This window comes from Embleya sp. NPDC127516 (genome assembly GCF_044765325.1).
In the GTDB taxonomy this organism is placed as follows: Bacteria; Actinomycetota; Actinomycetes; order Streptomycetales; family Streptomycetaceae; genus Embleya.
This window is the reverse complement of record NZ_JBIWJT010000036.1, coordinates 56,328-112,680: the sequence shown is the minus strand read 5'-3', so window position 1 is coordinate 112,680 and position 56,353 is coordinate 56,328. Positions and strand designations below refer to the sequence as shown.

Annotated in this window: 45 protein-coding genes (1 of these 45 running past the window's edge); 29 read left to right on the top strand and 16 right to left on the bottom strand. The window is 70.9% G+C overall.

Translation table 11 applies throughout. The features are described from left to right. Positions 1 to 646: 646 nt before the first annotated feature. Positions 647 to 4,633 carry a discoidin domain-containing protein gene (locus ACIRL2_RS43100; protein ID WP_402239966.1) on the top strand — a complete coding sequence of 1,329 codons (3,987 nt, stop codon included), beginning with the start codon at positions 647 to 649 and terminating at the stop codon, positions 4,631 to 4,633. A gap of 59 nt (positions 4,634 to 4,692) precedes the next feature. Here the strand turns inward: ACIRL2_RS43100 and ACIRL2_RS43095 are convergent, their stop codons facing one another. Both ACIRL2_RS43095 and ACIRL2_RS43090 read right to left on the bottom strand, forming a co-directional pair. After that, a complete protein-coding gene (locus ACIRL2_RS43095) occupies positions 4,693 to 5,922 on the bottom strand; it encodes a styrene monooxygenase/indole monooxygenase family protein (protein ID WP_395869048.1) in 1,230 nt (409 codons plus the stop codon). 110 nt (positions 5,923 to 6,032) lie between these two features. Further along, on the bottom strand, positions 6,033 to 7,190 hold the full coding sequence (locus tag ACIRL2_RS43090) for a hypothetical protein (protein ID WP_395869046.1): 1,158 nt from the start codon (positions 7,188 to 7,190) through the stop codon (positions 6,033 to 6,035). Positions 7,191 to 7,365: 175 nt separating this feature from the next. Between ACIRL2_RS43090 and ACIRL2_RS43085 the strand changes: the two genes are divergently transcribed. Further along, positions 7,366 to 8,565: a CaiB/BaiF CoA transferase family protein gene (locus tag ACIRL2_RS43085; RefSeq protein ID WP_402239964.1), complete on the top strand. Its 1,200-nt coding sequence runs from the start codon at positions 7,366 to 7,368 to the stop codon at positions 8,563 to 8,565. Positions 8,566 to 8,824: 259 nt separating this feature from the next. Here ACIRL2_RS43085 and ACIRL2_RS43080 read toward each other — a convergent pair whose 3' ends face one another. Then, positions 8,825 to 9,352, bottom strand: a complete 528-nt coding sequence (locus tag ACIRL2_RS43080) for a hypothetical protein (protein ID WP_395869042.1) — start codon at positions 9,350 to 9,352, stop codon at positions 8,825 to 8,827. Between the two features lie 167 nt (positions 9,353 to 9,519). Between ACIRL2_RS43080 and ACIRL2_RS43075 the strand changes: the two genes are divergently transcribed. Together ACIRL2_RS43075 and ACIRL2_RS43070 are read left to right on the top strand one after the other, a co-directional pair. Continuing rightward, positions 9,520 to 12,033: a DEAD/DEAH box helicase gene (locus tag ACIRL2_RS43075; RefSeq protein WP_395869040.1), complete on the top strand. Its 2,514-nt coding sequence runs from the start codon at positions 9,520 to 9,522 to the stop codon at positions 12,031 to 12,033. A 33-nt stretch (positions 12,034 to 12,066) separates the two neighbouring features. Next, positions 12,067 to 12,453, top strand: coding sequence for a hypothetical protein (locus ACIRL2_RS43070; protein WP_395869038.1), 387 nt, complete (start codon positions 12,067 to 12,069; stop codon positions 12,451 to 12,453). 88 nt (positions 12,454 to 12,541) lie between these two features. Here the strand turns inward: ACIRL2_RS43070 and ACIRL2_RS43065 are convergent, their stop codons facing one another. Next, complete coding sequence (locus ACIRL2_RS43065) at positions 12,542 to 13,861, bottom strand: ammonium transporter (RefSeq protein ID WP_395869036.1); 1,320 nt, start codon at positions 13,859 to 13,861, stop codon at positions 12,542 to 12,544. Between the two features lie 212 nt (positions 13,862 to 14,073). After that, positions 14,074 to 14,967 carry an IclR family transcriptional regulator gene (locus ACIRL2_RS43060; RefSeq protein WP_395869034.1) on the bottom strand — a complete coding sequence of 298 codons (894 nt, stop codon included), beginning with the start codon at positions 14,965 to 14,967 and terminating at the stop codon, positions 14,074 to 14,076. 119 nt (positions 14,968 to 15,086) lie between these two features. Here ACIRL2_RS43060 and ACIRL2_RS43055 point away from each other — a divergent pair, with 119 nt between their 5' ends. The 4 genes from ACIRL2_RS43055 (at position 15,087) to ACIRL2_RS43040 (ending at position 20,445) form a co-directional block, all read left to right on the top strand. After that, positions 15,087 to 16,199: an LLM class flavin-dependent oxidoreductase gene (locus ACIRL2_RS43055; RefSeq protein WP_395869031.1), complete on the top strand. Its 1,113-nt coding sequence runs from the start codon at positions 15,087 to 15,089 to the stop codon at positions 16,197 to 16,199. A 38-nt stretch (positions 16,200 to 16,237) separates the two neighbouring features. After that, the gene (locus ACIRL2_RS43050) at positions 16,238 to 17,836 is read left to right on the top strand and encodes an alpha/beta hydrolase (protein WP_402239958.1); all 1,599 of its coding nucleotides are present in this window, start codon (positions 16,238 to 16,240) and stop codon (positions 17,834 to 17,836) included. Positions 17,837 to 17,955: 119 nt separating this feature from the next. Continuing rightward, positions 17,956 to 19,908, top strand: a complete 1,953-nt coding sequence (locus ACIRL2_RS43045) for a TerD family protein (protein ID WP_402239955.1) — start codon at positions 17,956 to 17,958, stop codon at positions 19,906 to 19,908. Positions 19,909 to 20,010: 102 nt separating this feature from the next. Continuing rightward, positions 20,011 to 20,445: an SRPBCC family protein gene (locus ACIRL2_RS43040; protein ID WP_395869025.1), complete on the top strand. Its 435-nt coding sequence runs from the start codon at positions 20,011 to 20,013 to the stop codon at positions 20,443 to 20,445. A 96-nt stretch (positions 20,446 to 20,541) separates the two neighbouring features. Here ACIRL2_RS43040 and ACIRL2_RS43035 read toward each other — a convergent pair whose 3' ends face one another. Both ACIRL2_RS43035 and ACIRL2_RS43030 read right to left on the bottom strand, forming a co-directional pair. Beyond that, positions 20,542 to 21,261 (bottom strand): M50 family metallopeptidase, encoded by a 720-nt coding sequence (locus ACIRL2_RS43035; protein ID WP_395869023.1) that lies wholly within the window; start codon positions 21,259 to 21,261, stop codon positions 20,542 to 20,544. Between the two features lie 85 nt (positions 21,262 to 21,346). Next, complete coding sequence (locus ACIRL2_RS43030; protein WP_402239951.1) at positions 21,347 to 22,351, bottom strand: hypothetical protein; 1,005 nt, start codon at positions 22,349 to 22,351, stop codon at positions 21,347 to 21,349. 181 nt (positions 22,352 to 22,532) lie between these two features. Here ACIRL2_RS43030 and ACIRL2_RS43025 point away from each other — a divergent pair, with 181 nt between their 5' ends. Beyond that, positions 22,533 to 23,324: an ATP-grasp domain-containing protein gene (locus ACIRL2_RS43025; RefSeq protein WP_402239948.1), complete on the top strand. Its 792-nt coding sequence runs from the start codon at positions 22,533 to 22,535 to the stop codon at positions 23,322 to 23,324. 52 nt (positions 23,325 to 23,376) lie between these two features. Here ACIRL2_RS43025 and ACIRL2_RS43020 read toward each other — a convergent pair whose 3' ends face one another. Beyond that, complete coding sequence (locus ACIRL2_RS43020) at positions 23,377 to 23,856, bottom strand: hypothetical protein (RefSeq protein ID WP_402239945.1); 480 nt, start codon at positions 23,854 to 23,856, stop codon at positions 23,377 to 23,379. A 308-nt stretch (positions 23,857 to 24,164) separates the two neighbouring features. Between ACIRL2_RS43020 and ACIRL2_RS43015 the strand changes: the two genes are divergently transcribed. The 8 genes from ACIRL2_RS43015 to ACIRL2_RS42980 all read left to right on the top strand — a co-directional run bounded on the left by ACIRL2_RS43015 (position 24,165) and on the right by ACIRL2_RS42980 (position 34,568). After that, the gene (locus ACIRL2_RS43015; RefSeq protein WP_402239944.1) at positions 24,165 to 25,088 is read left to right on the top strand and encodes a helix-turn-helix domain-containing protein; all 924 of its coding nucleotides are present in this window, start codon (positions 24,165 to 24,167) and stop codon (positions 25,086 to 25,088) included. Then, a complete protein-coding gene (locus tag ACIRL2_RS43010) occupies positions 25,081 to 25,272 on the top strand; it encodes a DUF397 domain-containing protein (RefSeq protein WP_395869014.1) in 192 nt (63 codons plus the stop codon). The genes ACIRL2_RS43015 and ACIRL2_RS43010 overlap by 8 nt, the downstream gene beginning before the upstream one ends. A 240-nt stretch (positions 25,273 to 25,512) precedes the next feature. After that, on the top strand, positions 25,513 to 28,101 hold the full coding sequence (valS, locus tag ACIRL2_RS43005) for a valine--tRNA ligase (RefSeq protein ID WP_402239942.1): 2,589 nt from the start codon (positions 25,513 to 25,515) through the stop codon (positions 28,099 to 28,101). Between the two features lie 96 nt (positions 28,102 to 28,197). Beyond that, positions 28,198 to 29,136 carry a hypothetical protein gene (locus ACIRL2_RS43000; RefSeq protein WP_402239939.1) on the top strand — a complete coding sequence of 313 codons (939 nt, stop codon included), beginning with the start codon at positions 28,198 to 28,200 and terminating at the stop codon, positions 29,134 to 29,136. A gap of 232 nt (positions 29,137 to 29,368) precedes the next feature. After that, positions 29,369 to 31,366 (top strand): SpoIIE family protein phosphatase, encoded by a 1,998-nt coding sequence (locus tag ACIRL2_RS42995; RefSeq protein WP_402239936.1) that lies wholly within the window; start codon positions 29,369 to 29,371, stop codon positions 31,364 to 31,366. 155 nt (positions 31,367 to 31,521) lie between these two features. Next, a complete protein-coding gene (locus ACIRL2_RS42990) occupies positions 31,522 to 32,454 on the top strand; it encodes a hemin ABC transporter substrate-binding protein (RefSeq protein WP_395869006.1) in 933 nt (310 codons plus the stop codon). A gap of 189 nt (positions 32,455 to 32,643) precedes the next feature. Next, positions 32,644 to 33,744: a FecCD family ABC transporter permease gene (locus ACIRL2_RS42985; RefSeq protein ID WP_395869258.1), complete on the top strand. Its 1,101-nt coding sequence runs from the start codon at positions 32,644 to 32,646 to the stop codon at positions 33,742 to 33,744. Further along, on the top strand, positions 33,744 to 34,568 hold the full coding sequence (locus tag ACIRL2_RS42980) for a heme ABC transporter ATP-binding protein (protein WP_402239934.1): 825 nt from the start codon (positions 33,744 to 33,746) through the stop codon (positions 34,566 to 34,568). Before ACIRL2_RS42985 ends, ACIRL2_RS42980 begins: the two co-directional genes overlap by 1 nt. Positions 34,569 to 34,713: 145 nt before the next feature. On the opposite strand, the gene ACIRL2_RS42975 is transcribed toward ACIRL2_RS42980, so the two are convergent. After that, positions 34,714 to 35,637, bottom strand: coding sequence for an alpha/beta hydrolase (locus ACIRL2_RS42975; protein ID WP_395869002.1), 924 nt, complete (start codon positions 35,635 to 35,637; stop codon positions 34,714 to 34,716). 84 nt (positions 35,638 to 35,721) lie between these two features. Beyond that, positions 35,722 to 36,900 carry an FAD-dependent monooxygenase gene (locus ACIRL2_RS42970; RefSeq protein WP_402239931.1) on the bottom strand — a complete coding sequence of 393 codons (1,179 nt, stop codon included), beginning with the start codon at positions 36,898 to 36,900 and terminating at the stop codon, positions 35,722 to 35,724. A gap of 169 nt (positions 36,901 to 37,069) precedes the next feature. On the opposite strand from ACIRL2_RS42970, the gene ACIRL2_RS42965 reads away from it, so the two are divergent. Further along, positions 37,070 to 37,762 (top strand): TetR/AcrR family transcriptional regulator, encoded by a 693-nt coding sequence (locus ACIRL2_RS42965; RefSeq protein WP_395868999.1) that lies wholly within the window; start codon positions 37,070 to 37,072, stop codon positions 37,760 to 37,762. 61 nt (positions 37,763 to 37,823) lie between these two features. Beyond that, complete coding sequence (locus ACIRL2_RS42960) at positions 37,824 to 39,386, top strand: APC family permease (protein ID WP_402239928.1); 1,563 nt, start codon at positions 37,824 to 37,826, stop codon at positions 39,384 to 39,386. A 98-nt stretch (positions 39,387 to 39,484) separates the two neighbouring features. Here ACIRL2_RS42960 and ACIRL2_RS42955 read toward each other — a convergent pair whose 3' ends face one another. The 3 genes from ACIRL2_RS42955 to ACIRL2_RS42945 form a co-directional block, all read right to left on the bottom strand. Continuing rightward, the gene (locus tag ACIRL2_RS42955; protein ID WP_395868997.1) at positions 39,485 to 40,084 is read right to left on the bottom strand and encodes a hypothetical protein; all 600 of its coding nucleotides are present in this window, start codon (positions 40,082 to 40,084) and stop codon (positions 39,485 to 39,487) included. Between the two features lie 575 nt (positions 40,085 to 40,659). Next, entirely contained in the window at positions 40,660 to 40,848 is a 189-nt protein-coding gene (locus tag ACIRL2_RS42950; RefSeq protein ID WP_395868995.1) for a hypothetical protein, read from the bottom strand. Continuing rightward, positions 40,845 to 41,096: a hypothetical protein gene (locus tag ACIRL2_RS42945; RefSeq protein WP_395868993.1), complete on the bottom strand. Its 252-nt coding sequence runs from the start codon at positions 41,094 to 41,096 to the stop codon at positions 40,845 to 40,847. Before ACIRL2_RS42945 ends, ACIRL2_RS42950 begins: the two co-directional genes overlap by 4 nt. 107 nt (positions 41,097 to 41,203) lie before the next feature. On the opposite strand from ACIRL2_RS42945, the gene ACIRL2_RS42940 reads away from it, so the two are divergent. Together ACIRL2_RS42940 and ACIRL2_RS42935 are read left to right on the top strand one after the other, a co-directional pair. Then, the gene (locus tag ACIRL2_RS42940; protein ID WP_395868991.1) at positions 41,204 to 42,022 is read left to right on the top strand and encodes a helix-turn-helix domain-containing protein; all 819 of its coding nucleotides are present in this window, start codon (positions 41,204 to 41,206) and stop codon (positions 42,020 to 42,022) included. After that, the gene (locus tag ACIRL2_RS42935) at positions 42,019 to 42,216 is read left to right on the top strand and encodes a DUF397 domain-containing protein (protein ID WP_395868989.1); all 198 of its coding nucleotides are present in this window, start codon (positions 42,019 to 42,021) and stop codon (positions 42,214 to 42,216) included. The genes ACIRL2_RS42940 and ACIRL2_RS42935 overlap by 4 nt, the downstream gene beginning before the upstream one ends. Positions 42,217 to 42,286: 70 nt before the next feature. Here ACIRL2_RS42935 and ACIRL2_RS42930 read toward each other — a convergent pair whose 3' ends face one another. Continuing rightward, positions 42,287 to 42,979: a DNA polymerase beta superfamily protein gene (locus ACIRL2_RS42930; RefSeq protein WP_395868987.1), complete on the bottom strand. Its 693-nt coding sequence runs from the start codon at positions 42,977 to 42,979 to the stop codon at positions 42,287 to 42,289. Positions 42,980 to 43,083: 104 nt separating this feature from the next. Next, positions 43,084 to 43,800: a hypothetical protein gene (locus tag ACIRL2_RS42925; RefSeq protein ID WP_395868985.1), complete on the bottom strand. Its 717-nt coding sequence runs from the start codon at positions 43,798 to 43,800 to the stop codon at positions 43,084 to 43,086. A 219-nt stretch (positions 43,801 to 44,019) separates the two neighbouring features. Between ACIRL2_RS42925 and ACIRL2_RS42920 the strand changes: the two genes are divergently transcribed. From ACIRL2_RS42920 to ACIRL2_RS42885, 8 genes are all read left to right on the top strand, one after another. Next, entirely contained in the window at positions 44,020 to 44,832 is an 813-nt protein-coding gene (locus tag ACIRL2_RS42920; protein WP_395868983.1) for a hypothetical protein, read from the top strand. A 355-nt stretch (positions 44,833 to 45,187) separates the two neighbouring features. Continuing rightward, positions 45,188 to 46,786 (top strand): acyl-CoA carboxylase subunit beta, encoded by a 1,599-nt coding sequence (locus ACIRL2_RS42915; RefSeq protein ID WP_395868981.1) that lies wholly within the window; start codon positions 45,188 to 45,190, stop codon positions 46,784 to 46,786. A gap of 183 nt (positions 46,787 to 46,969) precedes the next feature. Continuing rightward, positions 46,970 to 48,952 (top strand): acetyl/propionyl/methylcrotonyl-CoA carboxylase subunit alpha, encoded by a 1,983-nt coding sequence (locus ACIRL2_RS42910; protein WP_402239921.1) that lies wholly within the window; start codon positions 46,970 to 46,972, stop codon positions 48,950 to 48,952. Then, on the top strand, positions 48,949 to 50,736 hold the full coding sequence (locus ACIRL2_RS42905) for an acyclic terpene utilization AtuA family protein (RefSeq protein WP_402239920.1): 1,788 nt from the start codon (positions 48,949 to 48,951) through the stop codon (positions 50,734 to 50,736). Before ACIRL2_RS42910 ends, ACIRL2_RS42905 begins: the two co-directional genes overlap by 4 nt. Before the next feature lie 3 nt (positions 50,737 to 50,739). After that, complete coding sequence (locus ACIRL2_RS42900) at positions 50,740 to 51,906, top strand: acyl-CoA dehydrogenase family protein (protein ID WP_402239917.1); 1,167 nt, start codon at positions 50,740 to 50,742, stop codon at positions 51,904 to 51,906. Positions 51,907 to 52,136: 230 nt separating this feature from the next. Beyond that, positions 52,137 to 53,414: an alpha/beta hydrolase gene (locus ACIRL2_RS42895; protein WP_402239915.1), complete on the top strand. Its 1,278-nt coding sequence runs from the start codon at positions 52,137 to 52,139 to the stop codon at positions 53,412 to 53,414. A gap of 224 nt (positions 53,415 to 53,638) precedes the next feature. Continuing rightward, positions 53,639 to 55,201 (top strand): AMP-binding protein, encoded by a 1,563-nt coding sequence (locus ACIRL2_RS42890; RefSeq protein ID WP_402239913.1) that lies wholly within the window; start codon positions 53,639 to 53,641, stop codon positions 55,199 to 55,201. 52 nt (positions 55,202 to 55,253) lie between these two features. Next, entirely contained in the window at positions 55,254 to 56,213 is a 960-nt protein-coding gene (locus tag ACIRL2_RS42885; protein WP_402239910.1) for a DUF1152 domain-containing protein, read from the top strand. Between the two features lie 80 nt (positions 56,214 to 56,293). On the opposite strand, the gene ACIRL2_RS42880 is transcribed toward ACIRL2_RS42885, so the two are convergent. Beyond that, positions 56,294 to 56,353, bottom strand: partial view of a DUF6745 domain-containing protein gene (locus tag ACIRL2_RS42880; RefSeq protein WP_402239909.1) — the final stretch only. The gene runs 1,506 nt beyond the window's last position; the window shows 60 of its 1,566 coding nt (coding positions 1,507-1,566); its start codon lies beyond the right edge, outside the window — the gene reads right to left on this strand; the stop codon is at positions 56,294 to 56,296.

Sequence of the window (56,353 nt, the reverse complement as noted above, 5' to 3'; positions counted from 1 at the left end):
GCCTCGCTCGGGACGGTGTGTCCCTCCGCTTCGCTCCGGGCCACACCGTCCACACCTGCGGCTCCGCCGCTCTCCGCGCTTCGCGCGTCGATCACTGGGGTGGGGGTGGGTCGGGGGCGCTGACGCGCCTGGGGGTGGGCGGGGGCGGGGTGTCTGGGTGGGGGCGGAAGTGGAACGTAATTTGGGCGCAATTTTGCGGGCTGTTTGCGCGCCGGAGGGGTGGCGTGGCTCGTTTCGGGCCGCCGGCCAGCGCGGTCTCGGGGGTCGTGGCACGCAAGCGTCGACAGCGCGTGGCGGTCGATCGCGCGGGGTCGTGTCCCGGGTGCGCTCGGCCGGGATCGGAGCGTTGACGGGTCCGTAACGCGTCTGTAACTCTGATTTCGCGCACTGCAAAAAGTTCACAGATTGTTGGGAACTTGCGGCCTAGAGCCGCAAATTTCGATCCGTGACCCGAACGCGCCGGTTTCCCGGCGGCGTTCCCCACCGCCGGCGGGACCGGCTTCACCGGCACCGCGATCCGGTCGACCACATGCCGACCCGGCCTTCGGCCTGCCCCGGCACGCACCGGCCCGCTCTCCGACCACGCGCGGCTCCTCCCGTACCTCCCGTGCACGTCCCCCGCGAGAGAACCGAACAGAGGAATGCGATGAGGCCACCCATCCCGAAATCCGCCGGCGCCACACTGGCGACCGGTCTGCTCGCGCTCGCCGTCGCCGTCGGGCCCGCCGGCGCCGCGACGTCCGCCGGGTCGGGCGACCGGGCCCGGGTCGCGAGCACCGATGTCGCAGCCGTCGCCGACGGCGACCAGGACACCTACTGGCAGGGCACCGGCTCGAAGTTCCCCCAGGCCGTCCAGGTCGATCGAGGCCGCAGCACGAGCATCGACGGCGTCGTACTCAAGCTGCCCCAGGGCTGGGCCGCGCGCAGTCAGACGCTGGCAGTGCAGGGCAGCGAGGACGGCACGAGCTTCAAGACCATCGTCGGCCGGGCGACCTACAGCTTCGAGCCCGCCTCGGCAAACACCGTCCGGATCCGCTTCCCGGCCACCCAGGCCAGATTCGTCCGGCTCGACGTCACCGGCAACAGCAAGGCGCCCGCCGCGCAGCTCGCCGAACTCGGCGTCGAGACCGCGGCCGACTCGACGACCAACCTCGCCCGCGCCGGGACCCTGACCGCGAGCAGCGCCAACGCGCCATATACGGCGGCCAAGGCCGGCGACGGCGATCAGGCGAGCTACTGGGAGAGCGCCAACAACGCGCTGCCGCAATGGATCCGGGCCGATCTCGGCGCCTCGGTCGGGGTGAACAAGGTGGTGCTCAAGCTGCCCGCCGGGTGGGAGCGCCGGACCCAGACCCTCTCCCTCCAGGGCAGCACCGACGGGACGACCTTCACCGACATCCTCGCCTCGGCCGGTCGGGTCTTCGACCCGGCGAGCGGCAACACCGTCACGCTCGCGTTCGACACGGTGACCACCCGCTACCTGCGGGTCGAGGTGATCGCCAACACCGGATGGCCGGCCGCCCAGGTGGCCGAGTTCGAGGTCTACGGCCCGACCACGGGCGACACCCAGGCACCCACGGCGCCGACCGCACTGGCCTACACCCAGCCGGCCACCGGCCGGATCCGGCTCACCTGGGCCGCCGCGACCGACAACGTCGGGGTCACCGGCTACGACGTGTACGCCGACGGCGTGCTGCGCAGCACCGTCGCCGCCGGCACGCTCGAATACACCGACAGCCTGCCGGACACCGCGACGGTGACCTATCACGTGGTCGCCCGGGACGCCGCCGGCAACAGTTCGCCGAACAGCAACCAGGTGACCCGTATCGGGTCCGGCGGCGGCACCGGCACGAACCTGGCCGTCGGCAAGCCGATCACCGCGTCCTCCACGACGCAGAACTTCGTCGCCACGAACGCCAACGACGACAGCGTGAGCACCTACTGGGAGGGCAACACCTACCCGAACACGCTGACCGTGGCGCTGGGTTCGAACGCGGATGTCCAAGCCGTGGTGGTCCGACTCGATCCGGATCCGGTATGGGGCCCACGCACCCAGACCATCGAGGTGCTCGGTCGGGAACAAAGCGCCGCCGGCTTCACCACCTTGGCCCCGGCGGCCGTCCGCGCCTTCGCGCCGGGCGCCGGCGGCAACACCGTGAGCATCCCGGTCACCGGCCGGGTCGCCGACCTGCGCCTGCGGATCACCACCAACTCCGGTGCGCCGGGCGGTCAGGTCGCGGAGTTCCAGGTGATCGGCGTGCCCGCGCCCAACCCCGACCTGACCGTCACCGCGCTGACCGCGAGCCCCGTCGCACCGGTGGAGACCGACGCGATCACGCTGTCCGCGACGGTGAAGAACATCGGTCCGGTCGCGGCCGGCGCCACCGCCGTGAACTTCCGACTCGGTGACACCCCGGCCGGCACCGCCCAGGTGGGCGCGCTCGCCGCCGGTGCCACCACCACGGTGTCCACCACCATCGGCACCCGTCCCGCCGGCAGCTACGCCCCGAGTGCCAGGGTCGACGAGGCCAACGCGGTGATCGAACAGAACGAGACCAACAACGCCTACAGCGCGCCCGCTCCGCTCGTGGTCACTCCCGTGGCCAGTTCCGACCTGATCGCCTCGGCCGTCGAATGGACCCCGGACAACCCGGCCGCCGGCAACGCGGTCGCCTTCACCGTCACGCTCGAGAACCAGGGCACCATCGCGAGCGCGCCCGGTGCCCACCCGGTCACGCTGACCCTGATCGACGCCGCTGGCGCCGTGGTCCGCACCCTCACCGGCTCGTACACCGGCGTGCTCGCCCCCGGTGCGAGCAGCCCCCCGATCTCGCTGGGCGGTTGGCCGGCCGCGGACGGAACGTACGTCGTCAAGACGGTGATCGCCGCCGATGCCAACGAACTCCCGGTCAAGCAGGCGGACAACACGAGTACCCGGCCGCTGTTCGTGGGCCGAGGCGCACACCTGCCCTATGACATGTACGAGGCCGAGGACGGCCTCCTGGCCGGCGGCGCGGCGGTGATCGGACCGAACCGGGTGATCGGCGATCCGGCCGGCGAGGCGTCCGGTCGCAAGGCGGTCACCCTCGAATCGACCGGCAGTTCGGTCGAGTTCACCACCCGTGCGAGCACCAACACCCTGGTCACCCGGTTCTCCATCCCGGACGCCCCGGGCGGCGGCGGCATCGACGCGACACTCGACGTGTACGTGGACGGCATCTTCCTCAAGGCCATCGCGCTCACCTCGAAGTACGCCTGGCTGTACGGCAACGAGGCGGCTCCCGGCAACTCGCCCGGTGCCGGCGGTCCCCGGCACATCTACGACGAGGCCAACATCATGCTCGGGACCACCGTCCCGAAGGGCAGCCGGATCAAACTCCAGAAGAACGCGGCCAACACCAGCGACTACACCATCGACTTCGTCAACCTGGAGCAGGTCGCGCCGATCGCCAATCCGAACCCGGCGACCTACGTCGTCCCGGCCGGCTTCACCCACCAGGACGTGCAGAACGCCCTCGACCGGGTCCGGATGGACCCCGGTGGCACGCTGGTCGGCGTCTACCTGCCGCCCGGCACGTACCCGACCGCGAGCAAGTTCCAGGTGTACGGCAAAGCGGTCAAGGTGACCGGAGCGGGTCCCTGGTTCACCAGGTTCGAGGCTCCCACGACCCAGGAGAACACCGACCTCGGGTTCCGCGCCGAGGCGTCCGCGAACGGCTCCTCGTTCACCGGCTTCGCCTACTTCGGCAACTACACGTCGCGGATCGACGGGCCGGGCAAGGTGTTCGACTTCGCCAACGTGTCGAACATCCTGATCGACGACGTCTGGAACGAACACACCGTCTGCCTGTACTGGGGCGCCAACACCGACAACGTCACGATTCGCGACAGCCGGATCCGGGACACCTTCGCCGACGGCGTGAACATGACCAACGGCAGCACCGACAACCACCTCGACAACATCGAGGCCCGCTCGACCGGGGACGACAGCTTCGCGCTGTTCTCCGCGATCGACGCCGGCGGCGCGGACGAGAAGAACAACGTGTACGAGAACCTGACCGCGATGCTGACCTGGCGTGCGGCCGGCATCGCGGTCTACGGCGGCTACGCCAACACGTTCCGCAACATCCGGATCGCGGACACCCTCGTCTACTCCGGCATCACCATCAGCTCACTCGACTTCGGCTATCCGATGAACGGCTTCGGTACCGAGCCGACCAACTTCCGAACCATCTCCATCGTCCGCGCGGGCGGCCACTTCTGGAACGGGCAGGTCTTCCCGGCGATCTGGGTCTTCTCCGCCTCGAAGATCTTCCAGGGCATCCGGGTGAGCGACGTGGACATCGTCGACCCGACCTACGGCGGGATCATGTTCCAGACCAACTATGTCGGCGGACAACCGCAATTCCCGGTCAAGGACACCATCTTCGACAACATCTCGATCACCGGCGCACACCGCAGCGGCGACGCCTACGACGCCAAGTCCGGCTTCGGCATCTGGGCCAACGAGCTTCCCGAACCGGGCCAGGGCCCGGCGGTCGGCTCGGTCACCTTCAACGGTCTGCGGATGAGCGACAACGCGCAGAACATCCGCAACACGACGTCGACCTTCACCATCACCGTCAACCCCTGACCCGACGGTCGCCGCCCGCGCCCCGCCGGGCGGGCGGCGACCACGCGGCCGGTCAGGGCCTAGATCGCGCCGACCTTGGTCAGGAACGCCTTCGTCTTCTCCGGGTCGTAGAAGAACTCCTCGAACTCCACCGGGTTGTCGAAGGCGCTCATGATCGCGTCGCACACGGCGGGGCAGGTGTTGCCGGCGCCCATCAGCATCTGGACGTGCTCCGGGGGGACGCCGAGCAGTGAGGTGGAGAACTTGACGCCGTGGCGCGCGCGGGACCAGAACGTGTCGAAGAGCGATTGCATCCACGCCGCGTCGAAGGGGCGATCGCCGTGCGCCACGATCGCGTCGAGGTACAGGTCGGCGGCTCGCGCGGCGTTGTTGGATCCCTGGCCGCTGAGCGGGTCGTTGGTGACCAGTACGTCGCCGATGCCCAAGGCCAGCCCACCGGAGGGAAGTTCGCCGACCGGCTTGCGCACGATGGGCGAGAAGCCGCCGCTGAGCACGCACATCGGATCGGTGAGTTCGGCGCGGCTGATCCGGTCGTGGTCCCACGGCGCGAACCGCCGGACCAGGTCCAGCATCAGTGCCCAGTGCGTGTCCGGGTCGCGCACGTCGCGGAACACGTCGAGCGGACCGCCCGGTACCGCCTCCAGCAGGATGATGTCGCACGGGCCGGACAAGGTCAGGCCCGGGAACATGATGATCTCGCCGGCCCCGGGGATCCCGTTGACATGCAGCGCGTCGTGGCCCACCTCCGGTCGCGGGGTCGCGCCGTGGAAGTACGCGACCGCCAACTGGCGTTGCGGCGTGGTGAATTCGGACTTCTCATGGTCGCGGTCGAACATCGACACCAGTTCGCCCTTGCCGGCGGCCACCACGACCAGGTCGTAGTTGCGGGTGTACCAGTCGATGTCGGACACCGCGACCGGGTGCACCACGAGGTTGCCGCCGCGCGCCACGAACAGCTCCATCCACGCGGGCATCTTCATCCGTTGGTCGACCGACTGGGCGCCGCCCATCTCGCCCAGCCAGTTCACCACCGGCGTGCCGTCCGGGCCGGGAATGGTGAACCCGGCCCGGGGTATCGGCGGCACCAGGTCGGCCCACAGGTCCAGGCCGTGCGGCTGTTCCAGCGCGATCGTGGACGGCATCATGATCTGGGTCGAGGTCACCCGCCCCGCGCGGATCTCGTCGGGGGTCCGCTCGGTCATCACGGTCACGTCGTAGCCGTGGGCCAGCAACCCCAGGCCGAGTTGGAGCCCGGATTGGCCGGCACCGACGATGAGGATCCTGCGCATGGCTGACGTCCCTTCCCCTGATCGAGTCGGAAGCATCGTATGGCTCGCGCTGCGTGTTCACCGGAGTACAGATCAAGAAGTCCGGCGCGGAGGAGAGCCGCGCACGAGCCCTACATGAACGAGGACTCCGCCGTCAGTCCCGACTCCTGGTCCGCGCCCGTGACGATGGGTTGACAGTTGCCCCACCCGACCCCGCCGCCCACCGGGTCGGTGACCCGCACCACCGTGTCCCGGATCTGGTGCAGCCGGCGGGCCTGTTCGGGCGTCGAGCAGTCCGCGATCCGCTCGCCCTCCACATGCAGTTCGCCGCGCCACTCGCCGTGGTGTCGCCCGTCCAGACCGAAGTACAGGCCCGCGCCGAGGTGGAAGCCGGTCGCCGAGACCACCTCGATCTCCAGCGGCCTGGCCGACCCGTCGGCCATCGTCGCGTGCAGCCGGCCGCCGCGCAGCCGCCGATTGACCGGGTCGTAGCTCAAGTTCGGTACCAGGTCCGCCCAGGCGTCCACGCGCCCGTCCGGGTGCTCGACCCCGCCCATCACCCGCTTCTGCACGAACCCGGGTGCCCGGGTGATTTGGTAGTGCAGGAACAGGGCGTAGCGGCTGCCGTCCTGACGTTCCATCAGGATCGGCGCCCAGATCATCCGGAACGATGTCGACGCGGGCATCCCGGTCGGCTCCAGGTCGGTCGCGGGCGTGCCCACGTCGTACCGGGTGCCCCACGAGTGGTCGCGGGTGGATACCCACGTGTCAGGGGTGATCTCGGTGCGTTCTCCGTCCACTTCGACCCAGCCGGACGCGACTCCCGTCTGGTGGTAGCGCACCAGGTCGGCGGTGGTGCGATAGGAGCGGCGGTTGTGGGTGCGGTCCTCGCAGACCGCCGGGACGACCGCCTCGAAGGTCCAGTCGAACGCGATCGGTTGGGCCGCGTTCGCCTCCAACACGAAGCGCACCACCTTGAGCGGTTCGACCACCTCGTACCGGATCGGTCCCACCGTGGTGGTGTGCGGCTCGGGGGCCAAGCGGCGTGAGCCGCGTACCGTGAGCTGCTCGACGCCGCGGGAGACGCCCGCGTAACCGTCCATCACGTTGCGGTTCGCGTACTTGCCCAGTCCGAAGCCCAGTTGCAGGCTGCCGTCCCGGGCCGCGGCCATCGCGCAGACCTTCTCGGTCCACGACGGGTCCGTCGTGGCCACCGTCGCGAACGTCTCGGCGACCTGGTGGTGAAAGCCTTCGTCGGCCGCGGTGAGCGGCCCGATCGGGTTGGTCACGAATCCTCCGTCGATCTGCGTCGCGCCCCGGACACCGGGACGCTGCCGGATTCTCCGCCGGACCTCGCCAACAGGCCAGAGTCTTGACCTGTGACAGAGAACCTGTTTTCGTCATGCCGTCACGCGAGCTCTCGCGTGGGCGACACACGTGGGCGACACACCAGGGGAGCGCCGCATGGAACGTGTCCCGATCGACGGACCACTCGCCGGCGTGCGCGTCGTGGACCTGTCCACGGCCGCCACCGGCCCGTACGCGGTGACCCTGCTCGCCGATCAGGGCGCCGAGGTGATCAAGGTCGAGCGTCCCGGGATCGGCGACATCTCGCGCTGGATCGGCACCGCGACCGGAGGCATCAGCGCGCTTTACCAGATGTGCAACCGCGGCAAGCGCTGCGTCGGCGTCGACCTGCGCACCGACGAGGGCCGCGACCTGGTGCGCGCGCTGATCGCCCGGGCCGACGTGGTGGTGCAGAACTGGCGGCCCGGCGTGGCCGAACGGCTCGGCCTGGGTTACGCCGACGTGCGGCGGGACGATCTCGTGTACTGCTCGATCTCCGGCTTCGGGGCGCACGGGCCCTACGCCGGCAAGGGCGCCTACGACACGGTGATCCAGGCGTACGGCGGGATCGCGGAGAACCAGAAGGACCCGGAGAGCGGGCGTCCGAGGTTCTCGAACCAGGCCCTCGCCGACAAGGTCACCGCGCTCACCGCCGCGCAGGCGCTCACCGCGGCCCTGTTCGCCCGCGAGCGCGGGCGCGGCGGCCAGCACCTCGAACTGTCCATGCTGGACGCGGTGATCTCGTTCATGTGGGTCGACTCGGCCGGCAACGACGTGCTGCGCGACGGCGACGGCAGCCAGCCGGGCAGCTTCGTCGCGGACGTGCGTCCGTACGCGTTCGTGGACGGGTGGGGCATCGCCACGCCCACGTCGGACGCGGACTTCGCCGGCATGTGTCGCGCGTTCGGCGTGGAGGGGTACGACGACCCGCGCGTGGCCACGATCGCCGAGCGTCGGCGCAACCGCGAGGTCGGCCACGCGCTGGTGACCCGCTGCCACGAGGTCGCGACCAAACTCACCGTCGCCGAGGGCATCGCCCGGCTGGAGGCGGAGAACGTGCCGTGCGGGGTGGTCCGGGGCCCCGGCGACCTCGCGGCCGACCCGCACATCGCCGCCATCGGGCTGCTGGAGGACGACGTGCACCCGACCGCGGGGCGGCTGCGGCAGCCGCGGCATCCGGCGCTGTTCGGCGGCACGCCCGGGCGGCTGGGCGCGCCGGCTCCGGTGCTCGGGGCCGACACCGACGCGATCCTGGGCGAACTCGGTCTCGGCATGGAGCGCGTCGCGGAGTTGCGGGCGGCGGGGGTCGTCTGCTGAGGCAGTGGCCTGCGGCCCGGTCGTCCTCGAACGCCGGACGGGCTGGTTCGGCTTGCGGCCGCTCGGTGGCTGCGGTTGGGGGTGGCCGGCGCTTCCTTGTCCTCAAGCGCCGGACGGGCTGATTTTGCCGGCTCGTGGCCGGCGGCTGCGATGCGCGGATGGCCGGCGTTGCTTTGTCCTCAAGCGCCGGACGGGCTGGAGTTTGGTTGTCCCGGGGTTCGGTGGTTGTGGTGTGCGGATGGCCGGCGTTGCTTTGTTCTCAAGCGCTGGGCGGGCTGGAGTTCGGTTGCCCGGGGTTCGGTGGTTGTGGTGTGCGGGTGGCTTGCGGTGCGTAGTCCTGGGGCGTCGGGCGGGCCGTCCACCGGGTTTTGGGGCTCCAGGGGGAGTCGTGGCCGTGGGTGTCGCGGATTCGGACGGTCCAGTAGTAGGTCGCGCCCGGTTCGTAGCGGAAGCCCGATGGGCGGATGCCCGTATGTCGGGTGGAGTGGACCAGGCCGCTGTCCCAGGCGTTCGGGTCCACGCCGCCGCGGGTGATCGTGTCGACGGCGTAGGGATCGGTCGAGACGACCAGGCGGTAGCCGGCCTGAGGAGGGGTCCTCCCGACCGGGCGTAACGTCCAGCCGATCCCGCCGGTGTCCCCGTTCGGGTCGTACGGCAGCGCCTCCACCGTCGGTGCGACGTCGGATGCGGCGGTCCGGCCGTGGGTCGTGCAGCCGAGCAGGCCGGCCGCCAGGGTTCCCGCGAACGCCACGCGCCCCAACTGCCCCATGCGTCGTGCGGGCCTCACGAGCACCCCTGTCCCCGGTGACGGATGATCACCGCGACCCTAGGGATGTGACACGCGTCACCGGAAGCCGGGCGGCCCGGCGCCCGGACCGCCCGCGGCGACGCGCGGGGATCGGCGGTATCCGGGTTGCGTGCGGGCGCGGGGCCGGGAGCAGGCAGGATAGACGGGTGACTCTCATCGATCTGCTCCCCGCCGAGGCCGACCCCGACGCCCTGTACGAAGCCTTCGCGGCGTACGCGGAAGAGCGCGGCCTCACCCTGTATCCCGCGCAGGAAGAGGCGCTGATCGAGCTGGTCTCGGGCAACAACGTGATCCTGAATACGCCGACCGGCTCGGGGAAGAGCCTGGTCGCCGCCGGCGGGCACTTCGCGGCGATGGCCCGCAAGGAGCGCAGCTTCTACACCGCGCCGATCAAGGCGCTGGTCTCGGAGAAGTTCTTCGACCTGGTGGCCCAGTTCGGCACCGAGAACGTCGGCATGATGACCGGCGACGCCTCGGTCAACGCGACCGCGCCGATCATCTGCTGTACCGCCGAGGTGCTGGCCAACATCGCGCTGCGCGACGGCGCGGACGCGGACGTCGGCTTCGTGGTGATGGACGAGTTCCACTATTACGGCGACCCGGATCGGGGCTGGGCCTGGCAGATCCCGCTGATCGAACTGCCGAAGGCGCAGTTCCTGCTGATGTCCGCGACGCTCGGCGACATGGACCGCTTCCGGAGCGACCTCAAGCGGCGCACCGGTCGGACCACCGCGATCGTCAAGTCGGCCACCCGCCCGGTCCCGCTGTACTTCTCCTATCGGGTCACTCCGCTGCACGAGACCATCGAGGAGCTGCTGACCACGCGTGAGGCGCCGATCTACATCGTGCACTTCACCCAGGCGTCGGCGGTCGAGCGGGCCCAGTCGCTGATGAGCATCAACATGTGCACGCGCGCGGAGAAGGACCAGATCGCGTCGGTGATCGGCGGTTTCCGGTTCACCACCAAGTTCGGCCGGCAGCTCTCGCGGTGGGTGCGGCACGGGATCGGTGTGCACCACGCGGGCATGCTGCCCAAGTACCGCCGGCTGGTGGAGCGCCTGGCCCAGGCCGGTCTGCTCAAGGTGATCTGCGGTACGGACACGCTGGGCGTCGGGGTCAACGTGCCGATCCGCACGGTGTTGTTCACCGCGTTGTCCAAGTACGACGGCCAGCGGGTGCGCCGGCTGCGGGCGCGCGAGTTCCACCAGATCGCCGGGCGGGCCGGGCGGGCCGGCTTCGACACGGTGGGCAACGTGGTCGCGCAGGCCCCCGAGTACGAGATCGAGAACATCAAGGCGCTGGCCAAGGCCGGCGACGACCCGAAGAAGCGCCGCAAGGTGGTCCGCAAGAAGGCCCCCGAGGGCTTCGTCGGCTGGAACGAGGAGACCTACACCAGGCTCCAGGAGGCCGAGCCGGAGCCGTTGGCGTCGCGCTTCCGGGTCACCCACGCGATGCTGCTCGCGGTGATCAACCGGCCCGGCAACGCGTTCGAGGCGATGCGGCACCTGCTCACCGACAACGACGAGCCGCGCGCCCAACAGTTGCGGCACATCCGGCAGGCCATCGCGATCTATCGCTCGCTTTTGGACGGCGGCGTGGTGGAGAAGCTCGCCGAGGCGGACGAGGAGGGCCGGACCGTCCGCCTCACCGTGGACCTCCAAGCCGACTTCGCGCTCAACCAGCCGCTGTCCACCTTCGCGCTGGCCGCGTTCGACCTGCTCGACCCGGAGGCACCGACCTACGCGCTGGACGTGCTCTCGGTGGTCGAGGCCACGCTCGACGATCCGCGCCAGATCCTCGCCGCGCAGCTCAACAAGGCCAAGGGCGAGGCGGTCGGGCAGATGAAGGCGGACGGGATCGAGTACGAGGAGCGGATGGAGCGCCTCGCCGACATCCAATACCCGCGCCCGCTAGAGGAGTTGCTCGAACACGCCTACGCGATCTACATGCGCAGCCACCCTTGGGTCGGTGACCACCCGCTGTCGCCCAAGTCGATCGTGCGGGACATGTACGAGCGGGCGATGACCTTCGGCGACTACGTCGGCTGGTACGAACTCGCGCGCACCGAGGGCATCGTGCTGCGCTACCTGGCGAGCGCCTACAAGGCGCTCAACCAGACCGTGCCGGACGACGCGAAGAACGAGGACCTGCACGATCTGATCGCGTGGCTGGGCGAGTTGGTCCGCCAGGTCGACTCCAGCCTGCTCGACGAGTGGGAGAAGCTGGCCAATCCGGACGCGACCCAGGAGGAACTCGACGACATCGAGGGCCGCACCACGCCGGTCACCGCGAACGAGCGGGCGTTTCGGGTGCTGGTGCGCAACGCGCTCTTTCGTCGGGTGGAACTCGCGGCGTTGCGGCGCTACTTCCAGCTCGGCGAGCTGTCCGAGCAGGAGGGCGACGGCAACTGGGACGCGGAGCGCTGGCAGGACGCGCTGGAGGGTTATTGGGACGAGCACGACTCGATCGGCACCGGTCCCGACGCGCGCGGCCCCAAGCTCATGCAGATCACCAAGGAGGACTCCGCGTGGCGGGTCCGCCAGGTGTTCGACGACCCGGCCCAGGACCACGACTGGGGGATCACCGCCGAGGTGGACCTGACCGAGTCGGACGAGACCGGGCGCGCGGTGTTGCGGGTGGTCGCGGTCGACCGGATGTGAACCCGGGGCCCGGCGTTGGGGCAGACTGGGCCCATGACGAAGAAGCGGTCCACCGTCGACGCACACGGTTCGATCCTGTCCTGGCGCTCGCACAACTCGGTGTTGTCGATCGCGTCGGAAGGCTCGGTGTTGTCGATCGGGTCGGTGGGTTCGGTGTTGTCGGTGGGCTCGGTCGGCTCCGCGCTGTCCCTCGGCTCGATCGGCTCGGCGCTCTCCGCCGCGTCGATCGGCTCCTACCTGGGGGCGGCATCGGCGTTCTCGGCCCAGTCGGTGTGGTCCGCCTTCTCGATCCAGTCCAGCGGCGCCGTCTTCGACCACCACAACGCCCGAAAGCTCGCCGCCCGCCGAGCGCTCCTGCCGGCGAGCGCCGCGATCGCCGGCCTCGCCACGGCGGCAATCCTGGTCCGCCGATCGCGCTGACCCCCTCGGCCGTACGCGCCGGCCCGGCCGCTCCTGAGCGCCGGCCGTACGCGGACGCGGCCGAAAGGAGCCCGACCGGCGAGTCGGCTCAGTCCGCGTCGAGGCCCTCGGCCGGTTGGGTGCCGGGGCGGAAGGGCATGCTGCCGGTTCGTTTGGTGCCGGCGAACGCGGTGAGGTCGTAGGCCGTTTCGGCGTGTACCGCCAGATCCAGGCCCAGTTGTTCGTGGTCGGCGTGGGCGCGGAAGCCGATGGTGCGGTCGATCGCCTTGGCGATCGTGTACGTGACGCCGAAGGAGAACGCGGAGACCACCACGATCGCCACCAACTGCTTGCCGAGCAGCGCGGCGCCGCCGCCGTGCAGCAGGCCCTCCGGGCCGCCGGTGACGTCCTTGGCCGCGAACAGGCCGATCAGCAGCGTGCCGACCACGCCGCCGACGTAGTGCACGCCGACCACGTCGAGCGAGTCGTCGTAGCCGAAGCGGTGCTTCCAGCCCACCGCGAAGCTGCACAGGACACCCGCCGCCAGGCCGATCACCAGTGCGCCGGGCAGGTCCACCACGCCGCAGGCCGGGGTGATCGCGACCAGGCCGGCGACCGCGCCGGAGGCGGCGCCGAGCGTGGTGGCGTGTCCGTCCCGGCGCTTCTCCACCGCGAGCCAGCCGATCAGCGCGGTGCACCCGGCCGCCTGCGTGTTCACCAGTGCCTGTGCGGCCAGGCCGTTCGCGCCCAGCGCCGAGCCGCCGTTGAAGCCGAACCAGCCGAACCACAGCAGACCCGCGCCGAGCACCACGAGCGGCAGGTTGTGCGGTCGCATCGGATCCCGCTTGAAGCCGATCCGGGGGCCGAGCACCAGGGCCACCGCCATGCCCGCGGCGCCGCAGTTGATCTCGACCACCAGGCCGCCCGCGAAGTCGAGCGCGCCGAGCCGGTGCGCGATCCACCCGTTCGGCCCCCACACCCAGTGCGCGAGCGGTACGTACACGCACAGCACCCACACCGCGCAGAAGAGCACCCACGCCTTGAACCGGGTGCGGTCCGCGATCGCCCCGGAGATCAGTGCCACGGTCAGGATCGCGAAGGTCAACTGGAAGGCCATGAACAGCAGCTCGGGCACCGTGCCGTGCAGGTCGGTGGGCTTGATGCCGGCCATGAACGGCTTGTCGAGCGCGCCGAGCAGTCCGCCGCCCAGATCGTCGCCGAACGCCAGGCCGTAGCCGAAGGCGATCCACACCACGGTCACCACGGCGATCGCCACGAAGCTCATCATCAGCATGTTCAGCACGCTCTTGGCCCGGACCATGCCGCCGTAGAAGATCGCCAGGGCGGGGGTCATCAGCAGCACGAGCGCGGTGGCCACGAGCAGCCACGCGGTGTCTCCGGCGTTCAGGGCGTCGGTCGCGACGGTCATGCGGCTCCCTCGTGGGCCTGATCTGGTCTCAGGTCAGGGTGGGCAGGCCGAGTTTCCTGGCGTATACCTCGGTGTTACGCGCGGGTTAAGGAACCCGCCCCGTGTTACGCGCGCATTGCCCGACGATGAGCGAGTGCGCACGCGGTGAGCGGGTCGACACGTACGTGAAACACGACCCGCCCGGCGGGGCGAGTGCCCGATCGGCGCCCGGCCTACTCCGGTACCCGGCCGCCCGAGCGGCGGGTCACCAGCCGCGCGACCGAGCCCAATCGTTCGCCGTGGGCCATCACCTGACGGCCCGTCACGCCCTTGAGCCCGTTCAGGGTGAGAGCGACCGCGACCCGGCCGGCGGCGTCGAAGACCGGGGCGACCAGGGTCGAGATGTCGTAGACGGTGTCCGGGTCCACCGCGATCAGCTCGTACTCCTCCTCGCCCAGCGCGGCGGCCAACTCGGCCAACCGGTCACGCAGCAGCGCGGCCTCGCGCGGATGTTCGGCCATACGCTCCAGCGTGCCGCCGATCCGGGTCCGGGTCGGGCTGTCCAGGGTGATCGAGTACCCGCGCTCGCGGACCGCGGCCAGGGTGGGCGGCAGATGCACCCGGGCCGTACCGCGCACACGCTCGTCCAGCCGGTCCAACCACGCGTCGACCTCGGCCGGCGCCGACCACGCGTGGAAGACCTGGCCGAGCGGCGGCACCATGCGCAACCGCTGACCGACCCGGACGTCGGCCGAGGCCAACTGCGGCCGGCCCTCCACGGCCAGGATGACGATCTCGTCACCCACCGCGACGCTGGCGATCAGCTCGGTGGCGAACTCGTCGGCCAGCCCGCGCATCTCGGCCCGGGCCAGGTCCACCGCCCGATTGCCGCGCAGCGCCGCGTCGCCGAGCGCGACCAGGGCCGGGCCCAGCTCGTAGGTCTTGCGGCGCGGATGCCGGACCAGGTAGCCGGCGTCCTCCAGGGCCTGAAGCACCGACAGGGCGGACGCGAGGTTGATGCCCAGGGCGGAGTGCAGCTCGGACAGCGTGTAGGCGTCGCCCGGGTGGGCGGCGAAGAAGTTCAGGATCTCCACCGCGCGACCGGCGGCGAGGGCGGGACGGACCATGACGGCGACTTTCCGACCCGGCGGGCACCTTGTGGCCGGTACCTGGGCGGGTCACACTCGGGACCACGGAATACGGGATTCGAAAACATTTTTCAGCATATCGAAAATGGGGTGCTCCGATGAAGCTCGACGTGCTCTACGAAGTGGACGTGCCGCGCCCGTGGCACGGTGAACACCCCTACGGCCAGCGGCGCGAGGAGCAGCGCGCGTATCGCGAGGCGATCGAGCAGATCCGGCTGGCCGACCGGGTCGGGTTCCACACCGTCTGGGCGGTCGAGCACCACTTTCGCGAGGGCCGCTCGCACATGCCCGCCTCGGAGGTCTTCCTGGGCCACCTGGCCGGGATCACCGAGCGGATCCGGATGGGCTTCGGCGTCACGCTGACCCCGTTCGGCTTCACCCCGCCGCAGCGGATCGCGGAGAAGGTCGCGACCGTGGACATCCTGTCCGGCGGCCGGGTCGAGTGGGGCACCGGCCGCTCCACCCCGATGGAGCAGACCGCGTTCGGCGTGGACATCGCCAAGTCCCGGGACGACTGGCGCGAGGCGATCGAGATCGTCACCGGCATGTGGCGCGAGGAGTACTTCGAGTACGAGTCGGAGCGGTTCTCCTTCCCGCGCCGGATGGTCACCCCCAAGCCGTTCCAGGACCCGCACCCACCGTGCTGGATGGCAGCCACCTCGCAGGGTTCGGCGGAGATCGCCGGTCGCAACGGGCTGGGCATGTTGTCCTTCTCGATCATGCAGCCGTTGGAGACGATGGCCGCCCAGGTCGCCGCCTACCGCGCGGCGGCGGCGAACCCGACCCCGCTCACCGACGTGACCACGAACAAGGTCGCGGCCTACACGCTGGTGCACACCACCGGGAGCAAGCAGGTCGACCGGCGGGTCTGGGACTCGGTCGCGTGGTGGTACAAGAACCTGGCCATGTTCACCCTCGAATGGGAACTGCCGCACCTGTCCCCGGCCGAGCAGGACAAGACCTTCCCGCTGCTCAAGCCGATGTTCGAGGGCAACGTCCCGGTGGAGACCTTCGACGCGGCGGACATGATCGTGATCGGTGACGTGGAGACCTGCGTACGCAAGATGAAGCGCTACGCGGACCTGGGGGTGGACGAACTGATCTGCTACGTCCAGTGGGGCTTCCTGGAACACCAGGACATCCTGCGGACGATCGAAATCCTCGGCAAAGAGGTCATTCCGGAACTGGAGAAGTATCAGCCAAACAAATAGTGGGCACAGTCGGTCGGTTACTGATAATCCTTGGCGCCGTGACCACCTCCATATACGCGTCGCGCCTGCGACGCATCGCTCCCGTCGGCCTCGCCCTCGTGCTGGCCGCCGGGTGCGGCGGCTCCGGCGGCGGAGCCGAGTCGAAGACCGAGCGGCGGCCCACCGCCGCGCCTTCGCCCACCGGTACCGCCACCGCGAGCACCCCGACGGCCAAGCCGATCGGTGCGGACGACCCGGCGCTCAAGGAGTTCTACGGCCGGAAGCTGGCCTGGGCGAAGTGCGCCGACGACAAGGCCACCAAGGCGGACGAAAGCCTGCTGGAGTGCGCGAAGTTGCGGGTGCCGCTGGACTACGCGAATCCGGCGGCCGAGGCGATCGAGGTGCAGGCGTACCGCAAGAAGGCCACGGGGGAGCGGCTGGGCGTGCTGGCCGTCGACCCCGGCGGCCCGGGATCGGGCGTGCTGCGCATGGTGGCCGGGTTCGGGCAACGCCCGGCGCTCGCCGAACGCTACGACGTGGTCGGCATCGACCCGCGCGGCACCGGTGACAGCAACCCGGTCACCTGCGTCGACAACGCCGGCATCGACCGGCTGCGCGGCCTCGACCCGACCCCGGACGACGCGGCCGAACTGGCCTCGATCTCGGCGTTCTACGCGGAGTTCGCCGACGGCTGCACCGCGCGCGGCGGCAAGCTGCTCGCGCACCTGGGCACCCGGGAGGTGGTGGGCGACCTCGACGTCCTGCGCGGTGCGCTGGGCGAGGACAAGCTCAACTACTTCGGCTACTCCTACGGCACCTTCCTCGGCGCCGTGTACCTGGAGACGTTCCCGGGCCACAGCGGCCGGATGGTGCTGGACGCGCCGATGAACCCTGCACTGGACCGGGTCGCGGCCGCGCGCAGCCAGGCCCGCGGCTTCGAACAGACCTTCCGGGCCTTCCTGGCCGACTGCCTGAAGCAGTCGGACTGCCCGTTCGACGGCACGGTCGACGAAGCGGTGCGCACCCTCGCCGACCGGCTGCACAAGCTGGGCGAGAAGCCCTTCAAGGCCGCGGGCGGTCGCACCATCGGCGAGGGTGAGGCCGTCAACGCGATCTCCCAGGCGGTCTACAGCGAACAGGCCTGGAAGGACCTGCGCGCGACCCTGGCGATCTACCTGGGCGACGACGCGCGCCGGGCCGCCTCGGCCACCGACTACTGGCTGGGCCGCGAGGAGGACGGCTCCTACCCGCGCGACCACGCCGCGGCCAATGTGACGATCAACTGTGCCGACGGACGGCAGTTGACCATCGCCGAGGCCGACGCGCTGGCCAAGGAACTGGCCGACCCGCTGCCGATCACCGGACCCGGCGTGGCCTGGTCCTTCGCCGCGCAGTGCCGACCGGCCGGCGCCGATCGGGCCCGCCCGATCAGCGCGCCGACCGCGCCGCCGGTGCTGATCGTCGGTTCCACGGGCGACCCGGCGACGCCGTACGAGCAGGCCCAGGCGCTCATTCCGCAACTGCCCGGCGCGGTCCTGCTCACCCGCGAGGCCAACGGGCACGGCTCCTACAACCGCGGGAACACGTGCGTGGACACCGCGGTGGAGACCTACCTGATCAAGGGCGAACTGCCGGCGGCCGGTACACGCTGCACGTGACCCGGGCGGACATCCGTCGAAACCGTCGGTGCCGCACGATGTCGAGCGGGCTCGCACACCGCGCCCCGGATTGCGCGCTCTGCCCGGCACGTTCCACCGGCGCGTTGTACGGTCCGTGAGTGACAGTCACATCCCTGGTTCCCTGGCCCGCCGACTACCCCGGCGACTACGCGGTCGTCGACGTCGAGACCACCGGGCTGCGAAGTTCGGATCGCATCGTCTCGGTCGCCGTGGAGTTACTCGACCGAGCCGGTACGGTGACCGACCGCTGGTCGACGCTGGTGGACCCGCGACGCGATCCCGGACCGGTGCACATCCACGGCCTGACCCCGGAACGGCTCGCGGGCGCGCCCACGTTCGACCGGATCGCCGACGACCTGGCCGAGTACCTCGCCGGACGAGTCCTGGTCGCGCACAACGCGCCGTTCGACTGGGGCATGTTGACCGCGGAGTTCGGCCGTCTGGACACGCCGTGGCCGATGCGGCGGCGGTTGTGCACGATGGCGCTGGCCCGGCACCTGGAACTGCCGATCGGCGACTACCGACTGGCCACCCTCGCGGCGCACTACCGGGTGCGGCAACTGCGCGCGCACGACGCGGTGGACGACGCCCGGGTGCTCGGCGAGATCTTCCGGTACAGCCTGCACGAAGCGGCGGGCGCCGGCCTGCCGCTGCCGCTGACCGTGCCGGACGCCGGCTCCGGGCTGCGCCGCGCCGCCGCCGCCCGCACGCGCCGTCCCGAGCGGTCGGTGTCGGCCAAGGCGCCCTGCCCGTGGACGAATCCGGGCCGGCTCGACCTCGGGGTGGGGCTGATCCAGGGCATGCGGGTGGCGTTCACCGGCGGGGGCGGCCGATCGCGCGAGGAGTCGGAGCGGCGGGCGACTGAGGCCGGTCTGTACGTGGCGACCTCGGTCAGCGGGAAGACCTCGGTGCTGGTGACCGACGACGCGGGCAGCGGCAGCGGCAAGAACCGCAAGGCCGCGCAACTGGGTACACCGGTGATCGACGAGGCCACGTTCGAGCGCTTGTTGGCGCGGGTGTCGCCGGGCACGGCGGTGGCCCGCCCGACGGCGGCGCCGGTGGTCGCGCCGGCGGTGCTTCCGGCGCCCCGTACGGAGCCCGACCCGGAGCCCGAGACGGATCGCGGGCCGGCATCCGTGGCCGGCGCGGCCGGTGCGATCCAGGCGCCCGTCCCGGCCGAGGCGCCGAGTGCGCCCCCGTCGGGCGCGGCCCCGGTCGCTCCGCCGCGCGTCCCCATTCGCCCGACGGTGCGTCAGGTCCTGGTCCTCCAGGGCCGGGACGAGCACGGCGAGGGCGGCCGGGTGCGCCAACTCGTCCTCGACTCCGGCGCTCGGCTCCGGATCAACCTCACCTCGACCGTGGACACCGTGGTGGTGCTGCCCGGCGCGGCGACCGATCCCCGGATCGCCCGGGCGCGGGCGTTCGGCGCGGTGTGCCTGACCGAGGCGCAATGGCACGCCTCACTCGCCGACGCGCCCGAGTCCGGCCCCCGAGCCGAGCCCGGGGCCGGCCCGGCCGGTAGGGGCGACAACCTCCCGCGCGGCGGCACCGTGCAACTGCCCGGCGGCGCCGACCCGGGCCGGTGGACGCTGAACGCGTCCTGGGCCTGGGAGCGCCCGGACGAGGACATCGACATCGTGGCCTTTCTGCTCGACGAGCACGAACGGGTACGCGGCGACGCCGATTTCGTGTTCTGGAACCAACCGGCCACCCCGTCGGAGACGGTCGCCCTCGACGCGTCCGGCCCGGCCGAGCAGACGGTCACGCTCGAACTGGATGCGCTGCCACGTGACGTACGTCGCGTCGTCATCGCGGCCTCGGTCGACGGAGCGAGCACATTCGCGGCGGTCGGGCCGATCGAGATCGACGTGGCGCCGTTCCAGGCCACCTCGTTCGTCCGCTCGGTGCTCGACGCCGCCACCGTCGAACGGGTGTTGCTGCTGGGCACGTTCTACCGCCACGGCGCCGGCTGGAAGTTCCGTACGGAGGGCCAGGGCTACGAGTTCGACCTCGCCGCACTGGCCGGCTCGTTCGGCGTGGAGATCGCCTGAGACCCGTTGCCGACCGGCCGCTGGGGGGAGTGCGATTCGGTACCCGGGCGGCGGAGTGGTTTGCTTGACCCGGCCGACAGCAATCGAGGGCAAGGAGTGGTCATGGCGCAGGTCAGGGCAACCGCACAGACGACTGTGGCGGCGAAACCGGAAACGGTTTTCGCGGCCGTCGCCGATTACGCGGACGTGCGGCCCAAGCTGCTCACCGAGCACTTCTCGGAGTACGACGTGCGCGAGGGCGGCAAGGGCGCCGGCACGGTGGCGCACTGGCGGCTGCAGGCCACGAGCAAGCGGTCGCGAGACTGCCTGGTGACGGTCACCGAGCCGGCCCCCCTGACGCTGGTGGAGACCGACGCCAACTCGTCGATGGTCACCACGTGGACCGTGTCGCCGGCGGGCGCGGGCAGCCGGGTCGAGGTCGTCACGGTGTGGAACGGGGCGGGCGGCATCGGGGGCTTCTTCGAGAAGACCTTCGCGCCCGCCGGGCTCAAGCGGATCTACGACGGCGTGCTCGCGAAGCTGCCCGACGCGCTCTGATCGCGGGTTCCACGAGACGTGGGACGACGCCGGCCGGCCCCACCGCGAGGTGGAGCCGGCCGGCGTCGGGCCGATCGTTTTGGTGTGCGGCAGCGCTCAGGTGAGCAGCGAGCCCGCGCCGATGCCCAGGGCCGCGGCCGAGACCAGGCCGAAGAAGCCGACCCACACCGTCCCGGGGATCTTGGTCAGGTCGGCGAGCTGATCCGCGTCCGACCACGGCGCGCGGCCACGACCGCGCATTTGCTGAAGCTCGAAGACCGGCCGCACCCCGGACACCAGCAGGAACCACACCAGCAGGTACGCGAACGCCGCCTGGATCCGCGCACTGGCCAGCCAGGAGATCGCGAAGATCACCCCGCCGGTGGTCAGCAGCACCAGCGCGCCGAACCAGTTGCGTATCGCGATGAACATCAGCGCGAGCAGCACCAGCGCCACCCACAACACCATGGTGATGTGCGCGCCCGCGAGCAGCGCCGCACCACCCGCGCCCAGGATGGACGGCGTGATGTAGCCGGCCATCGCGGTGAAGATCATGCCCAGGCCCGTCGGCTTGCCCACCGACACGGTCACCCCGGAGGTGTCCGAGTGCAGTCGGATGCCGGACAATCGGCGCCCGCTGAGCAGCGCGACCATCGCGTGCCCGCCTTCGTGCGCGATCGTCACGACCGAGCGCAGCGGTCGCCAGGTCGGGCGGTACAGCACCACCACGACCGCGACCGCCCCGGTCACGAGCGCGAGCCAACTCGGCGGATCCGGTTGGGTTCCGACCACCCGGTCCCACAGGTCCTGCAACGACACCGTGTCGACGCTGCTCACGCCACCCCTCTCGTCTCACGTCCGCCCCCGCCCCGCCTCGAACGCTACCGCCCGCCGAGCCCTGCGGTTCGCGCCCGCCCCCGGCTCATCCCCGCGGTACGGCCCGCCGCGCCACGTGCTCGGTGTGCTCGACGTGGCGCGGCGCGGCCTTCGGGTCGAAGTCGTGCGCGCCGACCTCGACGCGCACACCGCCGCCGAGCACGAGCCGGTCGCGCGGGGCGAGCATCTCCTCCACGTCGACGACCAACGGCCGACCGGGTTCGTGGCCGGCTCCGTTCCAGCGCTCGATCTCGGTGCCGTTGGCCGAACCCAGGTCGACCGCGAGCACCCGCTCACCGGCGCGTCCGGTCGCGAAGCGCAGCAGTAGGTGCTGCCGGCTGACGTAGCGCACCGCCTCGCCGAATCGGCGCTGCCGGGTGCCCAGGTTGTAGCCGTTCGCGATCCGGCCCCGGCCCAGGACCAGATTGATGCCCAACTCCAGCGGCAGGCGTTCGATCGACTCGCCGGTGGCGTGGTCGGCCAACTCCACCTGTCGGGTCGCCCGCCGGGGGCCCTGGGCCGCGAGCACACTCGCGCACTCCGGGCAGAGCGCCCGCGCGCCGACGTCCACGCGCGGCCACACCGGGATCAGGCCCGTCCACGTGCGCGCGTACGGACAGCGCGGTTCGATGCACCGCCACCGGGTGTTCAGGATCTCCGGGCCCGGGTGCGGCCGCGCGGACCCGTCGAGCCCTTCGACGTCTTCCTCCGGCGCGAGCGGTCGGAGCGGCTCGGGGTCGATGCCGCGCGGGACGAAGTGCACGCCGTGCTCGTCCTGGTGCCAGTGATGGAAACGTTCCGGGTGCGACCGGACCCACGGATGCCGAGCACGGAAGTCGAGGAAGAGGTCCCCGCTGAGCACGTGCAGCCCCTCGGCCTCGGCGCGTTCGAGCAGGAACGTGTCCGCGACCGCACGCACGCTCACCTCGCCCCGGGCCGCGCGGCGCGACAATTCGCTGCGGTCGGCCGCGTCCAGAGCCGGCAACAGCGCCTTGGCCAGCACGAGTTCGACCCGGACGCCGGCACCGTGCCGGGCCCGCCACGCGCTCACGACCGCGTCGAGCCGGGCCGCAAAAGGCCCCTTCGCGCCGATCGGATGAAGCCCTTCGGAGTGACACACATCGGCCACATCCACGATCGCGTTCCACACACCGTCCCCCTGACCGAGCCCTCATGCAATTCCTATCCGAAACCCGGTCGCCGCGCCGGGCTACACGCCCTAACGTGCGATCGTGATCGAGACCCTGGCCCTGTCCGCGCAAGCCACCACGACCGCAGACCTGTTGGCCCGCGCCGCCGTCGAGCGCGGCATGGCGGTCGCCGTGCTCGACGGTCCGCGGCCCGACCTGCGCGGATCGGCGGTCTACTACGGCGGACCCCGGTTCGCCGACACGGTGGCCGAGTCGCTGGACATAGCTTTGCTGGAGCCGGCCGACCACTGGCTGACCACGCTGGACGAGCGCTGGACCCGGCGGGCGATCACGCGGACGACCATGGCCGAGGCGCGGCGGCTGCGCGTGCCGGCTTTCGTCAAGCCGCCGAGCGACAAGTCGTTCGAGGCGGCCGTGTACGCCGACGGCACCCGACTGCCGCCCGCCGTTCCCGGCGAAACCCCGGTCCTGGTCAGTGAGATCCGGACATTCGTCGCCGAATACCGGCTGTTCGTGTTGGACGGCGTCGTACACACCGGCTCGCGCTACGCGCGCTTCGGCCGACTCGACCCGCTGCCGCTCACCGAGGATCCGCGGGCCGGCGAACTCCTGGCCTTCGCCGCCGAGATGCTCGCCCACACCGCCGCCGACCTACCCGGCGCGGTCGTGGTGGACGTCGGCCTGGCCGGCACCGCCGACACGGCCGAGGAGTACTGGGTGGTGGTCGAGGCCAACATGGCCTGGTTCAGCAACATCTACGCCGCGGACCCACCCCGCTGCCTCGACGCGATCCGAACCGCCGCCGGTCCGCGCGCCTCGCTACGCCCGACCGACACCCCTTTCGTCCGCCCGTCCCCGCTCACCCACACGTAGTTCGCGCCCGTTTCCGGCTTCGACGGGCCATGGCCTCGGGTGCCGGGGCGGCTCAGGGCGTGGGGCCGGGGCGGTGGGATTCGGCGTGGAGGTAGGCGGCGGCCAAGGTCGGGACGCAGGTCAGGTTGGTGCTCAGGCCCGGGCGCACGATCCAGATCATCGACGAGCCGGGGTAGGGACGCGGGCCGGGCAGGGTGAGGCAGCCGCCGTGGCCGACGTAGTGGTATCGGGTGCCGTCGGCCGGGCCGACGGCGGGGCCGACGGCGGCGAGCCAGGCCTCGGCGCTGCCGGGGCCGACCAGATAGGCCCACTTGCCCGCGTGTTCCTCGGCGATTACCGCCCCGACGGGTTCGGCGGCGGCCGTGAGCAGGTCGAGCACGGCGGCGCCGAGGTCGACCCGCATCACCACGGCGTCGAACAGACGACCGGTGTCCGCGGCGCGCCGTGCACCCGGGTTGGTCAGCCACGTGTACCGCGTTTCGCGCGGATCGCGGGTGGCGGCGCTGATCCACGCGATCCCTGCCTGGTTCACGCCGGCATCTTGCTCCTGCAGCACGTTCCCTCGCCTCCCAAAGGTCGGGAAAAGGCGCGATCGGTCACTTGCGCGAGCAGCCCGACGGGTGGTCGAGGTGTCGCTGTAAGTAGCGTCCTCGGTGGGCGCAATAAGTGCAAGTCAAACAACTCACTCGACTTGCAGAGTGTCGGACATGAGTACCATGACGGGCGACTCGCCGCGGTGAAGCCCGGAAAAGCCGGTGAAGCCGGTAAAGATGATGAACGGCTCGAAGCCTCGGCGCGGCCGGAATACCTCGACGGAAGTGCTCGGGAGCGGGAGGAAAAATGGGCGCGGAGCAATACCCGACGGTGCGCAGACGCGTTCTGGGTGCCAACCTGCGTCGCCTGCGCGAGGACAAGTCGCTGTTGCTGGAGGACGCCGCCGACGCCCTCTCCTGCCATCCGGCGAAGGTCAGTCGGATCGAGTCCGGACGCAGTGGGATTCGGGCGCTGGATCTGAAGGCGCTGCTGGATCTGTACGAGGTGGGCGACGCACAGGCGCGGGAGGGCTGGCTGGCGCTCGCCCGCGAGGGCCGCCGACAGCGCTGGTGGCGCGACCTGGCCGATCAACTTCCCCAGGACTTCCTGGACTTGATCGGACTGGAGGCCGAGGTGGCGTCCTGCCTGGGCTTCCAGCCGAGCATCATTCCCGGGTTGTTCCAGACCGAGGAGTACGCGACGGCGGTGATCCGCGGCGGCACGGTCGGACCGGTCGACGAGCAGTGCCGCACCAGGGTCCGGGTGCGGCTGGATCGACAGCGCGTGCTCACCCGCGAGGAACCGGCCCCACTGGAGGTGTTGATGGTGATCGGCGAGGCCGCTTTGCGCCAGGAAATAGGCGGCCATCGGGTGCTTCGAGAACAACTCGTGCACTTGATCGAAATTGCACAACTATCGAACGTGACCGTGCAAGTACTACCCTTTTCGGCAGGCGCCTATCCGGGCGGCCCCACGCCGTTCTCGATCTACGGATTCCCTCCCCCGTCGGGGATGGAAGTGGTTTCGCTGGAGAACATCACCAGCCACGCGTACCTGGAAAGAGCCCAGGACACCGCTCACTACGGCAAGGTCTTCGCCGACTTGCGGGGCATCGCGCTCAGCCCCGTCGAGTCGGAGGCCTTCATCGCGGCCAGTGCCCAGCAACTCGCAGACCGAGCCGCTCGAAACCGGAGCGACTCGCCCACCGAGAAGGAAGAACGCCATGCCTGAGAACAACGCCCCCCGTTGGTTCAAGAGCTCCTACAGCATGCAGAACGGCGACTGCACCGAGATCCGCCCGCACCCGGACGGCGCCGTCGAGGTACGGGACAGCAAGGACCCGGCCGTCGGGCTGCTGACCCTCGCCCGCACCCCCTGGCGCACATTCGTCAGCGCGCTGCGCACCGACGCCTGACCCCTGCGTCACCGGCCCCCGAGGTCCGCGAGCCGCCCGCCCCCCCGATGGGCGACTCGCGGACCTCCCGTCGTTCCGAGGCACCCGCGGCTCCCGCGGGCTCCGCCGGGCCCGCCGATCCGGCCGGCCCGGCCCACCGACCGGCCGCGACACCCACTGCCGGCTCCGGAATCGGTTCGAGTCCGGACGAGGCGCCGGGTACGCTCCGGGGGCATGGCTGCCCCGACTGGTTCCCCCCGCATGCCCGACAAGCCCCCCCTCGACGGGCTGGAAGCGAAATGGTCGCGCGTCTGGGAAGAGACGGGCGTATACCGCTTCGACCGGAGCCGGACCCGCGACGAGGTCTACTCGATCGACACCCCGCCGCCGACGGTCAGCGGATCGCTGCACGTGGGCCACGTGTTCTCCTACACCCACACCGACGCCATCGCGCGCTACCGCCGGATGTGCGGGCGCGAGGTGTTCTACCCGATGGGCTGGGACGACAACGGCCTGCCCACCGAGCGGCGCGTGCAGAACCACTTCGGCGTGCGTTGCGATCCCGCGCTGCCCTACGACGCCGACTTCGTGCCGCCCACGTCGCCCGGCAAGCAGCAGATCCCGGTCTCCCGGCGGAACTTCATCGAACTGTGCGAGCGGCTGACCCACGAGGACGAGAAGGCGTTCGAGGAACTGTGGCGGCTGCTCGGGCTGTCCGTCGACTGGACGATGACCTACCAGACCATCGACACGGTCTCGCGGACCGCCTCCCAGCGGGCCTTCCTGCGCAACCTGGAGCGCGGCGAGGCCTATCCGGCCGAGGCCCCCACGCTGTGGGACGTCACCTTCCGCACCGCCGTCGCACAGGCCGAGTTGGAGGACCGCGAGCGCCCCGGTGCCTTCCACCGCCTGGCGTTTCGCGCGCCGACCGGTGATGCGCTGGAAATCGCGACCACCCGACCGGAGTTGTTGCCGGCGTGCGTCGCACTCGTCGCACATCCCGACGACACCCGCTACACCCACCTGTTCGGGAACAGCGTGCGCACGCCGCTGTTCAACGTCGCGGTGCCGGTGTACGCGCACCCGCTGGCCGATCCGGACAAGGGTTCCGGGATCGCCATGGTGTGCACGTTCGGTGACACCACCGATGTCACCTGGTGGCGCGAACTGCGCCTGGAAACCCGGGCGGTGCTCGGCTGGGACGGCCGCTTCCTGAGCGAACCGCCGAGCGGGATCGACGCCCCCGAGGCGGTCGCGGCCTACGCGCGACTGGCCGGCGCGACCGTGTTCACCGCGCGCGAGCGAATCGTGGCGATGCTGCGCGAGAGCGGCGAGCTGATCGGCGAGCCGAAGCCGATCACGCACACGGTGAAGTTCTACGAGAAGGGCGACAAGCCGCTCGAGATCGTCACCACCCGGCAGTGGTACCTGCGCAACGGCGGACGCGACGCCGACCTGCGCGCCCGACTCCTGGCCAGGGGCGCCGAGTTGACCTGGCATCCGGCGCACATGAAGGTGCGCTACGACAACTGGGTCGAGGGCCTCAACGGCGACTGGCTGATCAGCCGGCAGCGTTTCTTCGGTGTGCCGGTGCCGCTGTGGTACCCGCTGGACGCGGACGGCCGGCCGCGCCACGACACGCCGTTGCGCCCGGCCGAGGCGGACCTGCCGATCGATCCGTACACCGATGTGCCGCCCGGATACCAGGAGCAACAGCGCGGCGAGCCCGGCGGGTTCGTCGGCGACGCGGACGTGATGGACACCTGGGCCACCTCCTCGCTCACGCCGCAGATCGCGGGCGGCTGGTGTCGCGACGAGGACCTGTTCGCCCGGGTCTTCCCGATGGACCTGCGGCCGCAGGCACACGAGATCATCCGCACCTGGCTGTTCTCCGCCGTGGTGCGGGCGGACGCCGAGCACGAAAGCCTGCCGTTCGCGCACGCGGCGATCTCCGGCTGGATCCTGGACCCGGACCGCAAGAAGATGTCCAAGTCCAAGGGCAACGTGGTGACCCCGGTCGACCTGCTCGCCCAACACGGCTCGGACGCGGTGCGCTATTGGGCGGCGAACGGCCGGCCGGGCGTGGACACCGCGTTCGACGTCGGCCAGATGAAGGTCGGCCGGCGGCTCGCGATCAAGCTGCTCAACGTCGGCCGCTTCGTGCTCTCGATCGGCGCGGCAGAGGCGGGCGGCGCGGACCCGGCGGCCGAGGCGGACCCGGCGGTCGAGGCGGACCGGGCACACGATGCGGTCGAGGTCCCCGAGGCGGTGACCGAACCGCTGGACCTGGCGCTGCTGGCCGAACTGGCGGAGGTGGTCCGTGCGGCGACCGAGGCGTTCGAGGACTACGACTACGCGCGGGCGCTGGACCGGACCGAGCGGTTCTTCTGGTACTTCTGCGACGACTACGTGGAACTGGTCAAGGCCCGCGCCTACGGCGAGGCCGGGTCGCCGGCGGGCGCCGCGTCGGCCCGGGCCGCCCTCGCGAGCGCGCTGTCCGTACTGCTGCGGTTGCTCGCGCCGGTGTTGCCGTTCGCGACCGAGGAGGTGTGGTCGTGGTGGCGGGACGGCTCGGTGCACCGGGCGAGTTGGCCCGAGCCGCACGCGCCGGCGGCCGATCGGGCGTTGTTGGGTACCGCGTCCGAGTTGATCGCCGGTGTGCGCAAGGCCAAGTCCGCCGCGCAGGTGTCGATGCGGGCCGAGGTGGCGGGCGTCACGATCACCGGCGCCCCGGCCCAGTTGGCCCGGGCGGCCCTGGTCGAGACGGATCTGCGCGCGGCCGGACACATCACCCGGATCGACCGCGTTGCCGCGGAGGGACCGCTCACAGTGGACGTCACCCTCGAATAGCCGGCACGGCGGTCGCCCGCCGGGCTGAGCGGTCGCCCACGGTGCTCGTCGGCGAAAGTCATTGACTCGGCCAAGTACCCGTAGTACCCGTTGGCCATGACCACTCACCACCCCGACGACATGTTCCACCCGCCGACCAACGACGACCCGTACTGGTCGGAGACCTCCTGGTTCACCTTCACGGTTCCGGAAAAGCGGCTGTCCGGGCAGCTCTATCCGTTCTTCCGGGCGAACCAGGGGGTCGCGGCGGGCGGCGCGTACTTCTGGGACGACAGCGGGCAACATCCGCACGAGGCGGTCTACGCCAAGAACTTCTGGCATCTGCCGATCCCCGACCAGGACCTGACCGACCTGCGCCTGCCGAACGGCTTCCGGGTGCGCTGCGTGGAACCGCAACGGGTGTACGAGGTCGGCTACGACGACCCGGACGGCGGCGACGAGATCCACGTCGACCTGACCTTCACCGGGGTGCTGCCGCCGCACTACCTCGGCGAAAAGCACGTCGACCAGCCCGGCCGCTACACCGGCACGCTCGTGCTGCGTGGCGAGGAGATCCCGGTCGACTCGTACGGTTTCCGGGACCGCTCGTGGGGACCGCGCTCGCAGTTCGGTCCCGGCCTGATGCAGTCGCCCGCCAGACGCGGCGGCTACAGCTACGCGACCGCCTCCGACCGGGACGCCTTCCACAGCATCACCATGGACTTCGGCACGGGCTGCGTGTCCATCCACGGTTACCTGCTCCGCGACGGCACCTGGGCCAAGCTGGCCAAGGGCCGCCGTGAGGTGGTCGAACGCGAGGACACCACCGGCTGGGCCACCCGGATCGTGCTCGACGCGGTGGACGAACTCGGCCGCGAACTGCACGCCGAGGGGCGCATGCACAACCGGCTCGGCTTCTTCCTGAACCCGAACCTGTTCACCGTCAACGGCCTCACCGAGTGGACCTTCGACGGCGTCACCGCGTGGGGCGAGGACCACGAGAACTTCTCCGCGGCCGAGATCCGCCGGCACAGCCGGGCCTGGCGCGAGCGCTGAAACGACCGCGCGGCGCGCGCAACGGGCGCCTCGGACCGGGCGGCGCGGATCGCGCGGCGCGGACTCGGCGGCGCCGAACGAACGGGTCCAAGGTCCCCGTGCGTGGGGTGCATGGTCCCTGAGCGAGGTGTCCCTGACCCGGCTACGGTCGAATCAGGAGGACGGGCCGAGCTCCCACGCCGCCGCGGCGTGCCCACGCATGCCCGTGCGTGGCGACCGGCCCGACACGGCGATGAGGCGAGGCGGAGAAATCACGGAGATCGTGCTCGACCCGGCCGTCGCGGCCGCCCGGGTGGGAGCGGACGGCCGGATCCTGGCCCGCACGCCACGCTTCGCCCGGGCCGTCGGCCTGCTCGGCGAGGCGCCCGGACAACCGCTCCCGTCCCTGATCGGCGACCGACTCGGGCCCGACGCCCGGGAGGCGTGGCGGGAGCTGGTCCGCGAGGCGCGAGCCACGCCGGGGCGGCCGGCGACCAAGGTGGTCGAGCTGCCGACCGCGGACGGCATCGCGGTGGTCTGCCTGTTCGAGGCGGTCGCGCACGGACCCGACACCGTGCTGCGCGAGCTGCGCGGGCACAGCGAGCTGGAGGCCCAGCTCGTGCACTTCCGCCTGGCCGCGAAACTGGGCGGATTCGGACTGTGGACGTGGGACCCGGACTCGGGCACGTGGCGCTGGCACGGCGGCCGGCCACGGCTGCACGCTCCGGACGCGGACGCCGAAGGCGGCGACGCCGGCCCGCGTTGGCTCGCCGACGTCCACCCCGAGGATCGGGCGGACCTCACCCGACGGATCGAGGCGCTTCGCCCCGGGGGCGTCGACGAGGACCGCACCATGTTCCGGGTGCGCGGCGCGGACGGTTGGCACTGGGTCGAGTCGCACATGCGCAGGCTCCGGCTGGGCATCGACGGCCGCGACGTGATCGTGGGTGTCGACCACGACCAGACCGAGGTGGTCCGGCTGCGCGCCGAGGCCGAGCGGCGTCTGAGCGCGGCGCGCGAACGCGGCGAGCGACTGGCCGAGGTGTCCGCGGCGCTGATCCGCGCGGTCACCGAGGACGAACTGAGCGCGGTGATGCTCGACCGGGTGGCCCCGGTGTTCGGCGGTACGGGCGCCCTGGTCGCGCTGGTGGACCACGACCGGCTGCGGATGTCCTTCGGGCCCGGGGTACGGGCGGACCTGATGCCCGCCCTGGAGCGGATCGCCCCGACCGCGGATCGTCCGCTGGGGTGGGCGATTCGCACCGGAGAGCCGATCTTCGTCGAATCGCTCGCGGAGCACACCGCGGGATGGCCCGACGCGCCCGAACTGATCGAGGCCACCGACGCCCGGGCGTACGCGATCATCCCGTTCGCCGGCGGCGACCGTCCGATCGGCGGCCTCGCGGTGACCTACGACCGCGAGCACCGGCCGACCCAGGACGAGCGGGCGCTGATGCGCACCTTCGGTCAGTTGGCCGGTCAGGCGATCGAGCGGATCCGGCTGCAACAGGCCCGCGCCGAACTCGCCGAGGCGCTCCAGCGCACCATGCTGCCCGCGCGCCTGCCGGTGGTGCCGGGCCTGGAGGTCGCGGTGCGCTACGCGCCGGCCCGGGACGGGTTGTCGGTGGGCGGCGACTGGTACGACGTGATCGCCCGCGATGACGGCACCGCGTTGGTGGCCATCGGCGACGCGCAGGGCCACGACGTGGACGCGGCCGCGTTCATGGGGCAGGTGCGCACCACCAAGCGGGCCTTCGCGGCCGAGGACGCCGACCCGGGCCGGGTGTTGCGCCGGACCAACGACCTGCTGGCCGCGCTGCACCGGGACGCCTTCGCCAGTTGCACGCTGCTGGGCATCGACCCGGCGACCGGTGCGTGCGCGGTGGGCCGGGCGGGCCACGTACCGATGATCGTGCTCACCCCGGACGGGCGATCGCAGGTGCTGGAGACGCCCGGCGGGCCGGTGCTCGGCATCCTGGAGGGCGCGGACTACCCGACCCACGAGCTGCGGCTGACCCCGGGCTCGATCGTCGTGCTGGTCACCGACGGAGTGGTGGAGTCGCGCGAACGGCCCATCGACATCGGCCTGCAGCGGGCGGCCGAGCGGGCCCGCGGGTGCGCCGACGCGGGCGTCGAGGCGATCGCGGACGCGGTGCTCGCGGCGGCGGACGAGACCGGCAACGTCGACGACGCGGCGGTGTTGGTGCTGCGCCTGCCGCTGCCGGGGGAGCGGACCGCGGCTCGCGTGTGACGTTGTCCACCCGACCCGGGCTTGAAGTTAGGCAAGCCTCACCTTTAAGTTGCGCAGTAGGACAGGCAAGGCTTGCCTAAGAAATCGGGCCGCTCGTCCGCCTACTCCACAGCTCGAAAGGCCGCCGGATGCGTCTGCGTCGAACAAGCTTGAAGGTGGCCGCGGCCGTCCTCGCCATCACCGCGTTCGCCACGGCGTGCGGTGGCGACGACGAAGACAAGTCCGACGGCAAGACCGGCCAGGCCGCGGCCGGTACGGCGTTGCCCGCCACGGTGGACACCACGATGGGCAAGGTCACCGTCAAGGACGCGAGCCGGATCGTCCCGCTCGGCGGCGACATCGCACAGACGGTGTACGCGCTCGGCCTGGCCTCGAACGTCGTCGGCGTGGACACCTCCGGCGCGGTCCTGCCGGAGAGCAAGGGCAAGGCGACCTTCGGCAACTCGCGGACCCTCAACCCCGAGGGCATCCTCGCCCAGCGGCCCACGATCGCCATCGGCAGCGCCTCGGTCGGGCCGCGCAGCGCGATCGACCAACTCAAGGCGGCCGGCGTACCGATCGTGCTGATCCCGGACAGCAGCAAGCCCGAGGACGCGATCACCCGGATCACCACCATCGCCACCGCGCTGGGCGTGCCGGACAAGGGCAGGACGCTCGCCGACCGGACCGCCGGCGAGATCGCCACGGCCAAGGCCAAGGGCGCGCAGGCCACCACCAAGCCGCGCGTGGCGTTCCTGTACATCCGCGGGCAGGCCAACCTGTACCAGATCGGCGGCAAGGGCCTGGGCCCGGACAGCATGATCACCGCCGCCGGCGGCATCGACACCGGCACCGAGTTGGGCGTGGAGATGTCCGCCGCGCTGACCCCCGAGGCGATGGTCGCGGCCAAGCCCGACGTCATCCTGGTCTTCCAGAAGGGCCTGGAGTCGGTCGGCGGCGTCGACGGCGTGCTCAAGCTGCCGGGTGTCGCACAAACGCCCGCCGGCCAGAACCGCAAGGTCGTCGCGATGGACGACCTGGAACTGGGCGGTGGCGGTCCGACCGCGGGCGTCGCGCTGAACAAGCTCGTCGATCTGCTGCATGGCTAGGGTCGGCCGAGCCTCGGCCCGTGCCGCCGCGCAGGCGCCGGCCGGGCCCTCTCGGTCCGCGCGGCGCCCGCGGACACACGACGGGAAGGTACAGGGGAGCCCGTGGCAACGGTGACGGAGCGTCAAGAACCCACGGACGAACCGGCTTCACCGCCGCCCGTGGTCGAACTCACCAAGACCGCGGCGCCGGTGGCGGCGGATCCGGAGACGGCGGCCTCGGAGCCGAAGGCTCCGGACGCGGCTGCCCCCGTGGTGGCGACCCCACGCAAACACGGCCGGTGGCTGATGCCCACGCTCGTGCTGCTGCTCCTGGCCACGAGCGTCGTGTCGGCCGGCATGGGCGCCTTCGACATCCCGTCCGATCAGGTGCTCTCCTCGGTACTACACCACCTGGGCCTGGACATCGGCCACGTGTCGCAGGCCAACGAGGCCGTGTTGTGGAACATCCGCTTCCCGCGCATCGTGCTCGGCATCATGGTCGGCGCGTGCCTGGGCTGCGCCGGGGCCGCGATGCAGGGCGTGTTCGGCAACCCGCTCGCCGAGCCCGGCGTGATCGGGGTGTCCTCCGGCGCGGCACTGGGCGCGGTGGGCGCGATCGTGATGGGCGTCTCCACGTTCGGCTCCTGGACGGTGACCGCCTTCGCTTTCGCCGGCGGCCTGATCACCACGCTGTTCGTCTACCTGCTCTCCCGTGCGGACGGCCGCACCGAAGTGGTCACCCTGGTACTGACCGGCATCGCGATCAACGCGCTGGCCGGCGCCGCGATCGGGCTGTTCACCTTCGTCGCCGACGACGCCGAACTGCGCAGCATCACCTTCTGGAACCTGGGCAGCGTCGGCGGGGCGAGCTGGAAGATCATCGGCGCGCTCGCGCCGTTCGCGATCATCGGCCTGCTGATCCTGCCCCGGTACGCCCGGGCGTTGGACATCATGGCGCTCGGCGAACGCGGCGCCCGACACCTGGGCGTGGACACCGAACGGGTCCGCATCGTGGTGGTCGTGCTCAGCGCCACCCTGGTCGGTGCGGCGGTCGCCGCGGCCGGGGTGATCACCTTCGTCGGCCTGGTCGTTCCGCACATCATCCGGCTGATCGCCGGTCCCCGACACCGGCTGCTGCTGCCGGCGAGCGCCGTCCTGGGCGCGCTCGTCACCGTCGGCGCCGACCTCGCGGCGCGCACCATCGCGATGCCCAAGGAGGTACCGCTCGGTGTGCTCAGCGCGCTGATCGGTGCCCCGTTCTTCCTGTGGCTGCTGCGCAGGACCCGTTCCCGACAAGGAGGTTGGGCCTGATGAGGCTGCTCGCCCGGAATCGCGGCGCGGCGACCGCGCCCACTCCCGAGTCCGGCGCGATCGGCGTCGAGGCCGAGAACGTCGGCTTCGCCGTCGCCGGCCGCAACCTGGTCGACGGCGTCTCGCTGAATGTGCGACACGGCGAGATCGTCGCGGTGCTCGGACCCAACGGCGCGGGCAAGTCGACCCTGCTCGGCCTGCTCACCGGTGATCTGACGCCGCATCAGGGCACCGTGCGGATCGCCGATCGGCCGTTGTCCGACTACTCGCAGCGCGAACTGGCCTTGCGCCGCGCGGTGTTGCCGCAGAATGTCACGCTGTCCTTCCCGTTCACGGTGGACGAGGTGGTGCGGATGGGCCGCGCGCCGCACGCGGGACTGCCGAGCGAGGAGTCCGAGGACGCCATCGTGGCGCGCTGCTTGGCCGAGACGGATGTCGCGCACCTGGCCGACCGGGCCTACCCGTCGTTGTCCGGTGGCGAGCGGGCCCGGGTCTCACTGGCGAGGGTGCTCGCGCAGGGCGCACCCGTGCTGTTCCTCGACGAGCCCACCGCGGCGCTGGACCTCAAGCACACCGAGGACGTGCTGCGGCTGGCCCGCGCCCGGGCCCGCCGGGGTGACGCGGTGGTGATCGTGTTGCACGACCTCAACCTGGCCGCCGCCTACGCGGACCGGATCGCGCTGCTCGCCGGCGGCCGTCTGGTCGCGTGCGGTCCGCCGGACCGGGTGTGCACCGCACCGGTGTTGTCCGACCTGTACGGCCATCCGGTGGACGTGCTGCGGCGGCCGGGCTCGGACGAGTTGCTGATCCTGCCGTCGCGCTGACGGCGGCCTTGCGCTGTCGCGCCTTCGCCGCAGCCCTGTTGGGTCCGCGCCTGTCGCGTCCGTCTCCGTCGGGTCCGCGTCCGCCCGGTCCGCGTCCGTCGGGCCCGCGTCCGCCCGGTCCTAACCGCCCTACAGGTGCCGTGCTTTACGGGTGCAGTGCCTTGTGCAGTGCGGTGAAAGACCCCGAGGCGCACTCCTCGCAGCGCGGGATCAGGTCCACGAAGCTCATGAAGCCGTGCACCATGTCCTCGAACAGCTCGCACTCGACGGTGTTGCCCGCCGCGCGCAATCGCTCGGCGTAGTCCGCGCCCTCGTCGCGCAGCGGATCGTAGCCGGCCAGCACGACGTGCGCCGGCGCCAGCCCGGACAGGTCCTCGATGGTGCCGATCCGGGCGTACGGGCCCAGTTCGTCGAACCCCCGTCCGCCGAAGTAGTGGCTCATGAACCACGCGATCGAGGCGGCGGTGAGCAGCGGCGCGTGCGCGTTCTCGGCCCGGGACACGGTGTCCTCGACGCCGGTCGCCGGATACCACAGCATCTGCAGGGCCGGCTGCGGGAGGCCGTGGTCGCGGGCCAGCAGACACGTGGTCGCGGACAGGGTGGCGCCCGCGCTGTCGCCGGCCAGGGCGATCCTGGCCGGGTCGGCGCCCAGTTCGGCGGCGTTGTCGAGCACCCAGCGGTACGCGGCGAACGCGTCCTCGGTCGCGGCCGGGAACGGGTGCTCGGGGGCGAGCCGGTAGTCCACCGAGATCACCACACACTCGGCGTGCCGGGCGATCCGCCGGGCCAGCGCGTCGTGGCTGTGCAGACCGCCGATCACGAACCCGCCGCCGTGGAAGAACACGGTCACCGGCAGATCGGGCTGTTCCGAGGGCCGATAGACCCGAGCGGGCAGCGCGTCGACGGCACCCGGGATGGTGCGATCCTCCACCCGGGCCAGCTCGGTCATCACCGGCAGCAGTCCGATCCCGGCGTCGATGGTGGCCCGCGCGGTGGCCGCGTCGCCCACGAACAGATCCTCCGGCATGACACTCAACAGCTCCACGAGCTGCGGATCGATCGCCACCACGTTCCCCCTCCGTCAACCACATACCGGCCGGTACGGAATGTACGGCGCATCCCTCGCGGGTGGAACCCGCAAACACCCGGCGGTTCAGGCCGAAGCCACCGGCGGGCGCCAGGCCAGGACCGTGTCCAGCGGGCGCAGGGCCGCGTCCGGCGCGACCCGGCCGGCCACCCGCAACAACGTGTCCCGGACCGCGACGGCACCTCGGCCCTCCCACTGCGCCATGGCCCCCATGCGGCGCGACTTGCGCACCACATCGGAGGTGCGCGGCAGCCGCCGCGCGGTGTACGCGGGCAGCGCGTCGACCACGCCGTCGGCGTCCGCGCCCGAAAGCACGTCGGCCAGTTCGATCGCGTCCTCCAGTGCCTGATTGCCGCCCTGACCCAGGTTCGGCGTCATCGCGTGCGCCGCGTCGCCGATCAGCACGACCCGTCCCCGGTGGTGGGCCGGCAGCGGCTCGGCCATCTCGTGCACGTCCAGGTGCAGGATTTCCCCGGCCGGCGCCGCTGCGATCAGTTGTGGAATGGGCGCGTGGAAGTCCCGGTACAGGTGCAGCAGTTCGGCCCGCTCGTCACCGTGCGTCGCGCCCGCGGGGCGGTTCGCGGTCGCGTACCAGTACACCCGGCCGTCGGCGAGCGGCATCGCGCCGAAGACCAGGCCGCGGCCCCAGGTCTCGCCGGGGACGATGTCCATGCCCGGCACGATCGCGCGCCACGTGGTGAATCCGGCATAGCGCGGGCCGGGGTGCTCGGGGAAGAGCGCCCGGCGGATCGGCGAGCGGATCCCGTCCGCGGCGACCACGAGGTCGGCGGTCAGGGTGTCGCCGGCCGCGGTGGTCACCGAGGCCCGCTCGTCCGGGCCGCCGGGGCGCACGGTCAGCACGGTCGTCCCGGTGCGCAGCGCGTGCGCCGGCAGGCTCGCGTGCAGTACGCGCATCAGTTCGGCCCGGGGAGCGAGCACCACCGGTTCGCCGAAGCGCTCGACGAAGGCTTCGCCGCTGGTCGGCGCGAGCACCCGCCCATCCGGGCGACGCAGCGTCGCGGCGCCCTGGATCGCGGCCAGTTTGCGCAGAGGACTGCCCGCGTCGACCGCGTCCAGGGCGCGCAGCCCGTTGGGTGCGACGACGATGGCCGCGCCGATCGGCTCCAGCGTGGCGGCGCGTTCCAGGACCAGGACCGACCACCCGTTCCGGTGCAGGGCGGTCGCGGCGGTCAGCCCGCCGGGTCCGGCGCCGACGATGATCGCCTCGGGCTTCGTGACGGACATGGTTCCCCCGGATGGGTCGTTCCTTCTCGACATCCACTACAGGTGTAGAGGACGTGTCAATGACTCTACATGTGTAGTGGACAGGATCTCTACGCCTGTAGTGGGCAGATCTCTACGGGTGTAGTGCGTCGGATCTCTACATCCGTAGTGGCGTGGCAGGCTGGCTCGCGTGACCACCGCGAAGCGCACCAGCCCCGACCGTTCGGACCGACTCGTCCTGATCGCCGACACCGCGATCCGCCTGCTCGTCGAGCGCGGCATGCGCGGACTGACCCATCGCGCCGTGGACGAGGGCGCCGGCCTGCCGCCCGGCTCCACGTCGTACTACGCCCGCACGCGTGCCGCGCTCCTGGAGGTGGCGTTGGCGCGGATGACCGTCCTGGAGGCGGGCAAGTTCGCGCCCGCGCTGACCGACGGCGAGCTGCCGGCCGCGCTGCCCGGCGATGTGGCGGGCATCGCCGACCTGGTCGCGGTGATCGTGGGCGACGCGATCCGGGACGGGCGGGAGCAGAAGATCGCCCGCTACGAACTGGCGCTGGAGGCGACCCGGCGGCCCGAGTTGCGCGGGGTGTACGACGAGGCGGGCGCCGCGTTCCGGGGTGCGGCGGTCGGTATGTTGGCCGCGCTCGGCTCGCCCGCGCCCGAGCGGCACGGCCGGTCCCTGGTCGCGTGGTGCGAAGGGGTGATGTTCGACTCGATCGTGGGCGCCGGGTGGGCGACGCCGCCGTCGCGGGACGATATCCGGGTCGGGGTCACCGAACTCCTGTCCGGAATGCTCGGCGATGCGGCCCTTCGGTCCACCGGTCGGTCCGCTGGAAAAGCCCCAACGAGTGACATGAGCGACTCACCGGATCGTTCGTGACCCCCTTGGTCAAAAGTCGTTTCATCCTGACTTAGTCTGTTCGCTTGTGAAGAACGAGCACGTGCGCCACAGGGGCGATAGGCACCACCGGGTAGGGGAGTCGCACTACCTTCCGGAGTCCGATCTCAAGGACAAGGGCCTGAACCGAAATTCCATCGGCCTGCTGGGGAGCGTGGTCGTCGCCATCTCCACGGTGGCGCCGGTGTACACCCTTACCGGCGCGCTCGGCCCCACGGTCAACAAGGTCGGCACACAGGCCCCGGCGATCTTCCTGGTCGGCTTCATCCCGATGTTGCTCGTCGCCTTCGCCTACCGCGAACTCAGCAAGGCCGTGCCGGACGCGGGCACCTCGTTCACCTGGACGGTCAAGGCGTTCGGCCCGAGGGTGGGCTGGCTGTGCGGCTGGGGCCTGGTGATGGCGACCGTCATCGTGCTGTCCAACCTGGCCGGCATCGGCACGTCGTTCTTCTACCTCGCGCTCGGCGAGGCGTTCAACAGCGACTGGGTCAAGGAGCTGGACGACAACAAGCTGGTGCACGTGCCCACGTGCCTGGTCTTCATCGCGATCGCGACCGCGATCAGCTATCGCGGGATGACCGTGACCAAGCGGGTCCAATACGTACTCGTGGCGCTGCAACTGGCGGTGCTCGCGCTGTTCGTCGTGATGGCGATCGCCAAGGCCACCGGCGGTGACGTGCCCACGTCGATCCCGTTCTCGTGGAGCTGGTTCAACCCGTTCGAGATCGACGGCGGCTTCACCGCGCTGACCGCGGGTCTGTCGTTGTCGATCTTCATGTACTGGGGTTGGGACACCGCCCTGAGCATCAACGAGGAGACCGCCGGCGGTCCCAAGGTCCCGGGGCGGGCCGCGATCATCTCGGTCCTGTTCATCGTGGTCGCCTACCTGATGACCGGCGTCGCCACCCTGATGTACGCGGGCACCGGAACCACCGGGCTGGGCCTGAACAACGACGAGGACGACAACATCTTCGCGAAGCTGGCCGACCCGGTGATGGGTTCGGGTCTGGGCATCCTGATGTTCGTCGCGGTGCTCGCCAGTTCGATCGCCAGCCTCCAGACCACCTTCATCCCGGTGGCCCGCACGCTGCTGTCGATGAGTGCGTACGAGGCGGTGCCCAAGGTGTTCTCGCGCGTGCATCCCACGTTCAAGACACCGGGCTTCGCGACCGTCTCGGCCGGCGTCGCGACCGGCGCGTTCTACACGATCATGACGATCCTGTCGGAGAACGTGCTCACCGACACGATCTACGCGCTCGGCCTGATGATCTGCTTCTACTACTCGCTGACCGCGTTCTCCTGCGTCTGGTACTTCCGCAAGGACCTCTCGCGCAGCCTGCACGAGGCGATGATCAAGGGCGTGATGCCGGCGCTGGGCGGCCTGATGCTGGGCGCGATCTTCATAAAGACCCTGGTCGACGTGGCCGACCCCAACTACGGCGACGGCAACCGCGTGGCCGGCGTCGGGAGTGTCTTCATCATCGGCGTCGGCCTGCTGGTCCTCGGCGCGGTGTTGATGGAGGTGCAGCGGTTCAGGAGCCCGGCGTTCTTCCGAGGAGAGATCCTCAAGCGGGACACGCCGGTACTGGTGCCGGACACGGACTGACGAACCCACCGCGCGCACGGCGGCCCCCGCGCACACGCCGGCCGGTTCGGGGACGGTCGGCGTGCGCGGGGAGGGGTGGCGGGTGCGCGCCGGGGTGGTCAGCGGTTCTGGATGGCGTCCATCGCGACCGCGACGCAGATCGCCAGGCGGCGGTCCATGGTCGAGTCCGGCAGCTTGACCAGGTACTGGTCGCGGAGCTTCATCTGGCGCTCGACGGTCAGGACGGCGTTGCCGGCCTCGTCGACGAAGTCGAAGTGGTAGGTCGGGGCGGGCAGCCACGCGCCGACCACGGGTATGAAGCCCCAGACGCGACGCAGGATCGCGCCGAAGAGGCTGCGCTCCTGGCCGACGGCCTTGGCGGCGTCCGGGCGTTCGAGGTTCCAGGTGGAGCGCAGGAGGGACTTCTTGAAGTCCTTGGAGAACATGCCGAGGTTGGTGCCCTCGACGCCGGTCACGTCGTGCTGGGCGCGCACGTCGAGCATCTGGCGTGCCTTGAAGCGGGCGAGTTCGGTGGTCTTGGTGTCATCCGTGTAGAGGATGACCTCTTCCTTGAGCTTGCCGCGCTTCTGCTGGGCGAACGCGATCACCGGTCCGTGTTGCCCGTCCGGACCGACCAGGTGAACCACGTACTGGTTCACGATCGGGCGGAAGTTCTGACGGATGATCAGCTGCGTTTCGTTCTGGAACGGCATGGTCATGACGTGCGGGATCCCCCAGGGATACGGAGCGTTGGAGACCCAGAGATTCGGGGCCTCGGGAGCGCACAACCTATCGGTGTTCCAACGACATCGGCAGCGAGATTTCCAGTGGAAACCTCTCGTTGCGCATTCGTGTTCAACGCGTTCGCCGAGGACGCCCCATTTCGTCGTTCGGACCTGCCGAACCGCACTTTGTGTAGTCGGGGTGCTACGCGAGCGGGGCTGCCGTGTGGGTGCTTTTTTGCGGCACGGTGAAAATGCTCATCGGTGGGGTGGTGCGTGCTCGACTTCGTGGATCCAACGAACCCAGAACACGCCGCCGTCGAGGGGCTGTACGCACACGGATCGCCCGGGTGGGAAATCGTCGAGCGCGATCACCGTGCCGGCGGGTTGTCCGAGGCGCTGGGTGGGATCGATGATCCGCACGTGATCGCCCAGCCGGATCGGGGGGCGAGGGTGTGGGCTCGGCGCGTCGTGGCGTTCGTCGCTCTTGACGATGCGGACGAGCTCCGCGCCCGGATCGGAACTCCCGGGCCCGGGCGCGGCGAAACGACGGCGGGGCGTGCCGCGCGGGTTCACGGCGCGATCCGGTGGCTTCGACGCGCCTCGTGCACCGGGACGGCGGCCGTTGCGTCGTTCCGCCCTCGAACGTCGGCGGATACACCCGGCAGCCGGACGGCCCGGCGCACGAGCACCGCCAGGTAGGCGGTTCGCTCCGCCGCGACGGTCGACTCGACTTCACGCGCTTCGTTGACGTCGTTCATCGGGTCTCGCCGGTGGCCTCTTCGTCCAGCACCACGAGGTTGGCGCAGTGGGTGCGGAACTCGGTCCCGCCCGGAAGACGCACAAACGCTTGCATGTGGATGACCGCCGCGAAGACGCCAATACGGCCCGAGAGTTCACAGCGGACGACGCTTTTGTTGTTCGCCTTCCAGAAACGGGTCACGTCATCCCTGGTCCAGTCGCAGGGCTCGGTGGGATATGCCTCGGCGGTCTTCCTGTCGATGGGCATGGATGCATCTCCGTTCGTCGCTTTCCGTGTTCAAAGCGTGACGCATTCTCATAGGCTTCGACAGGAGGGCGCTGTGGCCCACGAGCTGGACAACAAGGGGACTTGGCATGGTTGAGCGCGACGTCGAAGACGACTATTCGGCCCGAGAGGTCCTGGCGAACCAGCTCAGCCGTCTGCGGGAAGCCAGCGGGAAATCACTCGCCCAGCTCGCCGAGGACACCCGATACGACCGCTCCTACCTGCATCGCCTTGAAACAGGCGAACGTCTATCCGAGCGTCCTGTCATGAAGGCATTGGACGACGTCTACGAGACCAGGGGCTTGTTGGTGTGGTTGTGGAAACGAGCGCGGAAGGAGGCGGCCCGAGAGCGCTACCACGAGTTCATGTACTGGGAAGCGCAGGCCACGATCATGCACAAGTACATGCTTGCGGTGCCGGGCCTGTTGCAGACGGAGGCGTATGCGAGAACTGTCCTGTCGTCGCAACCGATGACCAATAAGGACGAACTGGAGGCGCAAGTCGCCGAGCGTATTGCCCGACAGGATCTGCTGTACCGGGATCCGCCGCCGAGCCTGCGGGTCATCCTGGACGAGGCTGCGATCAGGCGCCCGCTCGCGGACTCGAAGCTCTGGCAGGCGCAACTCGCGCGGATCGTCGAGGCGGCGCAAACTCCGCACACCGTCATTCAGTTGCTTCCATTCGCAGCGGGATCACACGACCTGATGGGTGGTTCCCTTTCGCTGCTTTGGATGTCGGACGGGACCGGGGTTGCCTACCTGGAAGGAAGCAAGTCGGGTGAACTCATCGAGGATCCGGGCGAGGTTGGGCTGCACCGCTTGTCCTACGATCGAGTACGGGACTCGGCGCTCTCCCCGGACGAGTCCGTGAGCTTCATCAAGCGGGTCATGGAGGAAGAAGCATCATGAACGAGACCCCCATCGCGAAGGCTGCGGCGTGGCGTAAGAGCACCTACAGCAATGGGGGCGATGCCAACTGCGTGGAGGTGGCAGTCGGCGTTTCGGGTGTTGTCCCGGTTCGAGACAGCAAAGACGTGCGTGTCGGTCACCTCTTGGTGCCCTCTGCCTCGTGGGCGGCCCTGACGGCTGCGCTCACCCGCTGATCAGGGCATAGAGCCGCCCTGGCGACTTGGCGGCTCCGCTACGAGATGAAGGTCGGCTGACCCATCGGGTTCACCCCGTGAGTGCGGCCAGCCGGAGGTCGACCACGAGGGTGTTGATCGCTTCGCGGTCGGGGCGGTCGGGGAGGACCGAGTCGATGGCGTCGAGGGTGGCCTTCTCGCGTTCGAAGCGTTGCGTGAACGCCTCGGGGTTCTCGGCGGCGAGCCGACCCGCAGCGAAGAGGTCTTCGCGGTGGGCGCTGACGTCGAGCAGCAACTCGCCCGTGCGGAGCACGTGTTGGGCCTGGAGCAGGAGTCGTAGGCAGTGCCGGCCGTGTTTGGCGGTGCGCTTGGCCGTGTCGGAGGAGAAGCCATCCTTGCCCGCCTCGTGCCGACCCAGCAGCCGCTTGGCCTGTTGGATGGCGTAGCCGCCGTAGGCCGACCGCACGTATTCGGTGGACAGGAACGCGCCGCGCAGGGACCGGAGTCGGCGGCCCGCCTCGGTCTCGACCCGGTACTCGGGGAGCCAGAGCAGCTCGGTCACCGTCGGGTTGCACTTGAGCGCCAGCCCGCAGTACTTGCCCAGTTCGTGCATCGTCACGTCGGGCTTCGTGGTCACCTTGGAGCCGCTCGTCACCGTGGCGCCGTTCAGCCCGAGGACCTCGCGCGAGTCGGCGATGTACACGCCGAGCAGGTCCTCGTCCGACTCCGCCGTGGCCAGCCCATAGGCGGTCGAGCCGACCACTCCCATCAGCAGTGTGCGCATCTCGCCGATCCTCGCTCCCATGATCCTGCGGCCGAGCCCGAAGTATCCGACATCCCGCGCACGATGCGAATCCCGTTTTCCCGCCCGCGCACCCATCGACGCCGTCAGGACCGCCGGGACAACGCGTGGCCCAGGGCGACGACCCAGACCAGCAGCAGCGGCAGGGACAGCAGGGCCAACTGCGCGAACGCGGTGTTCAGGAGCAGGTAGCCGAGGCCGGAGCCGACGATCGTGGCGGCGAGGGCATGGCCGGTGAGCGATTCCCAGCGGCGCAGCGGCACGACCCGGCGCGCGGCGACACCCACGCCCAACGCCAGCGCGGCGAGGGCGAACATCTTGACCCCGTCGATGCGCTGGACCAGCTCGAACAGCCCGCCCGCGAGTCCGGGATCGGCTGCGTCGGCCCGGCCGATGGCGACCAGTTCGAGCACCAGTTGCACGGCGGCGAGCACGGCCGAGGTCAGGCCCGCCCAACCCGCGAAGCGGGTGGCCCGGTCCCGGCCGCCGGCCGCCCGGCGCAGCAGCGCGACACCGAGTACGGCCAGCGCGCCGGCCGCGAGCCCGTGCACGAGGACGGATTGCGCGACGGCCCGGCTCGCGTCGTCGACGTACGCGGAGGTGATCTGGGCTGCCGAGTCGCCCAGCTCCGGCGTGGTGCCGGCCGCGACGGTGAGGCCGGCGACCCAGGCGGCGGCGTGGGTGACACCGGCGACGAGCGGTTGCCGGTTCCGTGCGCCGGGTGCGTGCGGCAGCGGCGTGGCCTGCTCGCCCGAGGCGGGCGTCGCGGTCATCGTGTCCGTCGTGTTCATGGTGATGGTCATGAGGTCGTCTCCCGAGATTCGATCGGCTAACGGCGTTAGCCGCTTGGGTTCATCATCCGGCTAACGATGTTAGCCGTCAAGCCATCCCGGTCACTTCGCTTCATCTCCGCTTGCCTGAATACCCCCGGGGGGTATAGCTTTCGGTTGTGGCCGCGACCGAGGCCACCGAACGGCCGGACCGGCCCGCTCGACCACACCACTCGATTCCGGGAGCCCGTCATGACCGTCCACGCCCACCACGCCGCAGCCCCCGCCACGCCCGAGGGCCTCCAGGTCTCCCGCGACGGCTACACGCTGGTCCCGGTCGCGGCGCCCGCCGGCACCTTCGCGTTCCGGATCGACGGCCCCGACGGAGCTCCGGTGCGCGAGTACCTACCGCAACACGACAAGGACCTGCACCTGATCGTGGTCCGCCGCGACCTGAGCGGCTTCCGGCACGTTCACCCGGTGCTGGGCGAGGACGGCGTCTGGACCCAGGAACTCACCCTCGACCGGGCCGGCACCTACCGCGTCTTCACCGATTTCGCCCCGGCCGCCACCGGCACCCCGCTCACCCTCGGCGTGGACATCCACGTCGCCGGCGACTTCCGGCCGGTGCCGCTGCCCGCGCCCGCGCCGACCGCCGAGGTGGACGGGTACACGGTGACCCTGGCCGGTGAGCCGGCCGCCGGGCAGGGCGCGCACATCACCCTCGCGGTGGCCCGGGACGGCCGCCCCGTCACCGACCTGGAGCCGTACCTCGCCGCGTTCGGGCACCTCGTGGTGCTGCGCGAGGGCGATCTGGCCTACCTGCACGTACACCCGGGCGGCGCACCGGGCGACGGGATCACCCCGGCAGGCCCGGAGATCGCCTTCCACACCGAGCTGCCCAGCGTCGGCACCTACCGGTTCTTCCTCGACTTCCAGCACGGCGGCGTGGTGCGGACCGCGGAATTCACCGTCGAGGCCGCGAGGCCGACCGCCGCGCCGACCGGCGAGCCCGCCGACGCGCACGCGGGCCACCACGGTCACCACGGCCACCACCACGGCTGACCCGGACCGCCGGACCGACCCGACCCCGACACCGACGCGATCCCGCCATCCCGGGCCCGCGTCGGTGTCGTGTTTTCCCGGGCAGGGGGTACCGGAGCGGTGATCCGCCACCCATCCCGCCGCCCCGGAGGACCCACATGGCCGACGCCCGACCGCGACCAGCCCCCGCCGTCACCCCATCGGCCCACTCCGCCCGCGCCGCCACTCCACACCCACCCGGAGCCCTTCCGCGCCGTCGATCGCCGTACCGCGCCGACCCTTCCGTAGCCAAGTGACCGGCCGTTAACATCCGGAAGCTGCCTTCGACATGCGTCGATATGCGTCGACGTGCTTCGTCAGGCGAGGAGGCGACGTCGTGCCCGTACTTCGTTCCCGGCTCGATCCCCGGTCGGACACCTACCGGGACAACCGCACGGCGCAGCTCGCCGCCCTCGCGGCGCTGCACGAACAGCTCGACCTGGCCCGCGCCGGCGGCGGCGAGCGCTACGTCGAACGGCACCTGGCGCGCGGGCGGCTGACCGCACGTCAGCGGATCGAGCTGCTGCTCGACCAGGACGCGCCCTTCCTGGAACTGTCCTCACTCGCCGCGTGGGGTACCGAGTTCACCGTCGGCGCGGGTCTGGTCACCGGCATCGGCCCGGTCTCCGGCGTGGAGTGCGTGCTGATCGCCAACGACCCGACGGTGCGCGGCGGTTCGCTCAACCCATACGCCCTGCGCAAGAACCTGCGTGCGCTGGAGATCGCCCGCCGCAACCGGCTGCCGGTGATCAGCCTGGTCGAGTCCGGCGGGGCCGATCTGCCCACCCAAGCCGAGTTGTTCGTCCCCGGTGGGCGGGTCTTCCACGACCTGACCGAGCTGTCCGCGCTGGGCATTCCCACCATCGCGCTGGTGTTCGGCAACTCGACGGCGGGCGGCGCGTACATCCCGGGGCTGTGCGATCACTCGGTGCTCGTGGCCGGGCAGGCCAAGGTGTTCCTGGGCGGTCCGCCGCTGGTGCGGATGGCCACCGGCGAGGAGGCCGACGACGAGGAGTTGGGCGGCGCCGCGATGCACGCGCGCGTGTCCGGGCTCGCCGATCACTACGCCGTCGACGAGTACGACTGCCTGCGGATCGGGCGGCGGATCGTGGCCGACCTGAACTGGCGCAAACGCGGACCCGGACCGACGAAGCCGGCGGACGAGCCGCTGTACGACATCGACGAGGTGCTCGGCCTGGTCTCGGCGGATCTGCGAGTCCCTTTCGATCCAAGGGAGTTGCTGGCCCGGGTCGTGGACGGCTCGCGGTTCGGCGAGTACAAGCCCGGCTACGGGACCAGCCTGGTCACCGGATGGGCGTCCGTGCACGGCTTCCCGGTCGGCGTACTGGCCAACGCGCGCGGCGTGTTGTTCGGCGAAGAGTCGAAGAAGGCCGCCGAGTTCATCCAGTTGGCGAACCGCTCGGACACCCCACTGCTGTTCCTCCAGAACACCACCGGCTACATGGTGGGCACCGCGTACGAGCAGGGCGGCATCGTCAAGGACGGCGCCAAGATGATCAACGCGGTGACCAACTCGACCGTGCCGCATCTGACCCTGAACATCGGCGCGTCCTTCGGCGCGGGCAACTACGGCATGTCCGGCCGCGCCTTCGACCCGCGGCTGCTGTTCGCGTGGCCGACCGCGAAGCTCGCGGTGATGGGCGCCGCGCAACTGGCCGGCGTGTTGTCCATCGTCGGCCGACAGGCCGCCGCCGCGCGCGGGATGCCCTTCGACGAGGACGTGGACGAACTGCGGCGCGGCGCGATCGAGGCGCAGATCGAGCGTGAGTCGCACGCCTTCTTCGTCACCGCGCGGCTCTACGACGACGGCGTGATCGACCCGCGCGACACCCGCACCGTGCTCGGCATCGCACTGTCGGCGGCCCACTCGGCACCGATCGCGGGCACCACGGGATACGGGGTCTTCCGGATGTGACCCGCCTCGCAACCGCCGCCGGCGGCAACACCGCGAGCGCCGCCCACACCCCAAGCACTCGACGCCAGGCACCCGAAACCGAAACCGACCCCACCCGGCACCGACCCGAACCGCACCGATTTGCAACCGGAATCAACCGGGAAACCCGCACCGACCCGGAAACCCGCACCCCGAGGGGATCGTATGCCGCTCATCCGCAGGCTGTTGATCGCCAACCGCGGCGAGATCGCGGTTCGCATCGCCCGCACCGCGCACACGATGGGCATCGACACCGTGGCCGTGTACGCCGACCCCGATGTCGACTCGCCGCACGTGGCGGCGGCCGACCAGGCCGTCCGGCTGCCGGGTGACGCGGCCGCGGACACCTATCTGCGCGGCGACCTGCTGGTCGAGGCGGCCCGCACCACCGGCGCCGACGCGATCCACCCGGGCTACGGGTTCCTGTCCGAGAACGCCGACTTCGCCCGGCAGGTCGAGGCCGCCGGGCTGGTGTTCGTCGGACCCGCCCCGGACACCATCGCCGCGATGGGCGACAAGCTCGCCGCGAAAAAACTGCTGGGCGCCGCCGGTGTGCCGGTCCTCCCGGGTGGCATCGTCCGCGACGACGCGAAGGCCGAAGCGCTCGACGCGCTCGCGGCCCGGATCGGCTTCCCGCTCCTGGTCAAGGCCGCCTTCGGCGGCGGCGGTCGAGGCATGCGCGCGGTGCGCGAACAGGCGGACCTCGCCCGGGCGGTGGCCGCCGCCCGGCGCGAGGCGGGCACCGCGTTCGGCGACGACACCGTCTTCCTGGAGCGCCTGGTCGAGCGACCGCGGCACGTCGAGGTACAGATCTTCGGGGACAGCCACGGAAACGTGCTCGCGCTCTTCGAACGGGACTGCTCGGTCCAGCGCCGGCACCAGAAACTGATCGAGGAGAGCCCCTCGCCCGCCGTCGACCGGGCGCTGCGCGAGCGACTGTGCGCGGCGGCCGTCGCCGCGGGTCGGGCGATCGGCTATGTCGGCGCGGGAACCGTCGAGTTCGTGCTCGACCCCGCCGGCGCCTTCCACCTCCTGGAGGTCAACACCCGACTCCAGGTCGAGCATCCGGTCACCGAACTGACCACCGGACTCGACCTGGTCCGGCTGCAACTCCTTGTCGCCCAGGGCCACGCCCTGCCCGACGCACCGGTCGCCGTCGGCCACGCGATCGAGGCCCGGCTGTACGCGGAGGACCCGGTACGCGACTACGCCCCCTCGGTCGGCATACTGCACCGCTTCGAAATCCCCGAGACGGACGGCATCCGGGTGGACGCCGGCGTGGTCACCGGCAGCCGGGTCGGTCCGCACTACGACGCGCTGCTGGCCAAGGTGATCGCGTACGCGCCGACCCGCGACGAGGCCTGCCGCAAGCTCGCCCACGCGCTTGCCCGGGCCCGGCTGCACGGCGTACGCACCAACCGGGACCTGCTCGTGGGCATCCTGCGCTCGCCGGAGTTCGCCGCCGGTGACGCGGACACCGGCTTCCTGACCCGGCATTCGGCCGCCGACCTGTGCGCCGCCGACCCGGCGGTGTCCGCGATCCACGCCGCCGCCGCGGCACTTGCCGGGCAGGCCGAGCGGCGCGCGGCGGCCCGCGTACTGACGGGCATCCCCAGCGGCTGGCGCAACGTCCGCAGCGCCGACCAGCAGGTGACCTACTCGCACGACACGGACGGCCCTACGACCGTCACCTACCGCCTCCCGGACCATCTCGCCATCGACGGAAAGCCCCTGCCCGGACTGGTCGTTCACGCCGCGCACGCGGATCGGGTGGACCTGGGCGCGGACGGCGTGCGGCGCACGATCGCGGTGCACCGGGTCGGCGACACGATCTACCTGGACAGCCCGCTCGGCGCGAGCGAGTTGATCGAACTGCCCCGCCTGCCCGAACCCGCCGAGTCCGAGGCCGAACCCGCCGGCTCGCTGCTGGCCGTGATGCCCGGCACCGTGGTGCGGGTCGCGGTCGCCGAGGGCGAGCACGTGGTGGCCGGACAACTCGTGCTGGCGGTGGAGGCGATGAAGATGGAGCACGAGGTGACCGCGCCACACGGGGGCGTGGTGACCCACCTGCCGGTCGGCCCCGGAGAACCGGTGGACGCCGGCGCGGTGTTGGCCGTGGTGACCGCCCCGGTGGAGGCGGCCGGATGAGCGGGACGCGACGACGAGAGGACCCTGCGGGTGACGAGCGTGCCGCCCGCCGCCCGGTGCGGATCGCGAACTGCTCCGGTTTCTACGGCGATCGGCTCGCCGCCGCCCGCGAGATGGTCGAGGACGGCCCGATCGACGTGCTCACCGGCGACTATCTCGCCGAGCTGACCATGTCCATCCTGTGGAAGGCCCGGGCCAAGGATCCCGCCGCCGGCTACGCGCGCACCTTCGTGACCCAGCTGGAACAGGTCATGGGCACCTGCCTGGACCGGGGCATCCGGATCGTTTCGAACGCCGGCGGCCTCAACCCGGCCGGCCTCGCCGAGCGGCTGCGGGCGAGCGCGGAACGCCTGGGCCTGGCCCCACGGATCGCCTACGTCACCGGCGACGACGTGCTGGACCGGATCGACGCCGGCCCGCGCGCGGTGACCGCCAACGCCTACCTCGGCGGCTGGGGCATCGCCGAAGCGCTCGCCGAGGGCGCGGACATCGTGATCTGTCCGCGGGTGACCGACGCGTCGCTGGTGGTCGGCCCGGCCGCGTGGTGGCACGGCTGGCGGCGCACGGACCACGATCGGCTCGCCGGCGCGATCGTCGCCGGCCATGTGATCGAGTGCGGTCCGCAGGCCACGGGTGGCAACTACCCCTTCCTCGGTGACCTGCCGCGCCTGCAACGCCCCGGCCGCACCGCCGACTTCGCGCTGGACACCCGTCGCCCCGGCTTCCCGATCGCCGAGGTCGCCGCGGACGGATCCTCGGTGATCACCAAGCACCGCGGCACCGGCGGCCTGGTCTCGATCGGCACGGTCACCGCGCAACTCCTGTACGAGATCGCCGGACCCGCCTACGCCAACCCGGACGCCGTGGCCCGCTTCGACACCATCACGCTGGGCCGAGCCGGCGCGGACCGGGTCCGGATCCGCGGCGTACGCGGCCTGCCGCCGCCGCCCACCCTCAAGGTCGCCGTCAACGAGCTCGGCGGCTACCGCAACACCATGACCATGGTGCTGACCGGCCTGGACATCGAGGCCAAGGCCGCGCACGCCGAACGCATGTTGTTCGACACGCTCGGCGGCCGGGATCGATTCGCCGAGGTAGACGTGCGGCTGATCCGCTACGACCGACCCGACGCACCGACCAACGAGCAGGCCACCGCGCATCTGCGGGTCACCGTCAAGGACCCCGACCCCACCAAGGTCGGCCGGGCCTTCTCCGGCGCGGTCGTCGAACTCGCGCTGGCCGGCTACCCGGGCTTCCACACCACCACGCCACCCACCGCCGAGACCGCGTACGGCGTCTTCCGCGCCGCGTGGATCCCGGCGACCGAGGTCGAGCACACCGTGGTGCTGCCCGACGGCACAGCCAAGGTGATCGCCCCGCCCGAACACACCGCACCGCTGCCCGATCCCATGCCCGCCCCCGAACCCGCGGCCCGCGACGGGGGACCGACCCGCCGGGTCCCGCTCGGACTGGTCTGTGGCGCGCGTTCCGGCGACAAGGGCGGCGACGCCAACCTCGGCCTGTGGGCCCGCGACGACGTGGGATTCCGCTGGCTGCGCGGACACCTGACGGTGGATCGACTGCGCGAACTGCTCCCCGAGGCTGCCGAATTGCCGATCCGGCGGTACGTGCTGGAGAACCTGCGCGCGGTCAACTTCGTGATCGCCGGCCTGCTCGGCGAGGGCGTCGCGGCCTCCACCCGCCCGGACCCGCAGGCCAAGGGCCTGGCCGAGTACATCCGGTCCCGGCACACCGACATTCCCACGACGCTGCTGGACGGGTGAGCCATGCGATTCGACGAGAGCGACGAACACCGGGCCCTGCGCGCGGCGGTGGGGGCGATCACCGACGGATTCGGCCCCGGCTACTTCGCCGAGCACAGCCGCGACCGCCGGCCCACCACCGAACTGTGGCGGGCCCTCGGCGAACACGGCTACATCGGCGTCAACATCCCGCAGGAGTATGGCGGCGGGGGCGGCGGCCTGGTCGAGCTGGCGATCGTATGCGAGGAGGTCGCCGCACACGGCTGCCCCCTGCTGCTGCTCCTGGTCTCCGGCGCGATCGCGGGCGAGGTGCTCACCCGGTTCGGCACCGCCGAGCAGAAGGGCACCTGGCTGCCCCTCCTGGCGTCGGGCAGGGGCAAGATCGTGTTCGCGATCACCGAGCCCGACGCGGGCTCCAACACCCACCGCCTGGCCACCACCGCGACCCGGGACGGCGAGGGCTGGTTGTTGCGCGGCACCAAGCAGTTCATCTCCGGCGTCGACGAGGCCGACGCGATCCTGGTGGTCGCCCGAACCGGCACCGACCCCGGCTCCGGGCGCGGCCGGCTCTCGCTGTTCCTGGTGGACGCGAACCACCCGCGCCTGACCGCGAACCCGCTGGCGATCGAAGGCGCGGCGCCGGAGCGGCAGTTCACGCTGTTCTTCGACGACGTACCGGTGTCCGCCGACCGCCTGATCGGTACCGAGGGCGACGGGCTGCGCCAGGTGTTCCACGGCCTGAACCCGGAGCGGGTGACCGGCGCGGCACTGGGCGTGGGCATCGCCCGCCACGCGCTCGCCCGAGCCGCCGAGTACGCCCGTACCCGCGAGGTGTGGGGCGCCCCCATCGGCACCCACCAGGCCATCGCGCACCCGCTCGCCGAGGCCGCGATCGAGGTCGAGCTGGCCGCGCTGATGACGGCCCGGGCGGCCTGGCTGCACGACGCGGGCGAGCACATGGTCAAGGCCGCGGGAGAGGCCGCGAACATGGCCAAGTACGCCGCCGCCGAGGCCGCCGTGCACGCGGTCGACGCCGCCATCCAGACCCACGGCGGCAACGGCATGAGCCGCGACTACGGACTGGTCCCGCTGTGGGGTATCGCCCGCACGCTGCGGATCGCCCCGGTCAGCCGGGAGATGATCCTCAATCATGTGGCGCAGCACACACTCGGATTGCCGCGTTCGTACTGACCACGCTCGACCATGGCCCGACCACGTCCGGGGCGCGCCCGGAGGGCGGAGGAGCCGGCGGGCTCGCGTGCGACTTGTGAATGACGCGGCCATGGACTCTGGATCGACGCGCGCACGCGCCGCCGGGCACAGGATGGACGGGCAGGCTGCTCCGCTCCCGGCGCGACTGTGTGGGGTGCGGGCCGGGATCGGAGCTATCGGTCGGGCCCGGCGAAGAAGGCAGTGGGAGCGTGGATCAAGAGTTGGCGGGACGCCCCTTCTGGGACGTGGACATCACGAGCATCTGGTTCGTCATAGGCATGGCGGTCGTCACCGCCGGCACCGCGTTCGCCACCGTCTGGTTCTGGAACCGCCCCACCCTCCAGCGCACCCGCCGCATCTGCACCCTGCTGTTCACCCAGCTCATGGTGACCTTCACCATCCTGGCCGCGGTCAACGCGCAGATGTACTTCTACTCGACCCTGTCCGACCTGATGCACATCGCCGACGGACCGTCCGTGCCGGACGTGCCGGTGGCCACCGTGAAGGTCAAGCACCTCGACCCCAAGCCGGCCGTCCCGTTCTCCGACGACGGCGGCAAGGGCCTGCCGTTCATGGTCACCAAGCCCCCGCTGACCGACCAGCCCAGGGCCCCGCACCCCCGGCGCAAGGGCGCCGACCCCAAGCACGGCGTGCTGGTCAACACGAGCATCCAGGGCCCACGTACCGGCTACCGGCTGGACACCTTCGTCTACCTGCCCGCCGCCTACTTCGCGCCGGAGAACACCCGCGCCCGCTTTCCGGTGATCCAGCTCACCTCCGGCTTCCCCGGCACGCCCGACACCTGGCTGCGCCGGATGAAGGTGCACCAAATGCTCGCCGGCCTGATGGAATCGGGCCGGATGCCGCCGACCATCGTGGTGATCGCGGCCCAGAACCCGATCGCGGGCCGGGACAGCGAATGCGTGGACGCCCCGGGCGGCTCCCGCACGGACACCTACCTCGGCCAGGACGTGCCGGACGCCATCACGGCCAACTTCCGGACCGCGCCCGCGCCGGCGCACTGGGGTCTGCTCGGCTACTCCACCGGCGGTTTCTGCTCCGCGAACCTGATCCTGCGCCACCCCGACCGCTACGCGGCGGCGGCCAGCCTCTCCGGCTACTTCAAGGCGATCACCGACATGACCACCGGCGACCTGTATCGCGGCGACGAAGGGCTGCGCCGGGCCAACAGCCCGCTGTACACCATCGAGGACGCGCGCAGGCCGCCGGTGCGGATGTACCTGTTCGCGGCCAAGGGTGAGGGCAAAACGGCCCGGGAAGCACGCGACTTCGCCCGCAGGTTCCGGCCGACGGACACCGTGAAGGTGCGGATCGAGCCGTCCGGCGGGCACAACTTCGGCACCTGGGCCAAGGGTCTGCCGGCCGCGTTCGAGTGGCTGGGGCGCGAACTGGCGCCGCCGGCGGGGGATCGGCCCGGCGGCGAGGTACGCGGACCGGCCTTCGCGGGTGGGCGACCGCTGCACTGAGCGGGCTTCGAGAGCGCTCGGAGCCGCCCCGGGAGGGCCCGGGGACCCGCTTGAACGCGCATGGACCGGGCACGTGCGTCGCGGACCCGCTCGGCGCGGACGCGGGCGGTGTCTTCAATACGGCTGGGTACGGTGCGAGACTTCTGCGGCGCCATCCGAACGGAAGCTCAGGAGCCCGCGCCCCGCTCGGGAGCGGGACCGTCGCACCGAGACGAGGATCGCCCATGCATCCCGGTGTCATCGCCGCCGCGCACCCCGACCGCCCCGCCGTGATCATGGCCGACACCGGCCGTGTCGTCACCTACGCCGAACTGGACGCGGAATCCAACCGCTTCGCACACCTGCTGTACGACGCCGGGCTGCGTCCCGGCGACCACATCGCCATCGCGCTGGAGAACCACCCGCTCTACCTCGCGCTCACCTGGGCCGCGCAGCGCTCCGGGTTGATCTACACGCCGATCGGCGTTCGGCTGCACCCGGACGAGCTGGTGTACGTGGTGGACAACTGCGGGGCCCGGGTGTTCGTCTCCTCGGCCGCGCAGGCCGAACTCGCGAGTGCCGTCCTCGGGCGCGCGCCCCGGGTGGAGCGGCTGCTGATGCTGGACGGCGCGGCGCCGGGTTTCGAGCCGTACGAAGTCGCGGTCCGACCGTACCCGAGCACGCCGATCGCGACCGAGGTCGAGGGCGCGGACATGTTGTACTCCTCCGGCACCACCGGTCGCCCCAAGGGCGTGTTGCCCACCCGCGAGGACCACCCGGCGGGCACCGGACCGGCCCTGACGCTGTTTCACCTGATCGGCGCGCTGTACGGGATGAACACCTCGGGCGAGGGCGGCGACGTCTACCTGTGTCCCGCGCCGCTCTACCACGCGGCCCCGTTGCGCTATTGCATGCAGTTTCTGCGGGGCGGGCACACCGTGGTGGTCCTGGAGCGCTTCGACCCCGAGGCCGCGCTCGCCGCGATCGAGCGGTACCGGGTGACGCACAGCCAGTGGGTGCCGACCATGTTCGTCCGGATGCTCAAACTGCCGGTCGAGGTGCGCGAGCGGTACGACCTGTCGTCGCTGCGCTACGCGGTGCACGCGGCGGCGCCGTGTCCGCCCGAGGTCAAGGAACGCATGATGGCCTGGTGGGGGCCGGTGGTGTACGAGTACTACGCCGGTACCGAGGGCAACGGCTACGTCGGCTGCACCCCGGAGGAATGGCTCGCGCACCCGGGCACGGTGGGGCGGGCGATCCTGGGCACCCCGCACATCTGCGACGAGGAGGGCCGCGAACTGCCGGTAGGCGAGCACGGCATCGTCTATTTCGCCGACGGGCCGCGGTTCTCGTACCACCGCGACCCGGCCAAGACCGAGGCCGGCCGCGATCCCGGCGGCCGGGGCTGGACCACGCTGGGCGACATCGGCCGGCTGGACGCGGACGGCTACCTGTATCTGACGGATCGTCAAGCACACATGATCATCAGTGGTGGGGTGAACGTGTACCCGCAGGAGGTGGAGAACCTGCTCGCACTGCATCCCGCGATCGCCGACGTCGCGGTGTTCGGCATTCCGCACGAGGACCTGGGCGAGCAGGTCAAGGCGGTTGTGCAACCGGCCGAAAGCGCGTTGGTGGGACCTGAGTTGGCCGACGAGCTGATCGCCTACTGCCGCGCACGGCTGGCCCACCACAAGTGTCCTCGGTCGGTGGACTTCCGCGCCGAACTGCCTCGGCACGCGACCGGGAAGCTGTACAAGCGCCTGCTGGTCGAGGAGTACCGCGCGGCCGCGGTGGGTTCGTCCTGAGCACGGCCAATTGCCTTGACGCGCGGCATGATCACCTTGGTACGGTCCGCGCGTGTTCACCCTCACCGAACCCCCGATCTTCGGCCGTCTCCGGGACGCCCGCTCCGTGTTGATCGCCGGTGCGGGCGGCGGCTTCGACGTGTTCGCCGGCCTGCCGCTCGGTCTGGCGCTGACCGAGCAGGGCAAACGGGTGCACTACGCGAACCTGTCGTTCGTGACGGTGGATCGACTCCCCTCCCGCGACCGGCTGTTGCCGGGACTGGCGGCGGTACGGCCGGACACGCCGGGCAACGACGACTACTTCCCGGAGCGGGCACTGGCGATGTGGCTTGCGCGCAACGGACTTCCGGAGACGGTGTACGCGTTCGGGAAGACCGGGGTCGAGCCGTTGCGGGCCGCCTACCGCCGGTTGGTCAAGGACCTGGACGTGGACGCGATCGTGCTCGTGGACGGCGGTACCGACATCCTGATGCGCGGCGACGAGGCGTCGTTGGGCACTCCGGAGGAGGACATGACCAGCCTCGCCGCGGTGGCCGGCGTACGGGTGCCGACCCGGCTGGTCGTCTCGCTCGGCTTCGGCATCGACTCCTACCACGGCATCTGCCACGCCCAGGTGTTGGAGAACCTGGCCGCGCTCACCCGCTCGGGGCACTACCTCGGCGCGCTGTCGATCCCGCGCGAATCGCGTGAGGGGGCGCTGTATCTGGACGCGGTGGCATACGCGAATCGGCTCACCCCGCGGCGATCGAGCATCGTGCACGGATCGGTCGGCGCGGCGTTGCAGGGGCGGTTCGGCGACGCGCATTTCACCGAACGCACTGGCAACAGCGAGCTGTTCATCAATCCGTTGATGAGTGTGTACTTCACTGTCGACCTGGCCGGGCTGGCCGAACGCTCGTTGTACCTGTCGCTGTTGGAGGGCAGCGTGACGATCTGGGACGTCGCGCGCCGGATCGACGAGTTCCGCGACGGGTTGGCGACCACTCGGCCGAGGCAGACGATCCCGCACTGACGTGCGGGGGCGCCGGCCCGGGACGGTGTTCGGGACGCGAGGCGGTCGTGCCGCGGCATGGCGGGGCCGGTGACCGGGCGTCAGGTTTCGCGCAGTGGGCGGTAGTCCTGCGGGCTCAGGCCGAACGTCCAGGCCACGCC

Excerpts from the sequence above, each read along its gene's own strand:
- ACIRL2_RS42900 (WP_402239917.1), top strand. The coding sequence starts at position 50,740 with ATGCGATTCGACGAGAGCGACGAACACCGGGCCCTGCGCGCGGCGGTG.
- ACIRL2_RS43000 (WP_402239939.1), top strand. The coding sequence starts at position 28,198 with ATGACCACTCACCACCCCGACGACATGTTCCACCCGCCGACCAACGAC.
- ACIRL2_RS42955 (WP_395868997.1), bottom strand. The coding sequence starts at position 40,084 with ATGACCATGCCGTTCCAGAACGAAACGCAGCTGATCATCCGTCAGAAC.
- ACIRL2_RS43095 (WP_395869048.1), bottom strand. The coding sequence starts at position 5,922 with ATGCGCAGGATCCTCATCGTCGGTGCCGGCCAATCCGGGCTCCAACTC.
- ACIRL2_RS42945 (WP_395868993.1), bottom strand. The coding sequence starts at position 41,096 with ATGCCCATCGACAGGAAGACCGCCGAGGCATATCCCACCGAGCCCTGC.
- ACIRL2_RS42995 (WP_402239936.1), top strand. The coding sequence starts at position 29,369 with ATGAGGCGAGGCGGAGAAATCACGGAGATCGTGCTCGACCCGGCCGTC.
- ACIRL2_RS43065 (WP_395869036.1), bottom strand. The coding sequence starts at position 13,861 with ATGACCGTCGCGACCGACGCCCTGAACGCCGGAGACACCGCGTGGCTG.
- ACIRL2_RS43100 (WP_402239966.1), top strand. The coding sequence starts at position 647 with ATGAGGCCACCCATCCCGAAATCCGCCGGCGCCACACTGGCGACCGGT.
- ACIRL2_RS43015 (WP_402239944.1), top strand. The coding sequence starts at position 24,165 with ATGGGCGCGGAGCAATACCCGACGGTGCGCAGACGCGTTCTGGGTGCC.
- ACIRL2_RS43040 (WP_395869025.1), top strand. The coding sequence starts at position 20,011 with ATGGCGCAGGTCAGGGCAACCGCACAGACGACTGTGGCGGCGAAACCG.
- ACIRL2_RS42935 (WP_395868989.1), top strand. The coding sequence starts at position 42,019 with ATGAACGAGACCCCCATCGCGAAGGCTGCGGCGTGGCGTAAGAGCACC.
- ACIRL2_RS42925 (WP_395868985.1), bottom strand. The coding sequence starts at position 43,800 with ATGACCATCACCATGAACACGACGGACACGATGACCGCGACGCCCGCC.
- ACIRL2_RS42910 (WP_402239921.1), top strand. The coding sequence starts at position 46,970 with ATGCCGCTCATCCGCAGGCTGTTGATCGCCAACCGCGGCGAGATCGCG.
- ACIRL2_RS42940 (WP_395868991.1), top strand. The coding sequence starts at position 41,204 with ATGGTTGAGCGCGACGTCGAAGACGACTATTCGGCCCGAGAGGTCCTG.
- ACIRL2_RS42905 (WP_402239920.1), top strand. The coding sequence starts at position 48,949 with ATGAGCGGGACGCGACGACGAGAGGACCCTGCGGGTGACGAGCGTGCC.
- ACIRL2_RS43055 (WP_395869031.1), top strand. The coding sequence starts at position 15,087 with ATGAAGCTCGACGTGCTCTACGAAGTGGACGTGCCGCGCCCGTGGCAC.
- ACIRL2_RS43010 (WP_395869014.1), top strand. The coding sequence starts at position 25,081 with ATGCCTGAGAACAACGCCCCCCGTTGGTTCAAGAGCTCCTACAGCATG.
- ACIRL2_RS43070 (WP_395869038.1), top strand. The coding sequence starts at position 12,067 with ATGACGAAGAAGCGGTCCACCGTCGACGCACACGGTTCGATCCTGTCC.
- ACIRL2_RS42980 (WP_402239934.1), top strand. The coding sequence starts at position 33,744 with ATGAGGCTGCTCGCCCGGAATCGCGGCGCGGCGACCGCGCCCACTCCC.
- ACIRL2_RS42920 (WP_395868983.1), top strand. The coding sequence starts at position 44,020 with ATGACCGTCCACGCCCACCACGCCGCAGCCCCCGCCACGCCCGAGGGC.
- ACIRL2_RS42950 (WP_395868995.1), bottom strand. The coding sequence starts at position 40,848 with ATGAACGACGTCAACGAAGCGCGTGAAGTCGAGTCGACCGTCGCGGCG.
- ACIRL2_RS42890 (WP_402239913.1), top strand. The coding sequence starts at position 53,639 with ATGCATCCCGGTGTCATCGCCGCCGCGCACCCCGACCGCCCCGCCGTG.
- ACIRL2_RS42930 (WP_395868987.1), bottom strand. The coding sequence starts at position 42,979 with ATGCGCACACTGCTGATGGGAGTGGTCGGCTCGACCGCCTATGGGCTG.
- ACIRL2_RS42970 (WP_402239931.1), bottom strand. The coding sequence starts at position 36,900 with ATGTCCGTCACGAAGCCCGAGGCGATCATCGTCGGCGCCGGACCCGGC.
- ACIRL2_RS43085 (WP_402239964.1), top strand. The coding sequence starts at position 7,366 with ATGGAACGTGTCCCGATCGACGGACCACTCGCCGGCGTGCGCGTCGTG.
- valS (WP_402239942.1), top strand. The coding sequence starts at position 25,513 with ATGCCCGACAAGCCCCCCCTCGACGGGCTGGAAGCGAAATGGTCGCGC.
- ACIRL2_RS43060 (WP_395869034.1), bottom strand. The coding sequence starts at position 14,967 with ATGGTCCGTCCCGCCCTCGCCGCCGGTCGCGCGGTGGAGATCCTGAAC.